Here is a 57,671-nt window from a genome sequence, read left to right as displayed (position 1 = left end):
TCGACTCACCCATTCCTCCTCTGAAAAGCTTCTCAGGATCACTCCGCTCACCCCGTCCTCGATCAAGGTAACCGAGCCGCCATTTACCGAAGAGATAATCGGGACGCGAAACAGCATACTTTCCAGCAGAACCATACCGAAAATATCGTAATGAGTCGGAAACAGCATCGCATCCGCTGCTCCGTAAATCTGCCACAGATGGCGCTGCTCCACTCTTGAAAAATGCAAAATACTGTCCGTCAGCCCAAGCTCATGTGCATAGGCCCAATAGCGATCCGTATCCGCCTTACGTCCATCCCCGACCATTAACAAAAGGCAACTGGGATGCTTTTGAAGTACCTTTTTGAACACGCCTAGCATAAAACGTATATTTCTCCGCTCCTCCAGCACGCCGACATACAGTAGCACCGGACGATCCCCGAGCCGCCTCAGCTCATCCGCGACCTCAGGATTTTTCTCCCGGTCTTCGCTTTTGTCGTTGCCGCTGTTGTCATTGTTCTCATTGTTGAACTTTCCCTCCACCTTGCTGCGGTCCAGTCCGACTCCAAGGGTGACGACGTTGTGAAAGCCTTTATCCTCCAGATAGCGCTTGGCAAGATCGGATTTGACAAAGGTACAGCGTAGAGACTTTGCCACCTTCGGCAGTAGCAGGGTATCGTACAATCTTCGGATCAGCGCATGTGTGTTATCGCGGTACGGGCCATGATACAGCACCAGCTTTTCGGGACATTTGCGGGAAAGCAGATAAGTCATGATCTGGTTGTATTCTGTGGAAATGACCCAATCATAAGCAGCCAAAAACGAATGATTGAGGACATCCCTGTAGATGCTGTTGCTCAGGAACTTAAACCCGTGGAGCCAGATGATGCGCAATGTGCAGCCTTCGTGACGGTATACCTGCTCCAGATGGGTTTCCTTGTGGTCGTTGTAGTAGACAATGTCGCAATCGAAGCCTTTCCGAACGAGTGCTTTGCCCAAGCCGACTTCCTGCAAATTGTATGAGGCCCCGTTCACCTTGCTGGCAAAATTGCGAAGATACAATATTTTTTGAATCATCATTAGACTCCTGCCATTTCATATTGGGTGAGTTATGGGGCGCGGAGGGTTTAGAGACCGCTGCGCACTCCATTTGATCTTCCGATCGCTGTTGCAGTGGGATTCTTGGATGATATAAAACATTTCAAGGTAAGAATCCCACTGCAAAGGCGAACGCTATCGCTTCTTCAGATTCAAATGGACCGCTCCGCTGCTAACCGCCGTGTCCATAAAGTCACCCTAATTTAAAAAAAGGGAACTTAGGGCATGAAGTGCCCCCGCTGCGCGGGTTACGCGGGCGGATGCACGCAGCCGTAGACTACGCTGGGATGCGTGTCCGAGAGAAGTTCACGGCGATAGGCGAAGCTATCGCCGGGCGGCTCTTACCTTCCCCCACCCTATGGGCTGGGGGAAATTCTTTTTGGCGGCGGCGGGAAGTAGCGGAGGGTAGGATTTGAATCTGTAGAAGCGAAGCGTTCGCCTTTGACGTGGGATTCCGCCCCCTATAGGGGCTTATTCAATCAGGGAATCCCGCGTCAACAGCGATCGGAAGATCAAATCCTGCTCGAAGCGGCCTCCCCCCTCCAAACCGAACTTTCCCCCTGCCTTTCCTCCATCATCTGCATATTAAAATGGTCCGCTCCTTTAAGCTGGGCAGCCGCCATATCTGACACCAATGTCACGCTCGACTCCATCGGGACAAAGCGGTATTTGTAGGCCGTAAGCCGATGGTCCGTTTCGTGAAATAAAATATCCTGCGCGTAGTTGCCCCAACGATCCTTGGGCATCAAGTCAATCGTCATACCGGCATGTGCGGAGGGCAGCAGCATATTGGAGCCGTGAATGCCGATCACCAATCGGCTGGCTGCGTACACCTCGCATACCCTTAGCTCGCTTTCCCGGTCGAAGCGTGCGACACGTTCGTCCGTAATCCATGCCGGGAAGCTCCCGGTGCGACCCAATCCGGCGACTGTAAAACGATAATCCGGAAAGGATTCCCGCAGCCTGCGGAACAACTGGATAATTTTACTGCGCTGATGATAAATCAGCGGTTTGAGCCAACGCTTGAGCTGCGGAAATTTCTGCACCGCCCGTGCGATATGATGGCTGCCGCTCCACAAGCGGTCTTCCCTCCATACGAAGGTAATGCGCGGCTCCGACTCGCGCCCCTCCTCATAACGGGGGATGCCCGTAAACTGCTCTATATCGAACTGACTAGGGTGTGAATACGCCGGACTGACATAGACCTCATCAAAGCGTACCAGTTCCTCTATCATCCGATGATGCAGCACCGGATAAAAGTTGCGGGCCTTGCTGAATGGCACATCTACTGTCCAGATTTCAGCCACACATGCGGGAACCATCCACTCCAGCGATTTTTGCACAATAACGACGATACCCAGCTCCGGCGATTGTTCGTATTCCCGCTGCACATTCAGCAGCTTGAGCAAAGCGTGACCATACAAATAATCAATCGTATTGACGATGATGATTCGCTTAAAGGGTTTCATTTTATGCACAGTCATGCCAACCGCCAAATCATAGGAAGGACTGAGCAACGCTTGCCGCAAGGGCTCTCCGAGCCATTTTCTCGATTTCGCATCTCCGGTTAGTGTATAGTTAGGCATTTCTACCCGATAGGGTGAATACGTCGCATGCCCGACCCGCATATCCTCGATATATTCACGTCCACAGCCCTCACACCAAGTGCTGACACATACATGAATTCCCTGCCACAGCACCTCTCCGCCCCGTACCTTACCTCCACAATGCGGACATTGTCCCTCATGCTGAACAAACGGTTTAATGGGTATCATGATTGTTCTCTCCAACTTTCGGTACTGTAATATGAACACGCCAGAAGGTCAGGATCGACTTCATCATCCAGCCCAAATTGGCTTTTACTTCTTTAAATAGCAAATCTAATAGAAATACAGATATCGTAAAAGACAAGATGGTCGCCACCAACGAACCTCGAACACCAAGTAACGGGATAAGCGCATAATTTAAAGCCACATTCGTCACCGCACCCACGATCGAGGTCAGCAGCGTATATTTGAACAAATTTTCATTCGTGATAAACAAGCTTTTGGCAACACTGAAATTGGTGAAAAACAAACGAATCGCAAACAGCGACAGCAACGAGCCTGCCTCGGTAAATTCCTGCCCATACAGCACGACCACCACCCATTGGGACAGAAAAAATAATGGTATTGAGGTCACAAGAAAGCAGATAAACATCAGCCGATACACGTTGGACAACGTCTGTCTGTATTCGTCGCTCCCTTTCATCTTGGAACGGGTCACCACCGGGGCATATGCTGTGGTAAGAACGACCGGAATGAAGCCCAGCACTTCAATAAGACGGAGCGCAACAGAATATTGCCCCACCGCCGCATCCCCCAACATCTCGCCGATAATGACCTGATCGATCCGTGCCTGTACATATACAGCGGAGGATGACAAAATAAGCGGCCAACTGTGATTCATGATTCGTCGTGCTGTGGTTAGGCTGAACGTCCACTTGTGCATACGCCGTTCTTCCTTACGGAAGAAATACAGCAGAATCAGACTTCCCAGCAGAAACTCGCCATGAGCGCACAGCGCCACCACCCATATGGGGACACCAGACAGCAATAAAATGATTTTAACGGTGGAGCTGAGGACAAAGGCTGTGTTCTTGGCAATGACGGTGTATTTGGACAACATTTGCGCCCGGAACCAGTAGTCGATGATATCAAACAACTGAAACACCGAGGCTGTTGCCAAGATCAGATTGATCAACCGTACGGAACTATCCTCCGGTCTGAGCAGCGAAATGAAGGAGCATGACAAGACAATGGCTACCAAAGTACCCGCCAGCTTCAGCAGAATCGCCGTACCCAATAACTCCTGCTCATCCTTGGGGTCCTTGACGAGATCGCGCACCAATATGGAATCAAAGCCAAGAGTCGTGAAAATCAGAAACATCCCGAAAAAAGATTCCGCATAATTCCACTTCCCCAGCTCCTCCGGTCCGAGCACTCTCGCCATGATAATGCTGACCGCCAGCCCAAACACCATGCGGATCATCTTGTCACCGAACAGCCAAGACGTATTCGCCAGCAGACTTCTGCGCGATTTGGCGCGATTTTTGACTAATGTCATAAGCTCTACTCCATCTTGAAAAATGACCTTTCGCACGGCTCCATAGCATGCTGTTCTGCCGATGCGACTACAATAATGTACAGCGAAGAGACCTCCCGGCCAGGCGGGCGGTCCCTCCATGTCTTACACGACGACGGAAGCTTCGACCGCAGCCTGCCTTTTTACCCGCTCCAAGTCTGTATCCACCATCATATGAATGAGCTGTTCGAAGTCTACTTCCACTCGCCAGCCCAGCTTTTCCTTTGCTTTGGCGCAATTGCCGAGCAGTAGATCCACCTCTGCCGGACGGACGAACTGAGGATCAATGACGACATAATCCTCATAGTTCAGACCTGCATGGGAAAAGGCGATTTGCAGCAGTTCGCGGACGGAATGCATTTCTCCCGTTGAAATGACGTAATCATCCGGTTGATCCTGCTGGAGCATCATCCACATTGCCTTAACGTAATCCCCCGCAAAACCCCAGTCCCGCAGCGAATCCAGATTCCCCATGCGCAGCTCCTGCTGCAAACCCAGCTTGATACGGGCTACAGCGTCCGTCACTTTGCGTGTTACAAACTCCAGCCCACGGCGGGGCGATTCATGATTGAACAAAATGCCTGAGCATGCAAACATATCAAAGCTTTCGCGGTAGTTCACCGTGATCCAATGACCGTACACTTTGGCGACACCGTAAGGGCTGCGCGGGTAAAATGGGGTCGTTTCTGTCTGCGGCGTCTCCAACACCTTGCCGAACATCTCACTGCTCGACGCCTGATAAAAGCGCGTGTCCGGCTTGGCAATCCGTACCGCCTCCAGCATATTGGTGACGGATAGCGCTGTAATCTGCCCGGTAGCCAAGGGCTGCGGCCATGAGGCCGCGACGAAGGATTGGGCAGCCAGGTTATAGACCTCATCCGGGTCAGACTGACGCACGGCTTCGATGAGCGAAGCCAGATCGGTCATATCGCCGGAAAGCCAATGAATGTCATTCTGGATATGTGCCACATTTTCAAAGTTCGGCGTACTGGTGCGTCTGCGTACCCCGTACACCTCATAATCTTTGGACAGCAGCAACTCGGCCAGATAAGATCCGTCCTGTCCGGTAATCCCTGTGATCAGCGCTTTTTTCATTCCTATTCCTCCACCGTTTTTTATTGTTCAACCAGATCCAGACCTTGAAATGCCTGATACACAGACCTTAATCCCTCTTCCAGTGAAATACGCGCCGACCAGCCCAGCCCGGAAATTCGGGACACATCCACCAGCTTGCGCGGTGTGCCATCGGGAGCGGACGTGTTAAAGGTAATTTCCCCCTCATAACCGACGACTTCCTTCACCCGTTCAGCCAGCTCCCGGATGGAAATATCCTCCCCAACGCCGATGTTCACAATCTCATTTCCCTCATAGCTATTCATCAGGAACAGACAGGCTTCCGCCAAATCATCCGAATGAAGAAATTCACGGCGTGGTGTGCCGGAGCCCCATACTTCGACTGTCGGGGACTGATTCAGCTTGGCTTCGTGAAACTTGCGGATGAGCGCAGGCAGCACATGAGAGGTCTGGAGATCAAAATTGTCGCCTGGACCGTACAAATTCGTAGGCATCACCGAAATAAAACGGGTTCCATATTGACGGTTGTAGGACTGGCACATTTTAATCCCGGCGATTTTAGCGATAGCATAGGCTTCATTCGTAGGCTCCAGCTCACCTGTGAGCAGATATTCCTCCCGCAACGGCTGCGGGGCAAATTTGGGATAAATACAGGTCGACCCAAGAAATAGCAGCTTGCTTATATTCGTCCGGTATGCCGCGTCTATCACATTCGTCTGGATGAGCAGATTGTCACGGATAAAATCGGCCGGGTAATCGTTGTTCGCCAGAATCCCACCAACCTTGGCTGCTGCCAAAAACACATAGTCCACCGACTCAGTTTCGAAAAAGCGGTCTACAGCCTCCTTGTTACGCAGATCCAGCTCGCTGCTTGTGCGAGTGATCAGGTTACGGTAGCCTGCTTTGCTCAATGCCCGAACAATGGCGGAACCCACCAGTCCGTTGTGCCCTGCTACATATATGTTGGAATGAAGATCCATGCTTTCCCCTACCCTTCCTGTTGGAGTGAATTTAATATGCATCGTTGGAGCCCAATAGCACCCGGAACGTTTTCAGCATGATGATAATATCCGTGCGTAAACTGCGTCTGGATATGTATTCCAGATCCAGCTCTACCATCTGGTTAAAGCTCAGATGATTACGACCGCTGACCTGCCATAGGCCGGTACAGCCTGGCGTAACCGTCAGACGCAGCTTATCCCTTACCGTATAATCATCGACTTCTCTGGGCAGCGGGGGTCTGGGCCCTACCAGACTCATCTGCCCACGTAGTACATTCAGCAGTTGCGGCAGCTCATCAATGCTCGTTCTGCGGAGGAAGCGCCCAATACGGGTGATGCGTGGATCATCCCGCATTTTGAACATTGCACCTTCGATTTCATTTTCCAGCAGCAGCGTGGACAATCTGTCCTCGGCATCGGACACCATGGAACGAAATTTGATCATGCGAAACGGCCGCTCATTTTTACCAATACGAACTTGATAAAATAACGCGCTTCCTCTCGGGTCCTCCAGCTTAATCAGCAAAATCACGAGCAGAAATACCGGGCACAGCACGATTAATCCAATGAACGACAGCATGATGTCCATACTTCGCTTCACGAACGGATATACGCTCAATCCTTGCCGACGTTCAAGCCCATGAGCGGCCGAATACACTTCCACTGATGTACTCAAAGCTTCGGCCTCGTTCGAGTGGGAAGAAGACACTGCTCATCACCTCAGTTTCCGATTGATAAGTATTATTTATTCATTGTTAAAAGAATTTTATTAACTCTCATTTCCCTCCTTTCTGTTCATGTCAGGTTGCGTTCCTCCATGCCGCGCTCCGCACGAGTATCCGACCGTTTCACGTTGTTGAGCACCACGCCCAAAATACGTGCCTTTACTCTTTCCAAATTGGCTTTCGCTTTCTTGACGAGATCCTTTTTGACCTTCCCTGCCTGCACCACCAAAATTACTCCGTCACACATGGCGCTTATAATGAGGCCATCTGGAAAGGACAACAATGGCGGCGTATCCATTAAAATCACATCATAATGCTCCTTCAGCTCAGACATTAGAGCGTTCATTCTGCGGGAACTGAGCATTTCGGACGGATTCGGCGGAGTCGGTCCGGCTGTAATGGTATACAGATGATCGATCCCTGTTTCCTGAACCACTTCCTGCCATGGCTGCTGGTTGGCAAGGACACGCGTCAGACCGGTATGGTTACGCAAGCCGAACATGTGGTGCAAGGAAGAGCGGCGCAAATCCATGTCCATGACCAGCACCTTTTTCCCCTCTTGCGCATACGTTACAGCCAAATTGCTAATCGTGACCGTCCTGCCTTCACCCGCCTGAGCTGATGCGACCATCATAACCTCAATCGGCTCATCTACAGAAGAAAACTGGATGTTCGTGCGAAGCATACGGTACTCCTCCGAAACGGAAGATTGGGCATGCAGGGATGTGACGAGCTGGTTATTGATTAATCGCGGCATATTGTCCTTCACCTACCTGTTTGGGAGTTGTAGCTGAACCGTCGGAGCGTTTGTCTTCTTTTTTCATTTTCGTAATCAGGGACAGGGTAGGCAGGCCGAGTTCTTTTTCAACGTCCTCTTCATTTTTAAAGGTATCGTCCAGCACTTCCAGCAAAAACGCCAAGCCTATACCCAGCAACAAGGAGGCGGAAAAAGCAATAAGCATCTGTATAGCGGGATTACTGTTCACAGGAACAGCCGGTTCAGTCAGACTGGCTTCGCTTAGAATCGTGACGTTGTCCATTTTCATGATAGAGGGAATTTGTCGTTTGAATACTTTGGCTATCGCATTTACGGTTTTGACAGCCTTCGTATACGATAAATCACGGATTGTTAAATCCATGACCTGTGAATCACCTGCGGTGTTTACTCTTAGTTTTTGCGCCAGAACTGACGGAGTGACCTTGAGATCGGGGAAGCTGGCGACCACCTGGTCCATAATTGCCGAGGACATCATAATTTGCTTATAGGAGTTCGTTAAGGCTATATTCGTTTGAACGACACTGTAATCGACGACACCCGCACGATCCGGCCTTGGCGTCTGGTTGATAATAAGCTTCGCTGTCGCTTCATAAATCTGAGGGGTAAAATATACATTTTTCACACCCACCACAGCACATACCAACAATACGATACCGCTAATCAACCATATTCTTTTTTGGATCATACGAATGTACTCTTTCAGCTGCACAAGACCAGTCCTCTCTGATTGACTTGTTTTCGATGCAATGACGCTTGTACTGATCCTCTGCATAGCATGACCATATAATCTATAGTAAAATGTTGTATAATAGCGCATAGAGGGTCTAGCCAGCGAATAAGCACAAGTGCTAAACCATCGGTGGCCTCCCAGGGTATATGAACGATAACATATGGTTAAAACTATAAAATATAGATACGTTATGTATCTTACATAACTAATTTATGATACAAAACGTATCTTGTCAAGCGTAAACTTGCTTTTTTTCTTTCTCAACCTTGCATTCAGGAGGAATATCAGATGAATTATGGCACCCGCATCGCTGAATTACGGGAATATAAGGGATTAAAACAAGAGGAACTAGCACAATCCCTCGGAATTACGCGGGCGGCTCTTTCTCACTATGAAAAAAACCGGCGCAAGCCAGATTTTGAGATACTGACCAAGCTTGCAGACATTTTCGGGGTATCCATTGATTACTTGGTAGGACGCACTAGCCATCCGGCAGCAATTTTGGATTCAGCTGTGAGGGAATTTGTGGACCAGTTGGAGCTGTCCGATGAAGATATCCTGCAACGTTTTAATTTGACCATTGATGGACGAACTTTGTCTGAGGAAGAAGCCAAGCGTTTTATCGCGTTTGTCCGCATGGAACGAATGATGGAATAAAGAAGGGTGGGAGCCGGTTCACTCCTATTTTAAGCAGTACCGGCAACCGGTATTTTACAAGCTCTTATCCTTTCGGTCCTTGGTTCCGTCAGCTTCGCTCTGTAGACAATGCGGCATTGTGATGCCGCATTGAAGCAAAATATCCCGGATGTCCAAGTGGACGACAGGTTTGTCTGCTTTCCGTTCGTTGTTTCGTAGAAGAGGGTTGTCCATTCCTGATTCAGTCTCCTTGTTCATTCGGCACTTACCTCACTTTATCATTCTTGGTCACTGGAAAGAGAATCCCCACAAACCATGTATGTATAGTTATGAGCAAAACTATTATATATGAATACATACCTGTAATGTTGTCGTCTTATGGCGAGAAAATTAAAGGATTTTCGGATTTTCTTCTGAAATATACGCAATGAACTTCCAAATCAGAACCATTTACAGATAAAAAAGAACCTGTCAGGTCCTACTTTCTCCTGATAGGTTCTTTGGCATTCTATTTTCGGTTGCATGTAAGGTATTCTTCGACGCTGGTCCTACTCTGTATCTGTCCTGATTAAGCGACCTCGGCCGCCGGGGACACTTGGGTGCCCCCAGTCGCTCGGACTTTGTAAGCGTAGTGACTTCCGGCTTTCACCGTGTGGTCCGTATACGCGCTTCCCACTACTTCCGATGCAATCACCTGATACGCCCCGTTTGTCCCGTCCGCACGCAGTACATCATAGGCGGATACGCCTTCTGCCTGAAGCCAATTGATCTTTACCGCGCCTTCCTGAACAGAGGCGGCCTTCACCTCTGTAGGAGCCGAAGCTGCGGTCTGATCTGTACTTTTCAGTTCCAGAATGTATTGCACCGACTCTCCGGGACCCAGCTTTTCTTCAAAATCAAGGGCAGGCGAAGCCTTGAGTCCGGATATGGAACGCTGTGCCTGGCTGTACGTAGAGCCAGCTCCGAAGCGTTCACCCGTGTACAAACCGGCTTTCGGCATCGTCACCCGTACACGGATCGTCTGTGCTGTGGATTCAAAATTCACCAGGTTCACTAGCAATTTGTCCGAGGTGGCCCCACTGCCAGCCAGCGGTTTAAGCTTAGACGTATCCACTGTACGGACATAGACCATCTTATCCTTCGTTTCCTCCGGATTCAGGACCGTATAAGTCAATGGTTTCCCGTGTGTGGCATAAGCCAGACTCAAGCGTCTCATGATGTTTACACGGCTGTCCTGCCCTTGTCCGAACGGATAAATTTCCGTATTCGCCGGATTGTGATTTTGCAGGTCAAAGCCGGTTTTAAACAGCGTGTAGTCCTTATAAAAAGCAGCATGCTGGATAAACATATTGGCAAAACCGATCTGCGAACGCATAATCCGGTCGAATGCTGCTGCTTGTGGCTGACTGGCCCCGTAATCAGGGTTGTCCCGATGCGTATCGTTCGTACCAAACTCCGTATTCAGCATCTTCTTCTCCAGCCCATTGCTTGAACCGCCGAAGGTTTTCAGATTTTGAACGAAGCTGCCCCCGCCCTCTTCATTATACGATTCGCCGTAGGCGTGCCCGTTAGTCAGGTCGGTGACATCCTCCAGCTGTTTACGTTGTGCCGGGTCCCGCTCCCATCCATCCGGATCGCCGCATTTCAGCGTACCTCCGGTTTGGTTTTTACAAGCCTTGGTCGAATACGTCGGCCAGTAGGCCCAGCCCGGCGCTACCGTTTTGAGATGTGGCGCCAATTGCTTACCTTCCGTATTCAGCCACTTGGCCACGGCCAGATTGACTGCTTTCGAGCGGTTAAACAATCCCGGTTCATTATCCACTTCATAATATTGCAGGTATGAACCATATTTTTTTACATAATCGCGCAATTTCTGCTTGGCCGTCTCCGGCAGGGAGCCGTCTTTTTGCAGCTTGATATCGCCCGTATATAAATACAAAGCCGACGATTGCATATTATACTGCTTCAACGTTTGATAGTACTCTTCCACGTCTGTGCATGCCTTGTTCACATTACTAGCGCATGTGACTCTCATGACATTGCCGCTATATGCAATTCCCAGCCATTTGAGAACGTATGGTAAATGTTTTACTGCACCCTGATCATAATAAAATTCTTTATTGTTCACATTCGTTCCGGTCAGTATATATTTACCGTGTATCGGCTCAGTCGCAGGTGAAGCTAACGTCTCCAAGCTCAAGTCATCCCAAGTCCACCACACATTTTTATCTTCAGCAGAGGAGCAGTATAGGCAGCGCGCTGTCTTTAGCTTGAGTACGTTAACACCGCTTTGCAATTGCTCTTTGGGGATATACAGCTCGTAGTTGTTTTTGAAATTATATGCACTGCCTGTGCCGGAAACCCCGGCAATCTGAATGATACCGGACAGCTGATGATTTGAAAATACAGCCATTTGGGGAACGGCTTTGCCCGCATCCAAAATCCGTACACGGAATATCATCCCGTTGGGAGGAACCTGATCCAGCTTGTACTGGAGTGATAGTTCAGGATTCATGGACGCATTTAAACCGGGAGGAATATCTCCACTGCTGAGCAATACCGGAGCCGTTGTACTCTCTGCTATGGACATCGCTGACGATGCTCCTTTAGCAGACGACTCGGTGGAGGCCGCCGAAATATTGACATTGTCCTTACCGACCATACCTTTAAATTCTGCTGAAGAGTCATCCCGCTGACCGAGTTTCCATACCGGACTGGCCGCCGCTACTTTAATCGTCTGAAGTTCTTCACTCTTGGGAGGCGTATGAATAAACCAGGCGATCATCGCTATAGCTGCGACCCCCAGCAGCCCGGCCAATAATACTATATACCTTTGGGTCAACCATTTTTTCATCATTGTGCTCCACCCTCTCTCCTCAAAATTTTTGGCGGGGAAAGAGTATATATCAAGGAAGAAACAAAGCGTTGCCGGGAATTACCGCTTTCGCTTCATGCTGACTTTCCCACATCAGACGTGCCATTGCGTCGCCTTTTTCATCATAATATTCAACTTTCAAATCTGCCATTTTGCCTGCTTGCAAGGTAATGCTGCCCTTGCGTTCTGTCCAGCTTTGTTTGAACCAGCTATCAATAACCAGCTTGCCGTCTACCCATACACGAATGCCATCATCGGATATCGTGGTAAGCGTATAGGTCTCACTATATTGCGGCTTGATTTTGCCCGTCCAGCGGACCGAGAACTGATCAGCCTTCACCTCGGGATCAGGCGAGGCCGCACGCCAGTTATAATCCAGCTTACTGTCTGTACGAACCAAAACAGCGGTGCCGTCCAGATCCATGCTGTTAAAATATTCACCCCGCAGCCCGTTCACGTAGACCATATCCGGAACGGAAGGCGGGGCTGGTTTACTTACCACTGGCGGAGCCGGAGTTGGATCGTTTGGCCCCGTGTCCGGTACGGTCGGTAGCTCCGTCTCAGGTTCTTTCATCGCAGCTAACCCTTTTTTCACATCATCCCGCGTCAAGCTTGTCGAATCATTCATATAATCCTGAATCTGATCCGTCGTGTTATTTTCGGTCAGCATCTTGCCCCAGGTCATGGAATACACCCATTTTGGCTGAGCCTGCATCACCTCGGGACTGGGCACCTCACCGTGTTCCCCAATGGCAATCGGCTTATTCCGTGCCAGTCCGAGCAGTCCTTCGTAATGGCTTTGCTTAAAATCATGGTTGTAAATGTCTACAGCCAAAATATCCACTTTGTCATCCCCCGGATATTTCGGGGTATATGGAACAGTGTACGAATTAGGCGCGTTCGGACTCCATACCCACAGCAGATTGTTCAGTTGATGCGTGTTTACAAAACGGTCATACATGATATTCCAGAGCTGATTGAAATTGTTTTTGTTTCCCCACCAGAACCAGTCGCCGTTCATTTCGTGGTAAGGTCTCCATAATACTGGAACGCCTGCATCACGAAGCTGCTTTAACGATACAGCGACCTTATCCAGATCGGCAATGAGAAGATTATACTGCGTAGTACCCGGCGTCACGTATTTATTGAACTCCGCCTGGCTTACTTTCGCCTGCACATTGGCCCAAGTCAGTGGTTTACCCGGCAGCGGTTCATGATAAGTCATCGTAACCATTCCGCCAGCTCTACTCCAACGTATGGCGCTATCGATGACATTTTTACGTTGCGCTGCCTCCGTAGCGGCGGACTGGCCGGAGATGGCTCCCATCTCGTAGCCATGTACACCAGCATACGCCTTACTGATTTTCTGGACCTTGTTGCTTAATTCATCCGGACTTTCCAAATAATCATGTTGACCTGTGACCATCTTTTTTCCCGAGATGCTGATCAAATAGTTGTATAGTTCACGGGCCTCAGCAGAAGCGTCCGAATTAACAGGCTGTAATGTGGCAGCATTCGCCACGGACAGAGATTCACCAAAACCGGCGGGCAACAAGGAAAAAAGCATAACAACGGGGAGTACACTGCGTATCAATCGATACACAGGGGTAAAATAGGGGCTCACTCTCGCTCTTCCTTTCGGTAGCCAGGCTGCCATCCTCACGGAAGGCCCTTTAGCTTTGCGTACCTGCCTTTCAACAGGGCTGCGTTTATCGTGGAAGGAGTTTGGATTCCTTCTTACCCTAAGTATCGACTTTTTTTTACCAAAATTTAATAGGTCATGTTCATGAATTTACAGATTTTCGCGTATTTTCGACAGTTCGGGCTAAAAAACTTCATAAATGAGTCCTTTTTTATCTTCCAGGATGGTTGCAAGATGCTCATTTATGAAATAAACTGGTGACGGGAAATTTCATCCCAGTCCATGCAAAAACGGACAATATCCTCTTCGATCAACTCAGAACCTGTCTGTACCTCGATCAATTCCACATCGGTCACGGCTAAAATGCTATGCTTCGTCCCTTCTGGAATGCGAACCACATCACCAGCCTTCACCTTATGCAGCTTTTCATTCAAAATAATTTCCGCTTCACCGCTAATAATGGTCCAAATTTCACTCCGTTTGAAATGAAGTTGGTAGCTGATATTTTTGCCTTGCAGCACACGGATTCGCTTGGTCAATACCTCGTTGCCCTCGTCATACTTCACATAATCCACTACCCGATAATGACCCCAACGGCGCTCTTCGTACATTGGACGCTGATTATGAGCCTTGAGCACTTCCTTGATGCGCGGACTTTCCGCCTTATTGGTCACAAGGATGCCATCCGGGCTGGCAGCTACGATCAGATCATTCGTTCCGATGATCGCCACGGGGATATCCAGTTCGTTGATAAGGCTCGTATTGACGCAATCCTCCGTTACTACGCCTCTGCCCACTTGCTGATGGGACATTTCTTCCGTTAAGGTGTTCCAGGTACCTAAATCCTTCCAGAATCCATCATATGGAAGAACAACGATATCCTTCTCCTTCTCGACTACCTCATAGTCAAAGCTGATTTTTTCCAGAGAAGAATATTGCTTTTGCATTTCTTCATAGTTCAACGGCAATCCTTTGGATGCCAAGATATCGAGCAAGTAACCCAATTTGAATGCAAAAACCCCGCAGTTCCATAGAGCATTGCGTTCCATCAGACGCTCCGCCTGCTCCCGGTCGGGTTTCTCTTGAAAATGGCTCACTTTGCGGTAGCCTGTGCTACCTTGTGTGGCATCATTTTTAGGTATAATGTAACCATATTTCTCAGAAGGATAGGAAGGGACAACCCCGATTAACGCAAGCTTGCCTTCACTCTCCTGAAGAGTATGTTCCAACTGGGCAACTGTAGCAAAGAAAGCATCCTCTACATAGGGATCTACCGGCAATATAGCAACGATTTCATCGGGCGAAACACCCACGATGGAATATAGATAAGTGGCTGTTAACGCAATCGCGGGAAAAGTATCTCTTCGTTCCGGCTCAACAATGATGCGCGTATCCTGCCCAACCTGACTCTGAATCATTTCAACCTGCGCTCTCCCTGTTGCAATAAACGAGGATTCGGACAAGCCGTTATCCCCCAGTTGTCTCCACACCCGCTGCACCATAGATTCCGAATTACCCTCCGGACTCTCCAGCACCTTCAAAAATTGTTTGGAACGGGAATCGTTGGACAAAGGCCATAATCTCTTACCGGAACCACCAGACAAAAGTACGAGCTTCATAACTCTCCACTTCCTCTCTAATTTGGGTAGGTGATCGGATGGGCAAGGTCGAGTAGCCCGCTACGGGATGGATTTGATCTTACGATCGCTGTTGCCGTGGGATTCTTTGGATTGTGTAAGACATTTAGATGTAAGAATCCCACTAAGCTAATGCTTCCGATGCGAGCTTTCCTTTGGAAAGCTTTCAGGCGAACGCTCCGCTTCTCCAGCTTCAAATCCATCCCTGCGCTACTCAAATATGCATCATGCCAATCATACCGTTTATTGCAAAAAGCACGACCGGACGATTCATGTCCGGTCAGCCTGTAAAGACGCTCGCGCGCCCGGCGCAGCCGCATGGCGCCTTAATCCGAAGGAGCGGTACCACCCGCGCCGCTCCTTCGGATACGCCCTTCCTACCTCCCCCCATAAGGTGGAGGTTAAAAATTGTGACTCCACGGCGGAAAGCAGCGAAGCGGGCAGAATTGTTCTGAAGAAGCGGCAGCGTTTGCCTTTATCCCCGGATTTTAACCTTTGAATGTTTTACACAATAAAGAAAATCCGGGGGTAACAGCAATCGGAAGAACAATCTGCACGCGTAGCGTCTCCAAAACCACCACAGTCACTTTTTTAAGCTTCCACCTTATCCCGATTCCACCCACTCATCCGCGGACGACCCACGGAATAGTATTCCAACCCCGAGCCTTGAATCTGCTCCTCCGTAAATACGTTACGACCGTCAATCAGGACTGGCTTGTGCAGAATGGAAGACAATTGTAAGAGATTGACGTTTTTGAACTCTTCCCAATCGGTCAGCAGGCAGACCGCGTCGCTTCCCTCGGCAGCTTGCTGCGGGGAGGAGCACCATACAATATTCGGATGATCCACGCGCTCCTTGAATTTTTCCATTGCAATCGGATCATACAGCTTCACAATAGCACCTGCCTGAACCAGCGTTTCAACGATTTCCAGTGCCGGAGCCTCGCGGATATCGTCTGTATTCGGCTTGAAGGCCAAGCCCCAAATGCCAATCGGCACGCCGTGCAGCTGACCCAGCGATTCACGCAGCTTGGATACGATCATGAAACGCTGGTCAGTGTTAACCTCGACCACCGATTTTAACAGCTTAAATTCATAATCCACATTACCCGCAATTTGGATGAGCGCATTCGTGTCTTTCGGGAAGCAAGAACCACCGTACCCGATCCCAGCTTGCAGGAAAGAGGACCCGATTCGTTTGTCCATCCCCATACCGTCAGCCACACAGGTAACATCCGCGCCTACCTTTTCGCAAATATTGGCGATTTCGTTGATAAACGAGATTTTGGTCGCCAGAAATGCGTTGGACGCGTATTTGATCATCTCTGCACTGCGGATATCCGTTACATAAATTTTATCCGTGAACACCTGATGCAGCGAAACCATCGTTTCACGCAGCCCCGTGTTGTCCAAACCGATAATGATGCGATCTGGATGGAGTGTATCATTGATAGCAGAGCCTTCTCTCAGAAATTCCGGAGCGGATACAATATCGAAGGACAAACTCGTATGACGGGCCAGCACGTCCTTGATCTTTTCGTTCGTTCCGACAGGCACCGTGCTCTTGGTCATTATAATTTTATACCCGTTCATGGCCTTCCCGACATCAGCAGCAGCCTGCTCAATGTAGGACAGATTAGCTTCACCGTTAGCCAGAGACGGCGTACCTACCGCCAAAATAACGATATCCGAGCGGCGAACCGCGTCGGCCAAATCCGAAGTAAACTCCAAACGACCCGCTTCCAGATTTAACGCGATCAATTCCTCAATGCCAGGTTCATAAATAGGAGATTCCGCCCGGTTCAGCATGTCGATTTTGTGCTGCTCCAGATCGACACAAATCACCTCATTACCTTTATGTGCAAAACACACGCCCGAGACGAGTCCAACGTATCCAGTACCGATTACAGCCAGCTTCATTCCGTTCATCCTCCTTTTAGAAAGTTCACATAGGCTTGCTCTACATACTTTTTGAAATGATCCTTGAACGTATCTTCATCAAATTTGCGTGCATGGCTAATGATACCGTCCACATCCCATGCATGCTGCTCGACATTGGCGACCGCCTCCAGCACATCCTCTACCTGATGTCTGCGGAAAAATACACCATTCACATTAGGGACAATGGTATCCAACGCTCCCCCGCCCTGATAAGCGATAACAGGCCGTCCGGCTGCATTCGCCTCCAGAGGCGTGATACCGAAGTCCTCTTCCCCCGGAAAAACGAGCGCACGGCATTCTGCCATCAGCTTGTTGACCTCTTCGTCTTCAAGTCTGCCAAGAAACTCAATGTTCGGGGAGGCCATGCCTTCCAGTCTTTTGCGATCCGGTCCTTCACCGACAATGCGCAACTTGAGACCATTGCGCTTGAATGCCTCAATCGCCAGGTCAACGCGCTTGTAGGACACTAACCGGGATACGATCAGGTAATAGTCACCGATGCTTGTAGCACGTTGGAAACGGGATGTATTAACAGGAGGGAAAATGACATCCGACTCCCGTTGGTAATAGTGCAGGATTCTCCGTTTGACGACCGAAGAGTTGGCGACAAATTGGTTTACGTTGCGAGAAGTTTTGGCATCCCATGTTTTCAACCGATTCATGTAAAGCTTTAGCATGCTTTTGAGCAGGTTGGATTTGGACTGCCGGGCCATATATGTATCGTAATCCCAGGCAAACCGCATCGGTGTGTGACAGTAACAAATGTGAAACGTATGTTTAGGTACCTGGATGCTTTTCATAAATGCGCTGCTGGAGCTTAACACAATGTCGAAATCCCTAAAATCAAAATCACGGATAGCGATGGGGTACAGCGGCAGCACTCCTTTGAAATTGGCCTTCACTCCCGGGATGTTCTGTAGCCAGGTGGCTCTAATATCTGCATCCTTCAAGTTGTTCGACAGGCGGTCGTCGCTGAACACCGTTGTGAAGATTGGAGCCTCCGGATACATATCGTGGAATACCTCTACCACCCTTTCCGCTCCGCCCATTTGGATTAAGTAATCGTGTGCTATCGCTATTTTCATCTGAATCATCCTTTAACGCGAATGTCGGTCAGACTCCTGCCAACAAACCCTTATAGTAATGAACTATATCCTTAACCGTGTTCTCGATAACAAAATGCTTCTTGACCCGTTCCATCCCTTTATCGCCCATTTGCTGACGTTCCTGTGGATGCTCCAGCATCCAGCGGATGGCTTCTTCCAGCTTGGCCGGATCACCCGGTTCAATAAGTAGCCCGGTTTCGTTCGGTACGACGGTTTCCCTGGGTCCACCCTCATTCGAAGCAATCACCGGCAGCCCTGCGGCCATGCCTTCAATAATGACCTGCCCGAACGGCTCCGGTGTGATGGAGGTGTGAATCAGCAGATCACAACGCTGCATCAAGCCCTGAATGTCATCGACGTGTCCAAGTAAATTGACGTTGTCTAATCCGTATTCGCGCATCGTGGATTCCAGACGGCGTTTGTATTCCTCTTCGCCGAAGAGCGCATCTCCAGCCAGCCAAAATTTCACACGCTTATCCGGTAAAAAACAGCGCGCCGCTTCCAGTAAAATGTGCTGTCCCTTCCACTCTGCCAGTCTACCGACCAACACGACGTTAAACGAGTCATCGTCACGTGAATTTGCAGTCGCATCACGGGCTGTAATCGCTTTGGCAAATGCCGAGTAGACGACGAGCGTCTTTTTGTCCGGGGGCAGCTCCAGCGCACTCAGCGTGGACTTGGAATTGGCAATGACGCCGTTGGGCAAAAAGCGGGACATCAGCCGTATGCCTTTGGCCACAATCGGCTTCAGGTACGGCGGACCGATATGGTCACGGATATGCCAGATCAACGGCACCTTCGCTGACTTCGCGGCTACGGCGCCGTAGAACGCTGACTTGAGCGAGTTCGTGTGAACACACACGACCTTTTCCTCGCGCAGCAAAGGCGCAAGCTTTTTCCCATAAGCCAACAGTCGGTAGGCTGCCGCAGGCGCACCCAGATTGATGGCATTCCGCCCCCGATTGCGAATGGAATCATCCAGTGGAACGATACGTACATCAATGTTGCGCTGCCGAAGACGATCGGCCAAATCGCCTTCCTCCGCCAAAATCACGAGCGGGTCGATATGTTCCCCGATGTTCGTCAGTATGTTATACAACGCAACTTCGCCACCGCTCCATCTTGCCGTGTGGTCGATATAAGCTATTCTCAGCATTTTGCAGCCGCCTTTCTGTCAAGGACCTGCCGGAACACATCTTCCACCTGCTCCGCCACATGTCCCCACGTATATTTGCTCAGGACATGGTCCCTGCATTCCCGTGCGTTGGGAAGGGCTTCGCGGTTATCCAGCACACGCAGCAGTCCTTCCGCAATGGCTTCGCTGTCCGTTCCCCGGAACAACAGCTCCGGACGGAATCCACTTAAAATTTCCCTGTTGCCGCCTACAGGAGTCGCCATCACTGGCAACCCCGAGGCCATCGCCTCCACCGTAATCAGGCCGAAGCCCTCCAGTGCCTGTGTCGGCACAACGAACATATTCGATGCCTGATGATACAGGGGGAGTTCCTCATCCGATACATATCCAAGCAATCTCACATGATTATGAAGATTGTATTCTGCCACCTTGGAAGCCAGTTCCTCCATCAGAGGTCCCTTCCCCCCAATCAGCAGCAGATGATCAGGATGACGCTCGGTTACCCGCCGCCATGCTTCCAGCAGCTGTAGCAGTCCCATTCGGTTAACAAGACGACGGACGGTCAGCACAATCGTCGCATTCTGTGGCAAATTCAGCCGTTCCCGCACCATCCCCCGATCCTCTGCCGGATGGAACCTCTCTACATTCGCCGCACCGGGAATGATATGGATTTTGCTGAGTGGAACCTTATAATGCTCATGCAGAATATCCCGAAAGGTTTCGCTCAGCACTACAAATTTGTCCGCCAGACCATAAGCCTTCATTTCAATGGATTTGGCCAACGTTGTTTTCAGCAGATGCTTGAGGCCTTGCCCTTCAATCTTCATTTCCTCCGTCCATGGGCCGTGGAAGGTGGTGACTACCGGAATTCCCCGTTTTTTCGCCTCCAGCGCCGGGCCGACACCATAGGGGGCAAAATGGGAGTAGAGCACATCTATCGGCTGCTTGTCGAACAGCGTTGCTGCATATTTTTGCATCAGCTCTCGACGCTTCCAGATGGATTGCTGCTTGCTGCCAATTGAATGAATTCGGATATTTTCAGGTACTTGCGGCTTCTCATCGCTACAGATTAAAGCATCCAGCGTATTTTGCTCCGCCAGTTGCTCACAGATGGATTTGAAGTACGTGTTTAATCCGCCGGGCTGCAGGGACGGCCAGCTAAGCCCTGTTGCTGCAATGCGAAATCCGTTATTGTACGACATAGCTGGTTTCTCCTTTCTGCTCGGTCTGTCCGTCTTCCACAATCTCTATTTTTTTTCGCCGCTTCGTCAGCTCATAATGCTTGAAGCAGACCAGAAACTCGTACATTACCCAAAAGACCGCTACTGCAAAACCTGCCAATCCCTTGCGGTATAAGCCTTGGACAAAATACTTCTGCACAAAGCGGGCCGGAGGTCGCAACAACAGCCTGGAAATCCGAAAGGATCTGCCTTTGTTAAAGGCCGTCTCAGCTTCGAGGTCCGTATACTTGTTAAAACGGGTCATATGATCACTGATACTGCGGAAGCCGTAGTGCCATAACACACCCTCCAGTTTAATGATCTGGGAAGAGGCTACATCCGGCATTTCATGAACAAGACTATTCGTAATGCCGTAAATACGCCGATTGTACAGACGAACCAAATGCTCGCCTTTGTTCATCCATTTGCCCAGAAAATCACCAATTCGAAACACAGAATATGCTTTGGCCGGATCATGGAGTGTTTCCTTGACCTTCAACAAATCTCCAAGAAGCTCCGCATCTACAACCTCGTCCGTATCAATCAGGAAAATCCAATCAAATTCGGCTTTTTCAACACCAAACATGCGCTGCTTCGCATAACCGGGCCATGGGTTGGAAAACACCCGACAGCCCAATGATTCAGCTACCTGAATCGTATTGTCCTTGCTCCCTCCGTCAATGACGACGATATCGTCCGCAAAGGGCTTGCAGGATTTAATGGCGGCTGTGATTCGAGTGCCATCATCCTGAGCGATAATAACTACGGATATCCGGTTGTCCGCGGGAACGCTAGACATGTGGTTCATTAGGGGGTGCCTCCTTCTTTATCTAACCGTTAACTGGCTTTTTCCGGATGTAGTGTGACATCGTTGATCGGAGCCATTGAATATCTTGTTTGGAAATAAGCAGTCTCGGAATTTTCATTTTCAGAACGAATTTAACATTACATAAAATGAAACCGAACCGTAGAATCCCCGAAGACAGCATTGCTATCCCTGCACCCGTCAAGCCGTATCTCGGAACGAGTATAGACAGCAATGGTATGACGAGCGCCAATCCGACACCCTGTAGGATGGTAACCAGCTTGGGCTTACCCAGCGCCATGAATTGCTGTGCCAGCACCATGGTTCCTCCGCTGATAGCAACCTCAAGCACCAGTAACCGGAATACCGTAAGCGCTTGTTTAAACTCCTGACCATATAGCAATGTAAATACGAACGGAGCAATCAGCATCAGCATCGTGGCAGCCAGAATCGTTGCTGTTGAAGTCACCCGAAATGCCCGGAATGTTATTGCAACCGCGTCCTCCTTGTTTAACCCGGAGGCCTTGGGAAAGAGCACGACGATAATCGAGGTTGAAAATACATTCACCATCCGGGCCAGGCTGACCGCTACCGCATATAAGCCGAGATCAGCCGGTCTGAGCAGACCCGCAATCAGGATCTGATCAATGTAAGTAGAAACCTGCCCCATGAGATCATTGCCGTATGAGCCCATGCCGTAGGTAAAGAGATTTTTGAATTGCGTCCAGCTGTTCTTCACCTTCGGTTTGTACAGCCGAACCATTCGAATCGTGACACCGATATAAATCGGCAAACCTGGCAGCAAATAGGCCAGGGCTGAGGTGTACGGATTCATTTGACCCGTCAGGATCAGGATCGCCAGACCCAGCAGCGTACTCAGCGGCACAAGATACCGAAACAAATTGTACTGCTTGTATTCCGACCGGACCTGAAGCAATGCATTATTGATCTGTGAGATCGCGATAAGCGGACACATCATCATGGAGCATTGGGCGAACAGGATGACCGATGAAGAAAAGGAGCGCAGCCAATAAGGAATCAGGAACACGCCGATAAGTGTCGCCAAGCCCCCGAACATCGTCGCCAGTAGCAAGGCGAGGCCGTACAGCTTGCCTGTTTCCTCCGGGTTCCTTTTCGCATTGTAAATCAACGCGGACGGGACACCGAAGCTCATGCAGAAGGCAAGAAATTGGGACCAGTTCACCATCGCGGTCTGTTCCCCGCGTCCGGTAGGGCCCAAGAATCGGGCCGTCAGCACGCCAGTCAGCATGTTTACGACGAGAATCAGCATGCTGAATATCATCGTTTTGACTGCTGCCGAGCTGCTATCCTTGCTCTTGGCAAAGCGAACCACCGTGGACCATAGTGTCCGGACAGGTGCGGATAATGTTTGTAAGTTTTGCACAGCCTTTACCTTCTTTCCACGATGACATCTTTCGCCCACAGTCCTATGCCGATCATCATCCAGATCAGATAGCCGCGCATACCGGGAAAACCGTTATCCGATATGAGACTGGCTACAGCTCCGGCCCACGTAGCCAACGCCAGTCTGATATAAGGCTGGCTGGAATCTCGCTCGGCAATGCGCACAAGGAGGCGCTTGACGATAACGAACAGACCACCGAAGAAAAAGAACGCTCCGAAAATACCGAAGGTGAGAAAAATGGCAATATAGCCATTATCCATAATCCCAAGTTCACCGAGATCGCCGCCGTTATCTAGCTTGGTTCCAATTCCTACACTCCCGATCCCCTGCCCCACCGGATTACCGACAATGGCCGGAAGCATCGTATGCAACAGATCCAGGCGTTCATTGTACGAATGATCCTGTTGAATATCCGTCAACGTTTGCATGCGGGCCACGAGACCTTCTGCTCCCGGCAGCTTCGGAACAATGATGTAGAGAAGGAGGCCAACGACAGCAAGTTGAAACAAGGTTTTCCACTTTCCCTTGGAGGATGAAGTGAGGATATATGCCAGCAGCATAACGAATGCAATCAGCCAAGCCGAACGTACCAGCGTGATCAAAAGACAAACGACCGTCAGCAGGACCCCGATCCATCCCAATGTGCCGCGCCACCGTTTTTCCATCATCATGGGTACGAGCGCCATTGCCAGGAAAATAGCGCAGGGACCAGGCGAGTTCATCAATGAGAAAACTCTGATTTGAAGCGGCTCTGGTATACCAATGGAATTCATCTCTACGTTATTCATCCAAAACGCATCCCATGGAGGCACCGTCAAATACTGAATAATGCCGTAAATCGCCACGAGAACGGCAATGTTGGCATATGAATGCAGCAGACGGTCCAGCTCCTTCGCTTTCATGGGCTTAATCGCAAAATAAGGCAGCAGTAGCAAAGGAATCACATAGTTGGCCAAATCATAAGCAAAAACGATACCATTTTTGAACAAGCCGACCGCACTTCCGTAGGCCAGTTCAATACCAAAAAACACAGCAATTCGGGTTAATGGCTTTTCCGCCTGATGAATGCCACGCAGCACAGGAATAATCAACATGCTGCTGACCAGCAACGGTGCCAAGCTCAATAAGGACACCGAGTGATACGTTCCCTCCAGCCAGTCTGCAATGCGCCGGATTTCCGGTCCTACTGCCCACACCATCAGTGTGTACGGAATCAGCATCCGCGATTGGATGATCGCCAGCAAAAAGGCCGGAAAAACGAGTGCCAGCAATATGGCTCCCTGCTGGCTCATGGTGGGATTCATCTTAGCGCTGACAAATCCGATGGCGAGTGGCAGCATACAAGCCAGCACTCCCATGCCGATCATGCCGATTCCACGCCGATTTCCTAACCAAACGGAAACCTGCTGATCTGCCAGCCGAGTCATATTTCTCACCCCTGACCTCCCTTCACCCGGTTCCGCTTGAACATTTCCTTAAACAGCAGAACGAGAAACTGGGAATCCTCAATCAAGTATCTTTTCCACAAACGTTTAGGCTCCTGAGACAACCGCCAAAACCATTCAAATCCCGTCTTCTGCATCAGCTCCGGTGCACGTTTCACATTTCCCGACAGAAAATCAAACGTAGCTCCTACCCCTATCGAAATCGGAGCGCGATATGTCTCGTAATATCTGTAAATCCATTTTTCCTGTTTAGGTGCGCCTACGCCGACAAAAACGATGTCCGGGCGGGCCTCTTGCAGCAATTGGACAATGTGTCTGTTCTCTTCCTCATTTTTCTCAAAGCCATAGGAAGGAGAGTAACAACCCACTACATTCATGTTTGGGTACGACTCCTGAAGATTGACCATCGCCTTCTCAGGAATACCGTCCGCCGCACCCAGAAAAAACAACCGATAGCCTCGATCCTCAAAAGCCTCCCCCAGCCGGGTGAACAGATCGGAGCCTGACACCTTTTGCTTGAGGGGCTTTTTCAGCAACCTGGACGCCCATATAATTGGCATTCCATCGGCCACCACAGCTCCTGCATCGGAATATACCTTGCGGAATTCATCATCCTTGCGAAGCTTGATCACATGATCGACATTACAGGTCAAAATGTAGGAATGACGCTGATGCTCAATAGAAGTATCTATAAATTCGAGTAGATCGTTAAAATCATAATTATCAAAGTTGACATCGAACATGTTCACTCTGCTCATCGTATCACTTCTCTTTGCGAAAATCGGTTTGAGTAGATGTCTGGTATAAAGCGTTCAAATACCAGCAAAATGGAATAATCATCTGAACCGTCGACAACGTGTTATCTGAAAACGAATAAATCAGAAAGCCCGCAATCAAGCTTGCAAAATAAGGTTTGATTGGCTTGGCAAGCGACCGGTAAATGAGAACGAACACGACCAGCAATGAAAGCATCAATAACCCGCAACCGATATATCCCGTGTCAAAATAAAAGCGTATATACTCGTTATGCGGCACGACAAAGCCTTTGAATAACGTCCCGTCGTTCGCAACCGTCACCGCGCCAAGACCCCTGCCTGACCACGGATAATCCTGTACTCTGTTCAAGAAATATTCCCATGCCTCCGAGCGTCCCGACAGATCAATTCCCGTATCGGTCTCCCGCTCGAAGGAGCGTTTTTTTAAATTGTTCCATTGCAGGGCCACCGCCCCCAGAGCAATCAAAAACGATCCGGCCAGCGGTAGCAAATAATTGGCTTTCCCCTTGAGATACTGCCTGGCGATATCGAACAGATACACTGCAAACATTAGCAACAGTGCCAGAATCGGGCCGCGTGTACCGGTGGCAATCAGAATCAAAAAGTTCAGCGCCAGCACCGTATAATAAAAGGCAGCTTGCTGCGGCTTGCGTTTGACCTCAATCAGCGAGACGGCAATCCCGAGAAAGGAGAGCATCGCCAGATGCGGCGGAATGTTCGCCCCCTGTACTCTCACCGCTCCCGTAAATTCCACATCGGTAAACGAATGCAGCCCTACGACCTGTAAACCGAGTCCAACGACCACACTAATGATCGGCAGCAGGCTGATCAACCGGATATGCTTTTCCGCCACCTCCTTCTTCCACTGGATCAGTAAAAAAAAGAAGGGCAGCGATAGTCCGACGAACGCCTTCACTGCAATTGAGGTCGTCAGCGTAGGCAGCCATGCTGAAAATCCAAATGTAATCCCCAGCATGATCACCAATGCCCAGATCGGATAGCTAAATTTGAGGCGTATGCCGTAAACGAGCATGCACGGTACCAGCAAGGCCAAAATGCCCAATTTGTATAATGACAAAATCTCGATACCGAATACGCCACCCTGATACAAGGAATCCACCGATACCGCCGTGCTCAGCAGAACTGCATAGCTGATGCGCTCCGGATGATGGATAGAAACGGCCAGCAGAAGCAGTAAGCATACCGCCGCAATGCTGGCCACCGGCTGATAAGTAGCCGCAACCCCTACAGCAAGAGCGCCCAGAAGAAAAATGAAAACATGCTGTATTGTGTTTATTCTCGAAGTCCAAGGATAGTTGCTCATGATCAATCTTCACCCCGCAGCTGACTCGCTTTTCCGGTTGCGCAGCGTATCCAGGGTTCCCCGTATACTTTCAAATCTGCACCGGTTCAACAGCTTTCTGCCCTCAGTACGTGCCAGCAGGGAGTCCACCGTGTTGTATAGCCATTTGGCTGCCGTCTTCGCCATCAGCATCACGTTGCCGCGCAGGCCTGCGGCCTGAACAGCGTGAGACATGCCCTGACAGTAGTAACGATTCATGATCCATTCCTTCGTCAACCGTGCAGCCGGAACAAAATGCTTCACAGCCATGTGAGGATGATACATGATCGTTCCGCCATTTTTACGAATCTGCTCGAATACCCACGATTCTTCACCAGATAAGAGGATATCTCCCTTTCTTCCCAAATGGAGCGGGAACATCACGGCAGCAAAAGCCGTTTTGCGCATGGCCATATTCGCTCCGAACGGATTCAGTCCCGCCGGATATTCGCGGATGGCTTTTCCCAAGTCAATAATCGTGTAAGGCAGCTCAAGCGGCCCTGTCAGCCAACCCGGTCGTTCCGTTTCAAACAAAGGATCTATCTTCCCGCCCATGGCCGTCAGCTCGGGGTTGTTCCCGAAGGTCGACATAATCGTTTGCAGCCATGAAACACACGGGATCGCATCATCATCCAGAAAAGCAATGACTTCTGCCCTCGATAACGTAATGCCCGCATTACGAGCAGCTGATAATCCTTGCTCGCGCTCATAATGATACCGGAGATGAATATCCTGACCGTGTGCGGCACTAAATCTTTTGATCGTCGCCGCCGTATGATCGGTGGAGCGATTATCGACCACAATGATCTCAGCCAGCGCAAGGTCGTTCAGCTCCAGCAGGGACATTAGCGTTTTTTCCAGCAGGTCCGCCCGGTTATAGGTGCAAATAACGACGGACACTGCGGGACACCGCTTGAATGCATCCATCAGTAAGCATCCTTGGAGAACAGCATTTTAATGCCTGTTTTCATGATGATTTTCAGATCGAGCCACGTATTGCGAACATGAATATACTTCAAATCCATTTGCACCATTTCTTCGAAGCCTACACTGTTACGTGCGCTCACCTGCCAGTAGCCGGTACATCCCGGTGTGACAATCAGGCGTTGCTTGTCATAATCGGAGTATTGCTCAACCTCGCTCGGCAATGGCGGACGCGGACCCACTAACGTCATGTCCCCGACCAGCACATTCCACAGCTGCGGAATCTCATCAATACTCGTCTTGCGCAAAAAACTGCCAATCTTCGTAATCCGCGGATCGTTTTTAATTTTGAACATGGCGCCGCTCACTTCATTCAGCTCCATCAAATCTTTTTTCAGCTCCTCGGCATTGGACACCATCGAACGGAATTTATACATGTTGAATAGCTTCTCGTTCTTGCCCACCCGAATTTGCTTGAAAAACACGCTTCCCTTCGGATCTTCGAGCTTGATCAAAACACCCACCACGATAAAAAGCGGCAGTAATACGATCAAACCCACGAAAGACAGCAACATGTCGAGCAATCGCTTGGTTACCAGGTAAGACGTTTTATCCTGAATTTGTGTATTTCCGTATGGCATGTAAAACGCTTTACCTGACATGACAGCCTCGCCGTCCTCCGGTAAATTTTCCATGCTCATGCTGACGTACCCCCTCTCAACCTGCCGTGGTTGCTTTCTCGGTCTTTTTCAGCCACTCGTGCATGGCCTCTATAACCGGATACTTCAAATCATCGCTAGCGAGTGCAAATTCAAGTGTGGTCAAAATATAACCAAGACGCTCGCCCACGTCATAACGTGTTCCTTCAAAGTCATAGGCGTACACGCGCTCGCTTTGATTCAGCTTTTGGATGGCATCGGTCAACTGAATTTCGCCGCCCGCCCCTTTTTCCTGAAGATCGAGATACTTGAAAATTTTTGGTGAGAATACATAACGGCCCATAATAGCCAGATCGGAAGGCGCTGTGCCTGGAGCCGGTTTCTCTATAAAATTATTTACCCGATACAGACGTCCGTCCTGTTGATCCGGTTCAATGATGCCGTAGCGATTCGTGAATTCCTGCGGTACCCGCTGTACACCGATGACGGAATTTTGAGTTTCCTCATACTGATCCATCAGCTGACGCAGGCAAGGCTTCTGACCTGTTACGATATCATCACCCAGCAGTACGCCAAACGGCTCGTCCCCGATAAAGCGTCTTGCGCACCATACCGCATGTCCCAAACCTTTGGGTTCTTTCTGGCGAATGTAGTGAATTTCTACTCCCGAAGAACGCTGTACCTCTTCCAGAAGCTTCAGCTTGCCGTCCTCCAGCAGTTTCGATTCCAGCTCAAATGCGTTGTCAAAGTGATCCTCAATAGCACGCTTGCCTTTGCCCGTTACGATAATAATGTCCTCAATACCGGAAGCAATTGCTTCTTCCACGATATATTGAATTGTGGGCTTATTGATAATCGGAAGCATTTCCTTAGGCATTGCTTTGGTCGCAGGTAGGAAGCGCGTACCCAACCCTGCTGCTGGAATAATGGCCTTTTTCACTCTTTTCGTCATCGCACTCATTCTCCTTGCTTCATCGAATTTTGGTGTTGCTTACTTCACCTGATTCATCACAATTCCAACCAGTGTCGCACCGGCCTGATCCATGAGTTGCTTTGTTTTGCGTAAATCTTCCCGTTTGGTCCGGGCGTGTCTGGCGACGAGAATCACACCATCCGTCAAGCTTGCGACCAGCCGGGCATCCGTGTAGTTCAGCGCCGGAGCCGAGTCGAGCAGTATGATGTCATATTCGCGTTTTAGCTCTTCCAGCAGCTCCACCATGCGTTCACTGCCGAGCAAGTCAGCTGCGTTGTACAAGATGTCTCCGCCGGGAATAATAGACAGCTCTGGCACGCCATGCCTGACGATGGACTTGGAAGAAGCTCCACCGTGCAAATAAGCCGATAAACCTCCGGTATTCTCCAAACCGAATATCTCGTGCAACGCTGGTGTATGGAGATTGCAATCCACCAGAGCCACCTTCTTGCCTTCTTGTGCAAAGGAAACGCCGATGTTGGCGAGCAGCGTTGTTTTGCCTGCTCCGCTCTCTGGCGAGGTCAGCAGCAGAACCGTCCCGCGGTCCGTCTGCCCGATGACCTGCTGCCGGATGTATGTACGGAGGGATCGGAATGATTCCGAGACATACGATGAAGGATTGCTTTCTGTAATCAACATGTCATTCAATCGCAGCATATTTACGCTCCCCTACCCGTTCTTTGGAATTTCCGGCTGCGCCGTCGATGTCCTTCTTGCGAATGACCGGGATGGATGCAATCACCGGAATACCGATGTCCGCATCTGCCTCTTTTTCCGTGCGCAGCGTACCGTTGATGCTTTCCAGAAACACAATCGTGCCCAGCGCAATCATCAGCGATACGAGAAAGCTAATCGCAATATTCATGAGCGGATTTCCATTGGTCGGGTCAGGATTGGCCCGCGGGTCCGCCTCATTCAAGATTTTCACATTATTCAATTCCATCAGTCCCGGAACCGTCTGCACGAATTTCTGGGTTACCGCGTTGACAACAGCGGCGGCCTGTGGATAACTCCCTGCCTCAAACGTCAAGCCGATGACCTGACTTTTATCCGAGGTTTTGACCTGTAGCTTTTCTGCCAGCTTTTGCTGCGTCAAGCCGAATTCGGGATGGGTCGTTACGACAGCCTCCATAATTTTGGGTGAAGTGAGAATTTGCTTGTAGCTTTCCACCAAATTAAGACTTGTGTTGACGTCGTTCAGATTGTTGCTCCCCTGCTTACCGGAAATATGGTTAACCAGCAGCTGACTTGATGCGGAATAGACCGGCTTCACGACATTGTCGCTCACAAAGTAAGTCGTTACGCATGAGAGAATGACAAAAATCGCAATCAGCCACAATCTTTTTTTGATTAGGACCAGATAATCCAAAATGGTTTTCTCCACAAAAATCCTCCCTCCCATACAATTTCTCTTCTTATTTTAAGTATGATCTAATTGTAACAAGCTGCTGTGGGAACGACATGGAACCGGACGGCACTTTCTCCATCACTACAGGGGGATGAGATTGTATACTTTTGGCTACGACATGGTATACTTTTGTACCAGTCTTTGTTGATTATGGAAAAATAAATCGAAAAAAAGCCCCAAAACCACCGAGGCTGGTGATTTTGAGGCTTCTTCTGTTACTCGCTATATAAACTGAACTGGAAAGCTACTTGGGCGCACTGTCCAGTCGGACATGCTTTCCATCGCCATTGCCTTCAGCGTATCACACGCTAGATGTTCTTGGCTCGTACTTCGCCAGACCAATCGCATTGGCATACAACGCTGCCTGCGTACGATCCGCCAGCCGCAGCTTGGCCAAAATCTGACTGACATGCTTTTTGACCGTAAATTCGCTGATGAATAACCGGGATGCAATTTCGCGGTTGCAGGCTCCCTGTCCCAGCTCGACCAATACTTCCTTTTCCTTCGGTGTCAGGTCGTCTGTCAGATTGCCCGCATCCTCCCGCAGCTTGTTCTCCAGAATAGCAGGATCATAATATTTGCGTCCTTTGTTGACAAGATGAATCGCGTAAATTAGTTCCTCAGGCAAAGCCTCCTTGAGTACGTAGCCGTCCACAGAAGCTTCCTCCGCTTTCAGGAAGTCTTCTCGTGTGGCCGAGGATGTCAGCAAAATAAATTTGCTTTTGAACCCGCGTCCGCGTGCTATTTTGATAATATCCAGGCCTGATTCGTCGGCAAGTTTCAAGTCCAGCAGCACCAGGTCTGGATCCGTTTCCTCGATAACCACAAGTGCTTCCTGTTGATTCTGGGCCTCTCCCGCAAACTGAACATTGGGCTGCATGGATATAACCGCAGCGAGTCCTTTCCGTACTAAAGGATGATCATCGACAATGACAATTTTCATGATTCGGCCTCCTGTCTACAGTTCAGGATTTGCATAATCCCTATGTATCCGATTGTTACCGCAGATTTTGTATTGCAGGATGTTCACACATCTTTATTCATAAGCGTTTACTGGAATGGACAATCGGATCTGTGTTCCCTCTCCGATTCGACTTGAAATATCAAATTCACCTCCCATCGATTGAGCTAAATATTCCATATTCATCATGCCCAGGCCGCTGCCTGCACTGACCACCTCACCTCCTGCAACCATTCTCGCCGTCTCGAACCCTACTCCGTCGTCATGAATAGACAATTTAATCACTTGGGGCGTCAATTTTAACTTCACATCAATCCGCTTCGCCAACCCATGCCGGATTGCGTTACCTGCGGCTTCGGATATGATACGAAACAAAGCCTTTTGATACAAGTACGGCAGTGAAAAATGATCCCCATGAATATCAAAATCAATCTGTACATGATTCAGCTTGGACAGCGTATGCAGATGGCTTTTCACTGTTCCTAACCAAGTCGGACCCCCGCTCTTTTTCGAGCTTAAGCTATGAATGGCCCCTTTTAGCTCTCTCACTGCCTGATTAGCGGATTGCTGAATCAGCTCAATTTGTTCCTCCACCTGCTCCTTCGACTGATCATGCCATGTCTGCCGAAGTGAATGCGTCGCGTACACAATGCCAAAAAGACTTTGTGATACATTATCATGCATTTCATTCGCAATCCGGTTCTGCTCATTTGTCACAATCAACTGATTTTCGATACGCTCCAGCTCATAGCGCTCCAAAAACACGGCGCTCAGTTCAGCGAGGAATATCAGTTGCTGCACGAGCCAGCGTCTTCCCGTCAGACTTTGATCCGGGCCCAGCTTGAGTCCGATGGTCGCTACAAAACGAGTCGTCATCGGTACCGTGATCATGAGAAAATCGCCCCATTCCGGCAGATGCCTGAAAAACGGCTCCCGCTCTTCCCTGAATTCCTCACGATAATTCCCCAGTTCCTCGAATAGCTGTTCCTCTTCCTCCACCGTCCAACCTGTCTGACTGCTTTCCGGCGCATCCTCCTCCTGACTGTCCAACCAGAAAAACGCGCGGCTCTGCTTTGTCAGCTTAACCGTGTAGTCCGAGATGACCTGCCCCAGATTCAATGCCTCGTTGTGGCTAGTCGTCTCCATGATGTGGTAAATCGACTTGATATGTTCCATCGTCTCATTAGCTTGCTCCTTCGCCATCTTCAACTCATTCTTCATGACACCGATCACCTGCATGGCCATCGTGGTCACAATCAGCACCAGAAATAAATTCGCATTTTGTAACACCATATCCCACAAAAAATATTGACCTGGTGTAAAAAAGATATAACAAAATGTGAGTACCAAGCCGATATAAGAAAGAAGGAGCGTCCAACTGTACCTCATAGAAAGGTGAGCACAAGCCACCAACATAGGGGTAATCACATACCATTTGAACGGACTGTCCATCCCTCCTGTCGGGAGCAGCAACAAAATGATCCCTGCGGTTTCCAGAGCAATGCAACATTTCAAAACCATATCATGAAGTCTGTACTTGCGGTAAATCCACGTAAATAATGTAACAGATAAAAATAGAAACACAATAAGTAATAACTTCTGCCACGCGATTAATCTGGATGATTCAAACAGAAAAACAAGCGACGTTAAAGATAGTGATACATACCGGTACAAAAAAATCATTTGGTCTTCTGCTGACTTCTTCAACTTCATCCTGTCACCCTATTCTGTGTTTTGAAGTGACGATGGGCATATTAGATTTGCTTGTGTACTCTAAAAAAATCATAACCAATCCAAAAATAAATAACAAGACATAAACTCTAACGTAAACGGTTACATTCCAAAAAAAATGACACTTTTTATAACATATTTACCGTTTCAGGAAAACATTTTGAGGGTAATGTCAGAAACTATAACGTTTGTCAAGGACATAAATCACATTTTCTAAAGAACTAAAAAAGGGACTTGCTGGTATCACCGTGATCTTAACAACGGTATTCAGCAAGTCCTTTTTTAGTGAATTTTGTGAGGGGCTATATTAACCTCCGGCACGCGCCAGTTCACGCATATTGGCTTCAAATGCAGCCAGCAGAGCCTCATCCCCGCTCAAACCGGTTGCCTCTTCTTTTTGTATCTGTTCAACCATACGCTTGTAATCCTTTGGAATCACCCGTACAAACTGCTGAATCGCAGTCTGCCAGTCATCCAAAATACGTTGTCCCGCTTCGCTGCCTGTGTACGTGACATGGCGCTGAATCAGACCACGCAGATCCGCTGCTTCCGCGGGGGCTTCCACGCCTTCCAGCAGCACCATTTCCAGGTTACAACGGCTCAGAAACGTCCCCTGAGGGTCATAGACGTATGCAATACCTCCAGACATCCCGGCTCCAAAATTCCGTCCAGTCTCGCCCAGTACAGCTACACGTCCGCCTGTCATATACTCACAGCCATGATCGCCGACACCCTCGACGACGATACGTGCGCCGGAGTTCCGAACGGCAAAGCGCTCCCCTGCAATTCCGCTAATATAAGCTTCCCCGCTGGTCGCTCCATACAAAGCCGTATTTCCGATAATAATGTTCTCTTCTGCCTTAAAGGTCGCTTTGTGAGATTTCTTCACAATAACCTTACCACCGGATAGCCCTTTACCTACATAGTCATTGCTGTCGCCTTCAACGCTCAGCGTGATGCCTTTAGGAATAAAAGCCCCGAAGCTCTGACCTGCTGATCCGATGAAGTTAAAGCGAATCGTATCCTCAGGCAAGCCCTCCGCTCCGTACTTGCGGGTGACCTCGCTGCCCAGAATCGTACCTACGGCCCGATTCACGTTCGTTATAGGCATGGTAGCCTCTACAGCTGTTCCGTTCTCCAACGCCCCAGCAGCCATCGGTACGAGCCTCTGCATATCGAGCGTTTCTTCCAGCCCGTGGTTTTGGCGTTGTACGCGGTAACGTACACTACCGTCTTCCAACTCAGGAACATGCAGCAGCAAGCTCAGATCGACGCCTTTCTTCTTCCAGTGCGAATCGGCGTTTACGGTATCCAGACAGTCCGTACGTCCGATCATTTCCTGAATCGTGCGGAAGCCCAGCTCCGCCATAATTTCGCGGACATCTTCTGCGATGAAACGCATAAAATTCACCACATGGGCAGGATCACCCATATAATTTTTGCGCAGCTCCGGATTCTGTGTAGCCACACCAACCGGACAGGTGTCCATTTGGCAAACCCGCATCATAATACAGCCCAACGCCACAAGCGGCGCTGTAGAGAAGCCGTATTCTTCCGCGCCCAGCAGAGCAGCTACCACCAAATCGCGGCCAGACAGCATCTTGCCGTCTGTCTCCAGCACCACGCGGTCGCGCAGATTGTTCAGCATCAGCGTCTGATGCGTTTCGGCCAGACCCAGCTCCCAAGGCATACCCGCATGGCGGATGGAGCCTTGCGGAGAAGCGCCTGTACCCCCGTCATAGCCGCTGACCAGAATAATGTCAGCGCGGCCTTTAGCCACTCCTGTTGCAATCGTACCTACGCCTACCTCCGACACCAGCTTCACGTTAATGTCAGCACGCGGATTGGCGTTTTTGAGATCGTAGATCAGCTCTGCCAAATCCTCGATAGAATAAATATCGTGATGTGGCGGCGGCGAAATCAGTCCCACGCCCGGCGTAGAACCACGCACCTCAGCCACCCAAGGATACACCTTGCGTCCTGGCAGCTGTCCGCCTTCGCCCGGCTTCGCGCCTTGCGCCATTTTAATCTGAATTTCGTCGGCGTTCACCAAATAATTCGACGTTACACCAAATCGGCCTGATGCCACCTGCTTGATCGAGCTGCGGCGAGAATCGCCATTGGCATCCGGAATGAAACGTGCAGGGTTTTCCCCACCTTCACCAGTGTTGCTCTTGCCGCCGATACGGTTCATCGCAATCGCCATATCCTCATGCGCTTCCTGACTGATTGAGCCGAAGGACATAGCTCCCGTCTTAAAACGACGCATAATCGATGCAGCGGATTCCACTTCTTCCAGTGGCACAGGTTCACCCGCAGGCTTCAACTGAAGCATGGAGCGGATCGTCAAATGCTGTTCAGTTTCACCCTGAACCAGCTTGGCGTATTTCTTGTACAGCTTGTAGTCTCCCGAGCGAACCGACTGCTGGAGCAAATGTATCGTTTGCGGATTAAACAAATGCTCTTCCCCATCGTTACGCCATTGATATTCGCCGCCTGAATCCAGCACTTTGTCGTTGCCGTCCTTGTCAGTAAAAGCACGATTGTGGTGAGCCAGTGCCTCCACCGTGACTTCCTCCAGACCGATACCGCCAATGCGGGAAGGTGTCCAGGTGAAGTAACGATCAACGAAATCCTGTTTGAGACCTACAGCCTCAAAAATTTGTGCTCCACGGTACGACTGAATCGTGGAAATACCCATTTTGGACAATATTTTAACGACACCCTTAGTGGCCGCTTTAATATAATTTTTAATTGCTTTTTCATGCGAGACACCGCGCAGCAAGCCCTGCTGAATCATGACATCCAGCGTTTCGAAAGCCAGATACGGATTAACCGCACTCACGCCGTAACCAAGCAGCACCGCGTAATGATGAATATCTCTCGGCTCTCCGGACTCCAGCAAAATACTTACACGTGTACGTGTACCCTGCTTGATCAAGTGGTGATGCAGGCTGGAGACAGCCAGCAACGCCGGAATGGCCGCATTCTCTGCATCCACTCCACGGTCGGACAGAATCAGGATGTTATGACCCTTGTCAATGACACGGTCAGCCGCCTCAAACAGTCCTTCGAGTGCCTTACGCAAGCCTTCTGCGCCTTCCTTCGCTTCAAAGAAGATCGGAATCGTCATCGACTTGAAGCCTGGACGGTGTACATGACGAATTTTGGCAAATTCCTCATTCGACAGCACCGGTGAATCCAGACGAATCTGACGACAGCTTTCCGGTTCAGGATGCAGCAAATTGCGCTCAGGTCCAATCGTAGTTGCCGTGGACGTTACAATCTCTTCCCGAATGGCATCAATCGGCGGATTCGTGACTTGCGCAAACATTTGTTTAAAATAGTTGTACAAACGTTGCGGACGGTCAGACAGCACCGCCAATGGAGCATCATATCCCATCGAGCCAATCGGTTCCGCACCTGTGAGCGCCATCGGCTCCAGAATCTTGCGCAGTTCTTCAAACGTATAGCCAAAAGCCAGCTGAAGCTGGTTTACATTCTCATGCTTCGGCTCCGGCTGCTCCAGAGCTTCCGGCAGCTCATCCAGATTGACCAGATGCTCATCCAGCCATTCCTGATAAGGTTCCTCGGAAGCGATACGCTCCTTCAACTCTTCGTCAGAAATGATGCGGCCCTCCTGGGTATCGACCAGTAGCATCCGTCCCGGACGAAGACGATCCTTGTAAAGTACATTTTCAGGAGCGATATCCAGTACACCTGCTTCTGAAGACAATGCGATCAGGTCATCCTTGGTCACATAGTAACGCGCAGGACGCAGGCCGTTGCGATCCAGAATCGCCCCGATCTGAACACCGTCCGTAAACGCCATCGCAGCCGGTCCATCCCAAGGCTCCATCATCGTGCTGTGATACTCATAAAATGCCCGTTTCTTCGGGTCCATCGTCTCGTGTTTGTTCCAAGGCTCCGGCACCATCATCATGGCTACATGAGGAAGGGAACGTCCACTCAAATACAGAAATTCCAGTGTATTATCAAACATGGCTGTATCTGAACCATCCGGGTTAATGACCGGTTTTACCTTGCCGATATCTTCGCCAAACGCTTCACTTTCAAACTGGGCCTGACGTGCATGCATCCAGTTCACGTTACCGCGCATCGTGTTAATTTCACCGTTGTGAATCATAAAACGATAAGGATGCGCGCGATCCCAGCTCGGGAATGTATTCGTACTGAAACGGGAATGGATCAGCGCGATTGCCGAAGTCACCCGCTCTTCCTGCAAATCCAGATAAAATTTGCCTACCTGCTCGGTTGTAAGCATACCCTTGTATACAACTTTTCGGCATGACAAACTCGGGATATAAAACGACTCACGGTTCTGGTCCTCTTCGTTATAGCGAATGGCAAGCTCCGCCCGTTTGCGAATAACATACAGTTTCCGTTCAAAGTCCAGCTCTTCCTTCAAATCGCTGCTTCGACCGATAAACACCTGACGTACGCCCGGTTTGGCCGCTTTCGCCGATTTGCCCAGCATTTCGTCATAAGTCGGAACATCACGGAAGCCCAGACAATTCTGGCCCTCATCTACGATAATATCTCTCAGCTTCTGCTCATGAACTTCACGAACCTTCGGATCATTGGATACAAAAAGCATACCCACGCCGTAATGTCCGGCCTTTGGCAGCTTGAAGCCCAGTCGCTCCGCTTCCTCTTGAAAAAACAGATGCGGTACCTGAATCATGATTCCCGCTCCGTCACCGGAGTTCGGTTCACTTCCCTGACCGCCCCGGTGCTCCATATTTACGAGCATGGTCAAAGCCTGACTTACGATATCGTGCGATGGTTTTCCCTTGATGTGGGCAACAAAGCCCATGCCGCAGGCGTCTTTTTCGAATTGGGGATCGTATAATCCCTGTTTGGGTGGTAAACCTGTCTGTCTCATGGAACGCAACCTTTCTGTTATAAAGTCATGCTGGCCTGAAATACAGGCGGCCGAATAGAAGACAGTGGCAACAAGAGGTAACTCAAAGAACAACTACGAGGATTGGGGGACAAAACATGTGACGTATTCAAGGCGGTACGGTCCGCCGAATGCGAATGCTTTTCAATAATTATGCAATAGCTTGACTTGAAAAACACGTCGGATCTACTGATGAATCTAATTAGTTCTATCATTTTATCATTGACCTACCATGTTAGCAATTCAAAGTTTTTATGATTGTGATAATAAATCTTTTACATTACAGCTTCAATGTTACATGCAAAAATATACTGTTTTTATGTATAAATATTCACTTTAAAAAATCCAGCCTTTCCCATTCCCGAAGGAACAAAAAAGGCTGATAAAGGATATCTGTTGAACATTCTGACTCTCAGACGTATCCCTGCAATTCGGCAGTGCAGGTTAAAATTCGAGGCTTTCACCGGGATTCAGGGCTTTCCCCTCAATCCCTTCCTTGTGCAGACGGTCACAGAAGGCGTTCCCGTCCTGCTCAATGCCCGGGAATGTATTGTAATGCACTGGTATCACGCGGCTTGCCCGGAGCCATTTAGCTGCCAGCAGCGCATCCTCCGGTCCCATGGTATAGCCGTCACCAATCGGTAATACCGCAGCATCTATCGAGTTAGTTTCCCCAATGAGACGCATATCGCCAAACAGGGCGGTATCGCCAGCATGGAAAAATGTTTTGCCGCCTATGGTCAATAAAATGCCCGCAGGCTCACCCATATATATCGTTTGTCCATTCACATTTAAAGAGGAGCTGTGGAACGCAAGCGTGAATTTTACATGGAATCCGTCAAATTGGTGACCACCGCCAAGGTTCATGCCGTGAGCCTTGGCTCCCTGAGATGAACAATAGTCAGCCAATTCCGCCACCGCGATTACAGGGCAATCGTTGCGCTTGGCAATTTCAACAGCATCTCCAAAATGATCCGCATGACCATGCGTCAACAGCACTGCATCCACCTGAATATCCTCAGCTTTTACTACCGCTTTAGGATTCCCGGTCAAAAAAGGATCAATAATAATCCGTTTGCCCTCTTCCTCCACCAGCACAGCTGAATGCCCGTAATATGTGATTTTCATATCATCTGCCACCTCCATTGTCACTTTCAGAACTTAGGTACCTTTCATTTACCCATTATACCGCTTTTTGCATACAAGCTTCATCTGTACACGAAAAAAATACGTTCACAAAGCTGAACCCTGTTGTTTAGAAAGGGCTGTTATTTGTAAAAGGTATGATGACCGATTGTTTTCACTTTGGTACGCGAATGATGAACCGTAAGATCCTGAGCCAACGTCAGCGACAGGAAAAAGCAGGTATTATCAGGCACGGCTTTATGGCCATTCAAAGCAGCCGTAACCGCACGAATGCTGTCCTGGTTGGGGTGGACACGACGAAGACGCCCGTTCGCAACCGGACTAAATTGCGCTTTTTGATAAATCACTGCCTGAATCGTATCGGGAAATGGGGCTGACCGCAGCCGGTTTAAGACAACGTTGGCAACTGCCACTTTGCCTTCGTACGGTTCGCCTTCTGCTTCTGCCATGACTATTTTTTGTAGCAGGAGCAGTTCTTTAGCGGAGACAGGATAGCTCCAGGTAGACAACGCCTTGTCATCCTGAGAGAGCATTTGTGTCTTCGTAAAGTAGATGGTTGTAGGAGGGGGAAGAATTGCGGACTTGCTATGCTGGACTTCAGGTTTTTTCACGCCGGTTGCAACATTGCTCCGGGCTTGTCCCGCCTGCTTCATCTGGGAAGCGGGTAACGGAGTCGGCATGATTTGTTTCCAGCTCGGCTGCCCATGAGCCTTGGCAAAGATGGGACTTGTCCTGTTTGACCCGTTATGGGTCTCCATCCTGTCCCCGTGTGAAGGAGCCGAAGAATTCCCTGACCAGCTCAGAGATTGCATAGGTGCATTTTTATGATTTTTTTGTGTTTGTTGAACCTCAGCGTAGAGGCCTACCCCCAATATACAAACAAGCAGCACACTCAAAAGAGGTGCAAACCAACGATGTTCTTTAACGATTTCCATAATGTTCCTCCTGTTAACTTTAGGCACATTCCTCAGATATGTAACCCAAAATGCGCCTTTTGAATAACGCTGAAATACTATATCACTAAAATCGCTGATAGATCAAGGGTTCCACCTTGATAATGGGATTGTTTGAATTATTTGGTACATTGGTTTTTGGCCCATTCGGGTCGCGTACAAAACAAATTCTCCCACTTCCCACGGCTCGCCTATCCGGTCATTGGACTGAAACATAGACGCCGGAATAGGCTCCTGCCCTGTATACGAACGTGCTACTGTGATATGGGGCCTGTAAGGCCGTTCCTCGGGCTTAAAACCAAGCGGTTCGGTAGCCTCAACTATGGATTGGTGGAGCTGGTTCAAAGAATCCTTCTGCCCCGTAACTCCCCTCCATAGCACACGCGGAAATCCATCTCGTCCAAAAGTCCCCGGTTCGCCAAGCCCGAGAGTGAACGGGGAATGTGCAGCGGCCGCCTGAAATAAAGCCTGTTCCAGTTCCGGTATATCCTTGGTCGCCACATCCCCCAGGAACTGAAGTGTCACGTGGTAATCCCTGAAATCGGTCCATTTGCGAAAAGAAAGCTCGTTAACATCCTGTTCCACCCAGCGGCGTAACTCCTTCTTATGCTCGCTCGGGAGAGCAATCGCGGTAAAAAGTCTTTGTGTTTGTGCTGTTTGCGGTACTACCAGCGGTAATCCGTTCATCGTCATGGTCTTCCTTTCATCCCTAATCGGAGCTACAGTCATTCGTTGTTATCTATAGTGACACAGCAAGCTCGCTTTTACCCCTATTTATGCAATCTTTTCACCAATCTGTTATCCTTGAAAGGATGATTCAGCAGAATATATTGGAAGCTCCAAAGAATCAAAAACCGAGGAGGTAATGAATCATGGGAACCATCGTAAGTTTACACCAGCTTACCGCAGAGCAAGAAAAGCAAATTCGTGCAGCAGCTCCGGGCTATGAGCTGTTCATTGGTAAAGCCCAAGAGCTGGAGCCTGAACAAATCCGACAGGCAGAGGTCATTTTAGGCTGGTCCAAGCATATTTCCGAAGCGGCTTTGCATCCTGACAGCAAACTGAAATGGATACAGACCTGGTCGGCGGGCATTGATAAGCTGCCACTTGCAGAGCTGGAAAAGCGTCATATTTTACTCACCAATACAAGCGGCGTTCATGCCGTTCCGATTACGGAGCAAATCTTCGGGATGCTGCTGTCGCATACACGGTATTTACAGCAAGCAGTTCTCTTGCAACGTCAGAAAACATGGCAGCCACCGGAAGGCGACCTAACGGAATTACGCGGTAAAACGCTGCTGATTACGGGCGTGGGCGAAATCGGTCGTGAAACGGCCCGGATCGCAGAAGCCTTCGGCATGCGGGTGATCGGAGTTCGTCGTTCCGGCAAGGATGCCCCTCATGTGAAGCGCATGTACACAAATGAGCAATTACATGAAGCGATGGGAGAGGCGGATATCGTGGTAAATATTCTGCCATTCACCGAGGAAACCCGTCACTTCTTTGACGAAAAGGCATTTGCAGCCATGCGTAAGGGAGCTTTCTTCATTAATGTAGGTCGTGGCAACACTGTCCATACGGATGCACTTGTGCGCTCTCTGGAGCAAAAGCATATTGCCTTTGCCGGACTGGATGTATTCGAGGAAGAACCGCTACCCGCGTCACATCCACTGTGGAGTCTGGAGAATGTCCTGATTACGCCGCATATTGCAGGCGACACGGACCGTTACGCTGAACGGGCGGTAGATATTTTCCTCACCAATTTGAAAGCCTACGCAGCCGATCAGGAGCTGCCGCTGAATTTGGTTAACTACAAAACTCAGTATTAACAAACTATTCACAGATCCATATTTCCCGGCTCATACCTGTCTTGTGTATGCGGCATTGCTCCGTGAGGGTCCAGCCTGACTCGGACAGCAATGCTGCCATCGGCTCCGTGCTTACGACTACCGCTCGTGCGGCCAAGCGCCTCAGGCTGCGCAGCATCTGCTTTTGTTCATCGGCAGGGAGCACGGAGCACAGGTTATAGGGCATATCCAATATCGCTGCATCATAGGTTCCCTCCAGCAGATTCATATCTCCCAGCTTCACCCGATCCTCTTCATATCCAAAATGACGCAAATTCACGCGTGCCCCGCGTACCGCCAGCGGATTAATATCACAACCGCGAATATCTTTTCCCATGCTCAATGCTTCAATCATCACATTACCCATGCCACAGCACGGGTCCAGCAACTTCAATCGGCCCACATCTATATCCTGTGCTGCTATGTCATGCACTGCTAAATTCACAAGCGCTTTGGCTACCAGCACTGGTAGTCCGGTGGAGTAGTTTTGCGGCTTATGACGGCGCTCCAGCCACGATCTGTCGCTGTATATGCACTTGCCAAGCAGCCATCGCTCTCCTACCCGTATGACACCCAGGGTGACATCCGGTTCTTTCATTTGCGCCTGTCCTCGAATACGTGCGCCAATGCGTCTTTCTATACCGCGACGCTCGTCATAGTCAGCCACGTTGTCGCCTTCCTTAAGGCACAGGACCTTGAAGGTCTTCCCTTCTTCAAGGTGAATTGCGGAAGCTGCTTCGCATAGCTCATCCAACGTACCCGCATCTGCGGTCACATCCAGCCGAAGATGGATGAACGGGCTGGTGCCCGGCTCCAACCGCCGATAGGACAACAGCATGGAATCATGCGCAGGCGGCTGGCCGAAAAAGCTTTTCAACTCCAAAAGACACAGCTCTCGCTCGGTTTCATGACACGCGTAGGTATATATGTATCTTTGCATATTCATAGCAGAACTATTTATTTCATGTCGGTTCATGTCAGATCTCTTTTCATTTAGAATCATAGCTAGAATTTATGGCCTCTGCTATAAGACGGTAGGATTGAAGCCGCTGCTCATAATCGGGAATGGGTGTGACCAACAAAAATTCATCATTATCGTACTCAACCTGCAAGCTGCGCAACCGTTCGGCAACATCCGATGGTGTTCCCACCAGCCAATTGGCCCGCATCGCCGGGTCACCCATCGTAATCTGTGCAGCCCACCGCTGCGCCTGTTCATTCGTTGAGGCACTTATGGCCCCTACAGCAACCATCGTACGGGGCTTGTCCATTCGTTTGGACGGCTGAAAGCCGGAACGGTACATGCTCAGCATATCTCTCGTATCCTGCCCACTCATAAATTGACCGAACACATAGCCAGTTGAATACCGGGCGGCGTATTCGGCACTTTTACGGTTTGTACCCAGCATCCACAGCGCAGGTGGCTGTTCAGGCATCGGGCGGGCAAACACAGGCACCTGCTCATACTCGTAGGTACCTTCCAGCAAAGCCAGCAGCGCTTCCATCGTCTGTGGCAGTTCAGCCACATGCTGGAGAAAGTTGCCGCTCAGCGCCATCGAAGCATGTGGTCCTCCACCGGGTGCTCTCCCGAGACCCAGCTCGACTCTGCCCGGATATAGAGCCGCCAGCAGATGAAACCATTCTGCGACCTTGACCGGACTATAATGCGGAAGCAAAATAGCGCCTGCCCCCAGCTTGATTTGCCGGGTCACCGCCCCGATGTGAGCCAGCAACACTTCCGGGCTGGAGGAAGCTAGCCCCTTCATATCATGATGCTCCGAGGTCCAGTAGCGCGTATAGCCCCACGCTTCTGCACGTCTGGCCAGCTCTCCTGCCCATTGAACGGCCTGCTCCGGTCGGTTTCCGGGCAATAACGGCACCATATCCAGTACCCCCAAATTCAGTGATTTGGCAGGTATAGACTGAGAACCCATTGATATCCCCCCTTCTTTTCCATACTTAAAAACCAGTTTCTTCTACTATATAGGGCCAACATGAAATGTTAGTCCAAATCGTAAATGGAACCCACCTTCAAACCATACAGCTCATTATAGATTTTCTCGGCAAACGCATCGGTCATCCCTGCAATATAATCAATGACCATATGCTCCCATGTCCAAATCGGTTTTGCCTTGCCCTGATCACGTTCAAAGCGTTGGAGCCAATCACTCGGAATAATGGACTTGGATGTCTCTGGATCGAGAAAAGCCAGCCACAGGCGTCTGAGCATCCATTCACTCCGTTTTTGCAGCCGCTGCACGCGCAGATCACGGATCATCGTGACCCAAGCAAAGCTTTTCAGCACACTCACGGTACGAAGCATATCGAGATCCTCGCTTCCATCCCGCACAAAAGTAACCTTTTTCCAATCACCCACATCAATTACACCCAAGCTGCTGACGAACAGACTGACCCAGTACGCTTTCACCTCACGACGGGTACGGGAATAATCGTGTTCACACATAGGCATCTTGCCATTCCATACCTTCAAAAATTCACTGAGCACAGCCGCCACCTTCTGTTCGATCTGAGCCAGCTGCCAGCCTTGCCAGAAGCTATCCTCCAACGTGGTGATTTTTTCTGTAATCAGACGGATCAAGTACGGATCATACAAAAAATGCTCGTGCACCTCAATTTTCCCTGCCTTAATTCCGTCCTCCAGATCATGCGCGGAATACGCAATATCGTCGCACAGGTCCATAAGCTGGGCCTCCAGCGTCTTTTGACCATCAGGAATTCCCCAATCCTCGCGGATGGAACGAATGTATTCCCACTCATGCAGATACATCCCTTTTTTGTTCAAAATCCCCGGATACGGATACTTGTTGATCCCCAGTAAAACAGCGTCCGACAAATTCAAACCATCTACGTTCTCACGCTTCTCCAAAAACATAATTAGTCGGAAATTGTGTGCGTTCCCCTCAAAATGCTCGTAGATTTGCCGCTCGCGTGCATATGCCTCCAGCCCCTGCCTGGAATCAGGCGTGAAGCTTCCAGCGGCCGCTATCTTTTCCACCTTCGTCTCGATCAACTGATCCAAAATGCCGTCCAGTACCTCTTCGCCCTTGTGTCCGAACGGTGGATGGCCAAAATCATGCGCAATGGACGCACATTCCACCACCTCGGGGTCAATAATCAGCCCGGCGTTATCAGCCTGCCCCAGTTCCACCTCGGGATGCCGCCGCAGCAAGCTGCGTGCCGCTTCGCGTGCAATCTGCGCTACCTCCAGCGAATGCGTCAGCCGTGTGCGATAATAATCACCCGTGCCTGCGCCAAAAACCTGAGATTTGCCTTGCAGCCGACGAAAGGTCGGTGAATGGATCAATCGGGAGTAATCCCGTTCATATGCTGCCCGTGAAGCGTCGCTTCGTGTCTGTTCCGGAAACTGCCGATGCTCTCTCTTGTTTTGCCATGTCATAAAGCCCACTCCCAACGTACTCAATTGGAGTGATTATACATTTTTTTCACGTCTCAGGAAAGCTGACATGACTTGCATTGAGAAGATTGTATGTCACAGTTGAATGAATCGAAGTTCATTACACGAAAAATGTCATATGAAAAAGGTGTTCCTCCAGCCATTAGGATTCAGGCCGGGGAACACCTTTTTTTAATAATATTAGAAGTATATAAGCTAAACTACTTTTGTTCTAGCGCTTCGCCCTCGGGTCCAGCACATCCCGCAAGCCGTCACCCATCAGGTTAAAGCCCAATACAGTCAGCATAATGGATATACCCGGAAAAATAACAGTCCATGGTGCGTTCTGGATGTATTGGCGTGAATCCGACAGCATTTTCCCCCACTCCGGTTGAGGAGGTTGTGCGCCCAAGCCGAGAAATCCAAGCGCTGCCGCTTCAATGATCGCCGTTCCAATTCCCAGCGTGCCCTGTACGATGATCGGTGTCAGGCTGTTCGGCAAAATATATCGGAGTATGATTCGAACATTATTCGCCCCAAGCGCTCTGGCAGAAGTGATGTATTCCTCGGTTTTGACACTGAGCACTTTGGAGCGCACCAACCGTCCGTACGTTGGTACATTGACGATCGCAATGGCATACAGTGCATTTTCCAGGGAAGGCCCTAAAATAGCAACGATAGCAATCGCCAGCAGAATCCCCGGAAATGCCAGTAAAATGTCGAACAGCCGCGAGATGAGCATGTCTGCCCATTTTCCGTAAAATCCCGCAATTAAACCCAAGGCCGTTCCTACGATCATCGAACCAATGACGGACAAAAAACCGACCCACAACGAGATTCTGGCTCCATATAGTGTACGAGTCAGCAGATCCCGGCCGAGATCGTCCGTCCCAAACCAGTGCTCTGCGGAAGGGGGTTGCAAGCGACCCACCAAATTCTGCGCTTTATAATCAAAAGGAGCAATCCACGGAGCGATCAAAGCGATAATGACAAAGAAGATAATAATGCTGAGGCCGACGAGCGCCATTTTATTGTGTTGGAAAGCCCTCCACGCGTCTCTCCAAGGGCCGGAAACGACAGGCACATGAGCCAGCGTATGGCGTGTCGTCGGTATATTGTTGGGTTCCATCGAAAATTGTGACATCGGACAAGCTCCCCCTTGACCCATTGACGACTTGATTACTGATAACGGATACGCCGGTCCAGAACCGCGTACAGTAAATCGACAATCAGATTAATGATGACGAACAGGAACGCAATGATCAGAATCCCGCTTTGAATGACAGGATAGTCACGCGAGCTGATCGCTTCAAAAATGTAGCGTCCGATGCCGGGCCATGCAAAAATGGTCTCTGTCAGCACCGCGCCGCCCAGTAGCGAGCCCGTCTGAAGACCGATGACGGTAAGCACGGGGATGGCGGCATTTTTAAGTGCATGCTTGTACACGACTTGAAAAGATGCCAGTCCCTTCGCTCGGGCTGTACGGATATAATCCGAATCCATAACCTCCAGCATGCTGGAACGGGTAATGCGGGCAATGACCGCCATCGGGATGGTTCCCAGTGCGATGCTGGGCAAAATCAAATGCTTGATGACCGTCCATACCTGCTCCATACGTCCACCAATCATCGCATCAATAACCGCCAAATGCGTTACAGCCTCCACCGGATCACGGGAATTCATACGTCCGATAGAAGGAAGCCAATGCAGCTTATTGGCAAAAATCCACTGCTCCATCAGACCCAGCCAGAAAATGGGCATCGACACCCCGACAAGGGCAATGACCATGCTGACATAGTCGAACCAGGAATTCCGCTTCCAGGCGCTCACGATACCCGCATTCATTCCAACAACAACGGCAAAAAACATACTCGCCACCGTCAACTCCAGCGTAGCCGCCAAGTAAGGCAGCATTTCCCGGGCAATCGGCTGTCTGGTGCGGATCGAATCACCCAAATCGCCATGGGCCAGCTCACCCAGGTAAGTTCCATATTGCTGTAACCACGGCTTGTCCAGCCCCAACTGCTCACGTAGTGCCTGTTTGGACTGCTCTGTGGCCTTGTCTCCCAGTATCGTTTCCGCCGGATCCCCCGGAATGGCATGAATAATCGAAAAAACGATGAGCGTCATGCCCAGTAATACCGGAATCAAAACGGCCAGTCTTTTTACAATATATGAGTTCATACCAAAATCACCGCCTGCTTGCGTATGTGCTATTTGGACTATTCAAAATAAACGTTGCCATACGATTCAATACCTGCCGGAGAAGGCACGAAGCCCTTGAGGTTCACTTTACCTGCCATCAGTGGTGTGCTGTGAACCAGTGGAATCCACGGCGCATCCTGTTTAATAATCACTTGTGCTTGTTTGTACATTTCCGCCCGCTTGTTCTGATCGACCTCAACCTGAGCTTTCACCAATATTTTATGCAGCTTCTCATTGACATAAAAACTACGGTTATTGCCCGGAATCGTATCCTTGTCCAGCAGGGTGTACAGGAAGTTGTCCGGATCGCCATTATCTCCGTTCCATCCCAGCATATACAAATCATCTTTCTGGCCCGCCTTGAGATCATCCAGATAAGTGGCCCATTCCGGCGATTGAATGTTCACTTTCACACCTATTTTTTCAAAATCAGCTTGAATGGCTTCCGCTACCTTTTTGCCGTCAGGCATATACGGACGAGATACAGGCATCGCGTAAAAGGTTAACGGCTCGGTAAGCCCATTAGGATAGCCCGCTTCCGCCAGCAAGGATTTAGCCTTATCCAGATCGTAGGCATAATCCTGAATGCTATCGTTATATCCCCATAACGTAGGTGGCATCGGATTGACCGCAGGCTTGGCTTGTCCCGCAAACAATGCATCAATAATGGCCTGCTTGTTCACCGCATGATTAAGCGCCTGCCGTACCTTAGGATTATTGAATACCTTTTTCTTTAAATTAAATCCAATATACGCCACATTAAAGGATGGGCGTTCAATTTTTTGCAGTTCGTTATTGCCTTCCAGCTGCTTCGCATCGTCCGGGTTCAGATCCTCCATCAGATCAATTTCTCCGTTTTGCAGAGCATTAAATCGCGCGGTATTGTCGGGAATAGAACGAACAATGATCTTGGCCAGCTTCGGCTGTCCCTCTTTCCAATAGTTTGGATTTTTCTCCAGCGTGATGGTATCATTTCGTTTCCATTCCTTAAATACAAAGGGTCCCGTACCGACCGGATTGCTCTTGAAATCAGCCTTTTTCTCCTGAATAGCCTTAGGGCTTGCAATACTAAAGGATGGCATAGCGATATTTTGTAAAAAAGGCGCCTGCGGCTTGGTCAGTTTAAACTGGACAGTGTTCGCAGCTACCGCTTTGACCTCCTTGATCACCCGACTCCCTTCTGGGCCGAACATGGAGTCATAATAATCATACGAGTCCCCTTCAAATTTGTATGGACTTTTCGGATCAGACCAGCGGTTAAAGTTAAATACAACGGCTTCTGCATTAAAGTCGCTTCCATCATGGAATTTTACACTTTGACGCAGCTTGAACGTATAAATCAGTCCGTCCGGTGATACTTCCCAGCTCTCTGCAAGCCCCGGCTGAATCTCCGTGGTGCTCTCCTTGTATTCCAGCAAGGTATCGAACACCTGCATTCCAATTTTTAGCGATTCACTTTCGGTCACAATCGCAGGGTCCAGCGCCACGGAATCGCCACCGCGTCCATAAATTAATGTATCCTGCTTGCCCTCTCCTGCGCCGCCTGGCGTTTTTCCTGCCTCCGGTTTTGCGCCTTCATTGGAACCTCCACAGCCGGAAAGTGCCAGAACAGCCCCCAATGCAAGCACCAGTAGGACGGTCCAAGCTTTGTTCTTTACGTACTTTTTCCTCATGCAGCAGACCCCTTTCACACCTCATATATTGTTAGTTCGTTGATACCAGATGGATGCCCGGATAATCTCTATGATCTAATGGACACAGGGTCCAAATTAAACCCGATGACACACAGTTACGTAAGCTTACACAGCAAATATCTATCACCAATCGTAAGGTATTATCAAATGATGGAGGACAAATTGCTAAAATGAATCTCCCTTTATATTCAACAGAAAAATAGACTTCTTCTGGGTTGCATGTTCATTATTTCGCGTGAGTATGAGGGAATCAAGCTGATTTTTAGCCTATTACCGAGTGATATCATTTTCTCTGATGGAAGCTATTTCATAAGTCAGCACTTTGCATCATTCGATTCCCAACGCTCGAAAGTACAATAGATAGACGAACTAAACCGTTTCGATCTATATATTGCTGATTTGAAATCGCTCTTGGGATTGTTGCAAAATGCTCAAGTAGGAGGTGTGTAAGGTAATTTTATATGTAGAAGTAGATATCAACACCCTGTGGTTCAATTCAATCGGCCTCCGTGATGTATGCCTAAAGTCTCGTACCCGATGCGATGGTCTGTGAGGTTATGAGGAAGATTGCTATCTCCAAGCATTCAGCTTTTGTTGAATCATAGTGAAAAATGTCATATATACTCACAGTATATACAAGTGATTACATGAATGGAGAGTGATTACTGGATACTTTACTATAAAATGAGATGGTAGACAAGAGCGTTTTCATAGATCTTTTTAAATTTCCGAACGTTTTCGGAGAGTAATGTTAGTTAATATCACAGGGAAATATCTACAAATATACAAAAAAGAACGCCGCTGTAACAGCTGCTCGCGTCCTTTTTGTAAGATCCAATTCTCCTACTTAGTTCCTGTTTGTTCAGTAGTTTACGACGATTTCTTAAACACACCCAAACGGTTCAAGACTACGAGCAGGCGATAAAAATCATAGCTGCTCGGCTGCTTGGCATCCACAATCGGACTCGACGGATTAAAAGCAACGGCTGCGGCTACGGCTTCCTTTGCCCAAGCTGGCACTGGCATAGCCTGACGCGCCTCCAGGTCAGCTACTTGCTGATCCACTTTTTTAATATAAGCGGTCTGTTCGTTCAATGTCTGTTTGAGCACATCCTTGCTGTTTTCAAGTGCGGCAACCTGCTGCTGCAAGGCTTTAAATGCCGCTTTTTCCTCTGCTGTCATCGGCTCATCCCCCTCTTCTCCTGCAAAAGCTTGGCGCAGCTCTGCCTCAGTTCCGGCGTATACATTCAGGTCAACTGGCCCTTGAATCCCATCAACTCGTCCACTGTCGCTGTATTGCCAGAAGTCCCACAGCTTCCATGCTGTGGTATCATTGGGCACTCGTGTGCTATAGCGCGCAATCCACAGCTTATAAGCTACCAGCGACGCTTTGAAATGGGCTGCAAAAGCGTTTCCCGTATATACCATCGGCTTGCGACCACTTACCCTTTCAAATTCCGTCAAAAACGCCATGGCTACGTCATGGATCGCGGCAGAGCTAAGTCCACCCGGATTATTCTCATAATCCATGACCGCTGGAAAGTCCAGCGCTTCTGCACCTCCAACCCGATCCAGTACCTCGGCAAAATGTCTGGCCTCCGCTTTGGCCGCGTCAACGCTGGTTGCATCTACAAAATGGTAAGCTCCCAGCAATACCCCTGCTGCCTTGGCCCCTTTGGCGTTGGTGATAAATGTCGGATCGACGTAACGCTGTCCCTGACTCGCTTTTATAAAGGCAAACGATTTGCCATCGGCTCGTACACGTTTCCAATCAATATTTCCCTGGTATCGGGACACGTCAATGCCCTCGGCAGCGTTAGGACTGCGATCTTGCATAAGTCGATCCCTCCTTGTCATTCATAATGTTGTAACCGATGATGTTACTGTTATAACTATGCTTGGACCATTGACGTGGTCCGGGCTTTTCCAACTTGGTGCTGAAAATGGGGCAAAGGTGCATTCTGCTCACCTTATGAAGCTTTATTTCTTTTGTCGGAGGGGTCTGTTGGCTTTTTCTTTTCCCCGACCGACTTGGATTCAAAAATGGCTACCGCATTTCGCAAAATATCCGGCATTGGCACTCCCATTCGGCCCACATTTTCAATAATCGACAATAGCTCGTTCGCCAAATAAAAGAAAACAACGGCATCCCGGAAATAATGTGCATCCCCCAGAATACCGTCGATCAGATGAGCTACCGTAATCATCAAAAACACTGTAACCTTGCGAAAAATACCGTAATAGCCCTCTCGGCTTTTCAATGCTCCATTAATCCAGGCCGCCGCCCAGCCTGTGAAAAAATCAATAATGACCATCCATAACAACAACGTCAACATCGTCGTCCACCCCCCGAAAAAATAACCGATCAAGGTCCCCGTGGAAAACCCCAGCCAAATCTGATCGACCTTTTCATGCATGCTTGTTCCCCCTTTTGAACCAACTTATCTAATGGATGCCCTTGGTTGGTCCAAGGGCATCATAGTATCACCTGCTGTGCGCTATGCTTTTCACTTTCTCTATAAAACCGAAATTTTTACAACGATGTCCTATAACGTCACCAGCACATCTATACAGTGGAATTTGTAGATTCGTGTATATATTTATTTTCCTAATCGTTATACTGTTTTCTTGCGAAAAATAGAGCTGTACCAAGGAACCGTTTCTTCCTGTTCATTCAAAATATCCTCAGATGACGAATCTTCTACGTTACCCGGCACTAGATCGGAACGTTTGGATAAAATAATCTCCATGACCTCGTCACGCTGTTGTTCATCCAAAACATAGCTTCCAATGATCGTAGCTACATCGCCCTCTCCCCGATCATAGCGGGTGATGCAGGCATGAGCACAAATACGCAATTGAGCCTCTGTTAAAGCTGCCATGGTTATGATTTCACCTCTTTTATATAGATTTTTGCTACTGTATATAATAGTCAGTACACGTTATTTTCCTGTGTTACCAAGCATGAGTTGGATCAGCGTTACTTCCAGATCTGCAATACGCTGCTTCAATTGGTCTGCCTCGCTTGGCTGTTGCTCCGTTTTTTGTGTCAGCTCCTTGATCGCTTCGTCACTTAATCCTTCACCCCAGAATGTCGTTGGGTCTTTTCGTTCTGGAGTTGTAAAATTTGGTACAGAATATACGGGTTCTTCCCCACGTTCGTTTTCTGGCTTGCTTTGCCATTCATCATGCAGCTTCTGAAATGAAGCATGAGATTCCTTGTTCAACTGCTCGTGCGCGTTTTGAGGCTCTAGCAGCTTTTCGTCATATTCTGCTTCATAGGTCAGCCAGCCTTGGATGTCAAAACGGGGATGGTATAAGCCCGGTGGCACTGGAATACCAACGGTATAGCCAGTAGGGATAGTTTTTGAGTTCGCTTCGTCTGTGGCACTCGAACTATCTGCAATAAGCTGATAGGTGCCTAACTGCTGGTCCGTATCAGATATTGGGAGCGAAGATGGAGCATAAAAAGGGACGACGCCAGAAAAGGCATCGTCCACCAACTCGTCCTCTAGATAGAAGCCGTCTGTATTTACTTTGGGTACTGCTTTCATTTGTTGTCCTCCTTTATTTTTCAGCTAGGTATGAAAAATCAATGACCAGAAACGAGTTCCCGACACTCGAATTACATTGAAGGCTGCTGCTCCCTACGTACAGAGTAGATGGGGAGGCACCCGCACCGCTGCTGGATACAGCAATAACCTCGATAGGAGATTCAGGCTCATAACCTTTAGGAAAGCGGTATATGACTGAATTCGCCGTAGAAGTACCACTTTTTACGTAACCTTGAACGTGAACCCATCCCATCGAATCCTTGTAGTAGCCCATCGGCCTACGAGTAGTGTCATAGTTCACCCATCCATTTAACAACGTTGGCGTAATCCATGCAGGACTATCTTTGTCAGCTTTCCTATTCTCCAGTACCGACACCCTCGCCGTGTTCTGTTGTACACTATCTACCAAGTCCAGCAACAGCGCCTTCTCGTTGGCTGCGTAGGAGCCTGTGAACGGTACAACTGGCGACGACATGAAAGCCAGGTAAGACACTGTGTATGCTGTGGTAGCGTCATAGTTATAGTCCATTAACTGTGCCATAGCCCCAGCCGTAGTTGTAGTGTTAGGGTATAGTATCCAGTTGTCACGCTGCGAGTTTCGGTAAATGCCTATAAACCTGTCAACCCTGTAGTTCAAAAGCGATGCCTGAAACTGTCCTGGGCTGCCGTTGTTAATGTTCCAGCGTTTTCCATCTAGCTCTTGATACATTTTTGCCTTTTCTCGTAACACGATCCCCGTACCTACTTCAACCTGATTATCTCCCTCGGTAAAGGTGAGCTGGCCCTCGCTGACAATGGTCTCCACAGTAGGCGTAGCGAGTTGGTATACGAGTTGGTACGGCGTGTACCCTGCATACGATGTCTGTGGTGTGGATTGTGTAAAGGCAGGTGAACCAACACGTTGCACCCAATACTTAGTACCCGTACCTGTCCATGTCGCCGTTGTTGCCGCTTGCGCTTGTGCAGGCGTTATGGTGTTAGCGTCATACGCCTTATACCCATAAAAGTAGGCTTTGATGTCGTCCAACGTCGGTGCGTAACTGTCGCCCCACCCACTGTCCGCGACAGAGACAGAAACGGCAAAATTGGATGCGGTCGCGTCTATAGCCCATCTGTCGGCTGTAGTGTCTTGCCCGCCCCACAACAATATTTTTCCATCAAATTTGACTGCCGTGCCATTGCCAACAAATGCATAATTTACATCGGGCACTACAGGATAGAGGACTTTGAAACCCGTTCCCGACACTACGTTATTCACTTTGGTGATTCTCCCGCCATCTAGTAGGATGCTTTCGAACCTTTTCACCTTAAAGTATTGCCCGTCGCGCTCAAATACCATATCTGCATTTGCACCTGTAACTGGATCGGCGTACAGGTCTGTTTGCAGCGCAAGCATGGAGTCTTCACGAGGCTTGAATGGTTTGGCTGTGCTACCGATATTGAGCATAGGGTTAGAAATAGTCACCGCTGTCGTTGACGTACCAAGTAATCTGACATTCACCGCCCGGCCCGCCGTAAACGTGACGCTCAATAGCCCAGAACCAGCCGCTTCGGCTATTACTGATGTCTCCGGTTCATCCGTGACCGTAATTCTACCAGTCGCTCCGCCGGATTGAACTGAGACAGTGTACTTTTGCCCAGGCACTAACGGTGATACGGTGTGTACTATTTTGTTATCCACCGTGACGGAAACGCTCTTTTCATCCGCTATGGTAGGTGTTCCCTGTTTGGCTGACCACTCATAAAACGATGGCAATAAATTTTCCCCATACCGAATCGCATACGGATTACGTACAGGCATTACACTGTCCACATATGGATACTTAGCGTCAATTTTCTCCCTCGTCATTGAGGCCAAAGCGGTATAATCAGCGGCAGAAATTTCATAGATGCGGATAGCTTCAAAATAAGAATACTGTCCTTGAGTCCCCTGTATTCTCAAATCAATATTTGAAGTCACATCGCTGGTAGGAGCCGCCCTGAACCATGACGTAGTGAATTTAGTCTTATCCGTTACTGTCGTCCCTTCCTGAACGTTCGGGGCCGATATTCCCGCATTTGCGGAGTTTCCGACCTTCACCTTTGCGATTGCAACATAATACTTTCCGGCCAAAAATTTAAAATCGCTATAAAACCCAACTCCGACTGTATATCCCGATTTGATTGTTACTTTTAACGAATTAGACATCGTTCCCTTATTCGTAGTATCCAGCGCTATCTCGGATTGATAAGGTGTAATACCCGTTAAACTACTTAAATTCCCCCATCTACCCAACAAATTCACCAACGTACGCCCGCTCAGCCCCGTGAGCGAGAACAGTGCGGCCTTTTCCGCATGAACAATCTGCACCCCAGGTTCCAGAGTAACCTCCTTGCGCTCCGTCGTGTCCAACCGCTTCTTGATCGCATCCACACCATCATTCACATCACCTGCAAAATTATCTACAGCACGCCAGTTTTGATCCAAATACTTCTCCAGATCAAAATACGTTGTTTTGGGCGATGTACGGTCAATTTGATTTAAGCCCAGATTTGGTGTTTTTTCGCTTGCCATGTTATGCGCCACCTCCTAAATATCTATCCTGTGTTGTATGTTCATTTTCATAGATGGTCATAGATTCGACTTCAGCAATGGTCAGGTAGCGTAGTTTATATTCAACCGCCAAATGAGCCGGCTTGATCTCCTCGATGGCTGCTTTAAGATCCTCCACATTGGGCGGAATCCCGATGGTATCTATAAATTTGACCGTGAATCCCCATTCAGCGGGATGAAAGGTAACATCTACTGTACCGCCGTCATATGCTTCAGCTACATTTTTGACAAGTCGGCCGGAAAAAGTCCCTGCTCCCCGTAGCTTCGACTCTACTACTGCACGACGCTGGTCCAGCGGCTTGCCAAGGTCGGTTTCGATACCCAGCTCCATTTCCCAGCGTTCCAATCCCCATGTAGCGGTACGGACGAAAAACTGAGCCACCGTCGCATCCATCGCTAGGTACAAGGAATCCAGTTCACTGCCCTTCGCATCCATATCGGAGCGCATCACACGGGAAATTTCATAGTAGGCGGGTAAATAGGAAAACAGCTCGCGTCCCCGCAAGCTGCTCATGTGCCCCTCTTCCCCCATAGCTAGACGATTCGTTTGATCGTTCATGTTCATTCCATCATTATTCACTGACGCTCACCGTCCCCAGCACCGCCACCTGACCTGATCCAATCTCAATATTTTGATTGCTCTGTCCGTTGATTTTTAGCTCAGAGAAATCAATAATGATCGGAATGTCCAGCAAAACAGCAGAAATCCGGGTATACCGAACCAACGGGTCTTCCTTGTAAAAAGCAAGCTGCTTCAAATACGTCCGCACACCGCTTTCGATCAGCTTTTTTATTTCATCCAGGGTGGACGGCTTCTCCTTGGTACGCTGTACCTTGACCGAGATGTTAATTTCCACCTCTTTCGCAGGCATGATCGTCACTACAGGACCCGCTGGTGCCAACCCTTCGCCTTGCCCATCCTGGGTCGGATCAATGTACTTCTGTACCGCAGCGACGATATCCGGACTGGCAGCGCGTTTATCTGTGTCCAGCACATATAAAGCCACCGTACCCGGCCCTTTCCAGAGCGGAACAACCTCCACGCCGCCTACTCCGGCGATTTCATTTGCCCACTGCGTATACTGCGCCTTGTTGCCGCTCGTGCCCTGGTTCCGTACCTTGGCATAAAAACGCTCCAGCAACAGCTGGTCGCTCTCAATGTCCGTACCACTTTTAGTTTCCTCCGTATTGATAACGGAGGAAACACCATTGACCGGGCTCGCCATCACCTGAATGACGCCCGCGGGTACGTTACCGCTGCGACCGGGATTGACTGCCCGAATCGCTGCTTCTCCTTTACCCTGCTCATCCAGCGTGACCAATGCCGTGGTCGCATACTCAATGGAGGCTTCCCCGGACACATCATCTGCCGGGGTCGCCACCAACGTTCCCGCCGAGACGGTCGTTCCCGCTGTGCCCGTGAATGTGACTGTACCTGAGGCAGCAACCGCTTCCCGCCGTGTCACTCCATGCTCTGCTGTTCGCAGATCCAGCTCCGGTGAGCGAAAATCCGGGTTATCGCTGGCTGCCGTGCTGGCAAAGCCCCGGCGCAGCAGCTCCTGCGCCCAGATCGCCGCTTCGGAGAGCATAAACGCTACCGGCGCCTGCGCATCCCAAATAAAAGAACCCTCGGACTTATCAATGTCCGAAGGCACTTTTTCCAGCATACGACTCAAAATTTCCTCTTCCGTCTGGTCTACCAAATACTCCGGCAAGTCTGCCATTAGATCACCACACTTTCTACAATTTCCGTTTCATCCCGCACATTCGTAATCTGGCAGCTAAAATGGCACGCCTCGCCTTCCCAGCTAAACGTAAACTGATCCACACTAGCCGTGCGAGCATCTGCCAGCAACGCTTCGGTGACCATGCGCTTGATTTCACTTTCCTGCACACCATGCCCATAGCTGCTGCCGATCAGCTCCTCCAACTCGCTACCATAGTCGGGAGAATAGATCACATGACGGTAGCGGGGGGTACGAATTGCTTTTTCACACCACTGCACCCAGGCTTCTTTTTCACCTGTAGTCACGATTTTACGGCTGGGGCTCATAACAAATTCTCCGGCTTCAAAATCAAATCGCCAGCTTCGTCCAAATACCGCCCGGTTATCCTCCAGCACATCCGGGTCCGTAATATCCGTCCAGAGCATATCATCCGTTTCGGGAAATAAATTAGCCACGTCCACTC

General features: G+C 49.4%; 50 protein-coding genes and 1 riboswitch (2 of these 51 running past the window's edge). Of the genes, 2 read left to right on the top strand and 48 right to left on the bottom strand.

From position 1 onward, the window contains the following. From ABIA61_RS11565 to ABIA61_RS11530, 8 genes are all read right to left on the bottom strand, one after another. Positions 1 to 1,056, bottom strand: the 5' portion of a protein-coding gene (locus ABIA61_RS11565; RefSeq protein WP_283656216.1) for a glycosyltransferase family 4 protein. It extends 183 nt beyond the left edge of the window; 1,056 of the gene's 1,239 nt are visible here — the first part of the coding sequence; its start codon is at positions 1,054 to 1,056; its stop codon lies beyond the left edge, outside the window. A 533-nt stretch (positions 1,057 to 1,589) separates the two neighbouring features. Beyond that, entirely contained in the window at positions 1,590 to 2,852 is a 1,263-nt protein-coding gene (locus ABIA61_RS11560) for a hypothetical protein (protein ID WP_404580755.1), read from the bottom strand. Continuing rightward, positions 2,839 to 4,182: a flippase gene (locus ABIA61_RS11555; RefSeq protein WP_283654972.1), complete on the bottom strand. Its 1,344-nt coding sequence runs from the start codon at positions 4,180 to 4,182 to the stop codon at positions 2,839 to 2,841. Before ABIA61_RS11555 ends, ABIA61_RS11560 begins: the two co-directional genes overlap by 14 nt. Positions 4,183 to 4,305: 123 nt before the next feature. Further along, the gene (gene gmd / locus ABIA61_RS11550; RefSeq protein WP_404580754.1) at positions 4,306 to 5,295 is read right to left on the bottom strand and encodes a GDP-mannose 4,6-dehydratase; all 990 of its coding nucleotides are present in this window, start codon (positions 5,293 to 5,295) and stop codon (positions 4,306 to 4,308) included. Positions 5,296 to 5,315: 20 nt separating this feature from the next. Further along, on the bottom strand, positions 5,316 to 6,254 hold the full coding sequence (fcl, locus tag ABIA61_RS11545; protein ID WP_283654970.1) for a GDP-L-fucose synthase: 939 nt from the start codon (positions 6,252 to 6,254) through the stop codon (positions 5,316 to 5,318). Positions 6,255 to 6,285: 31 nt separating this feature from the next. Continuing rightward, positions 6,286 to 6,984 carry a sugar transferase gene (locus ABIA61_RS11540; protein WP_283654969.1) on the bottom strand — a complete coding sequence of 233 codons (699 nt, stop codon included), beginning with the start codon at positions 6,982 to 6,984 and terminating at the stop codon, positions 6,286 to 6,288. An 86-nt stretch (positions 6,985 to 7,070) separates the two neighbouring features. After that, positions 7,071 to 7,757: a CpsD/CapB family tyrosine-protein kinase gene (locus ABIA61_RS11535; protein ID WP_404580753.1), complete on the bottom strand. Its 687-nt coding sequence runs from the start codon at positions 7,755 to 7,757 to the stop codon at positions 7,071 to 7,073. Next, complete coding sequence (locus ABIA61_RS11530; RefSeq protein WP_404580752.1) at positions 7,738 to 8,487, bottom strand: YveK family protein; 750 nt, start codon at positions 8,485 to 8,487, stop codon at positions 7,738 to 7,740. Before ABIA61_RS11530 ends, ABIA61_RS11535 begins: the two co-directional genes overlap by 20 nt. Positions 8,488 to 8,796: 309 nt before the next feature. On the opposite strand from ABIA61_RS11530, the gene ABIA61_RS11525 reads away from it, so the two are divergent. After that, positions 8,797 to 9,165: a helix-turn-helix domain-containing protein gene (locus ABIA61_RS11525; RefSeq protein ID WP_044645213.1), complete on the top strand. Its 369-nt coding sequence runs from the start codon at positions 8,797 to 8,799 to the stop codon at positions 9,163 to 9,165. Positions 9,166 to 9,219: 54 nt separating this feature from the next. Here ABIA61_RS11525 and ABIA61_RS11520 read toward each other — a convergent pair whose 3' ends face one another. The 25 genes from ABIA61_RS11520 to thpR form a co-directional block, all read right to left on the bottom strand. Beyond that, entirely contained in the window at positions 9,220 to 9,402 is a 183-nt protein-coding gene (locus ABIA61_RS11520; RefSeq protein ID WP_283654966.1) for a hypothetical protein, read from the bottom strand. Positions 9,403 to 9,712: 310 nt separating this feature from the next. Beyond that, positions 9,713 to 12,001: a PD-(D/E)XK nuclease family protein gene (locus ABIA61_RS11515; RefSeq protein WP_404580021.1), complete on the bottom strand. Its 2,289-nt coding sequence runs from the start codon at positions 11,999 to 12,001 to the stop codon at positions 9,713 to 9,715. Positions 12,002 to 12,050: 49 nt separating this feature from the next. Then, a complete protein-coding gene (locus ABIA61_RS11510; RefSeq protein ID WP_404520322.1) occupies positions 12,051 to 13,676 on the bottom strand; it encodes a glycosyl hydrolase in 1,626 nt (541 codons plus the stop codon). After that, positions 13,657 to 13,737: riboswitch (cyclic di-GMP riboswitch) on the bottom strand. Its footprint overlaps the gene before it by 20 nt. A gap of 166 nt (positions 13,738 to 13,903) precedes the next feature. Next, positions 13,904 to 15,280, bottom strand: a complete 1,377-nt coding sequence (locus tag ABIA61_RS11505) for a sugar phosphate nucleotidyltransferase (protein ID WP_283654964.1) — start codon at positions 15,278 to 15,280, stop codon at positions 13,904 to 13,906. Positions 15,281 to 15,568: 288 nt separating this feature from the next. Then, a complete protein-coding gene (locus tag ABIA61_RS11500; protein ID WP_404580751.1) occupies positions 15,569 to 15,718 on the bottom strand; it encodes a hypothetical protein in 150 nt (49 codons plus the stop codon). Between the two features lie 171 nt (positions 15,719 to 15,889). Further along, a complete protein-coding gene (locus ABIA61_RS11495; protein WP_283654962.1) occupies positions 15,890 to 17,218 on the bottom strand; it encodes a UDP-glucose dehydrogenase family protein in 1,329 nt (442 codons plus the stop codon). A gap of 5 nt (positions 17,219 to 17,223) precedes the next feature. Then, positions 17,224 to 18,324: a glycosyltransferase gene (locus ABIA61_RS11490; RefSeq protein ID WP_404520324.1), complete on the bottom strand. Its 1,101-nt coding sequence runs from the start codon at positions 18,322 to 18,324 to the stop codon at positions 17,224 to 17,226. A gap of 28 nt (positions 18,325 to 18,352) precedes the next feature. Then, positions 18,353 to 19,501 (bottom strand): glycosyltransferase family 4 protein, encoded by a 1,149-nt coding sequence (locus ABIA61_RS11485; protein ID WP_404580750.1) that lies wholly within the window; start codon positions 19,499 to 19,501, stop codon positions 18,353 to 18,355. Next, positions 19,495 to 20,682, bottom strand: coding sequence for a glycosyltransferase family 4 protein (locus ABIA61_RS11480; protein WP_283654961.1), 1,188 nt, complete (start codon positions 20,680 to 20,682; stop codon positions 19,495 to 19,497). Before ABIA61_RS11480 ends, ABIA61_RS11485 begins: the two co-directional genes overlap by 7 nt. Beyond that, positions 20,669 to 21,508: a glycosyltransferase family 2 protein gene (locus tag ABIA61_RS11475; protein WP_283654960.1), complete on the bottom strand. Its 840-nt coding sequence runs from the start codon at positions 21,506 to 21,508 to the stop codon at positions 20,669 to 20,671. The genes ABIA61_RS11480 and ABIA61_RS11475 overlap by 14 nt, the downstream gene beginning before the upstream one ends. A 22-nt stretch (positions 21,509 to 21,530) precedes the next feature. Then, on the bottom strand, positions 21,531 to 22,910 hold the full coding sequence (locus tag ABIA61_RS11470; RefSeq protein WP_283654959.1) for a lipopolysaccharide biosynthesis protein: 1,380 nt from the start codon (positions 22,908 to 22,910) through the stop codon (positions 21,531 to 21,533). A 5-nt stretch (positions 22,911 to 22,915) separates the two neighbouring features. Beyond that, positions 22,916 to 24,358 (bottom strand): O-antigen ligase family protein, encoded by a 1,443-nt coding sequence (locus tag ABIA61_RS11465; protein WP_404580849.1) that lies wholly within the window; start codon positions 24,356 to 24,358, stop codon positions 22,916 to 22,918. A gap of 5 nt (positions 24,359 to 24,363) precedes the next feature. Continuing rightward, positions 24,364 to 25,134, bottom strand: a complete 771-nt coding sequence (locus ABIA61_RS11460) for a WecB/TagA/CpsF family glycosyltransferase (protein ID WP_283654958.1) — start codon at positions 25,132 to 25,134, stop codon at positions 24,364 to 24,366. Positions 25,135 to 25,138: 4 nt separating this feature from the next. Continuing rightward, on the bottom strand, positions 25,139 to 26,476 hold the full coding sequence (locus tag ABIA61_RS11455) for an O-antigen ligase family protein (RefSeq protein WP_404580749.1): 1,338 nt from the start codon (positions 26,474 to 26,476) through the stop codon (positions 25,139 to 25,141). A 9-nt stretch (positions 26,477 to 26,485) separates the two neighbouring features. Next, positions 26,486 to 27,421: a glycosyltransferase gene (locus tag ABIA61_RS11450; protein WP_404520328.1), complete on the bottom strand. Its 936-nt coding sequence runs from the start codon at positions 27,419 to 27,421 to the stop codon at positions 26,486 to 26,488. Continuing rightward, the gene (locus ABIA61_RS11445) at positions 27,421 to 28,119 is read right to left on the bottom strand and encodes a sugar transferase (protein WP_025685121.1); all 699 of its coding nucleotides are present in this window, start codon (positions 28,117 to 28,119) and stop codon (positions 27,421 to 27,423) included. Before ABIA61_RS11445 ends, ABIA61_RS11450 begins: the two co-directional genes overlap by 1 nt. Before the next feature lie 16 nt (positions 28,120 to 28,135). Next, positions 28,136 to 29,029: a UTP--glucose-1-phosphate uridylyltransferase GalU gene (galU, locus tag ABIA61_RS11440; RefSeq protein ID WP_014280252.1), complete on the bottom strand. Its 894-nt coding sequence runs from the start codon at positions 29,027 to 29,029 to the stop codon at positions 28,136 to 28,138. A 39-nt stretch (positions 29,030 to 29,068) separates the two neighbouring features. Continuing rightward, positions 29,069 to 29,707 carry a CpsD/CapB family tyrosine-protein kinase gene (locus ABIA61_RS11435; RefSeq protein WP_283654954.1) on the bottom strand — a complete coding sequence of 213 codons (639 nt, stop codon included), beginning with the start codon at positions 29,705 to 29,707 and terminating at the stop codon, positions 29,069 to 29,071. Further along, entirely contained in the window at positions 29,691 to 30,434 is a 744-nt protein-coding gene (locus ABIA61_RS11430) for a YveK family protein (RefSeq protein ID WP_200893390.1), read from the bottom strand. Before ABIA61_RS11430 ends, ABIA61_RS11435 begins: the two co-directional genes overlap by 17 nt. A 325-nt stretch (positions 30,435 to 30,759) precedes the next feature. Further along, entirely contained in the window at positions 30,760 to 31,401 is a 642-nt protein-coding gene (locus tag ABIA61_RS11425) for a response regulator (RefSeq protein ID WP_404520331.1), read from the bottom strand. 93 nt (positions 31,402 to 31,494) lie between these two features. Then, positions 31,495 to 33,132, bottom strand: coding sequence for a sensor histidine kinase (locus tag ABIA61_RS11420; RefSeq protein WP_404580748.1), 1,638 nt, complete (start codon positions 33,130 to 33,132; stop codon positions 31,495 to 31,497). Between the two features lie 325 nt (positions 33,133 to 33,457). After that, complete coding sequence (gene gltB, locus ABIA61_RS11415; protein WP_404580747.1) at positions 33,458 to 38,056, bottom strand: glutamate synthase large subunit; 4,599 nt, start codon at positions 38,054 to 38,056, stop codon at positions 33,458 to 33,460. Positions 38,057 to 38,518: 462 nt separating this feature from the next. Beyond that, the gene (locus ABIA61_RS11410) at positions 38,519 to 39,202 is read right to left on the bottom strand and encodes a metal-dependent hydrolase (protein ID WP_283654951.1); all 684 of its coding nucleotides are present in this window, start codon (positions 39,200 to 39,202) and stop codon (positions 38,519 to 38,521) included. A 140-nt stretch (positions 39,203 to 39,342) separates the two neighbouring features. Next, positions 39,343 to 40,155, bottom strand: coding sequence for a cell wall hydrolase (locus ABIA61_RS11405; RefSeq protein ID WP_283654950.1), 813 nt, complete (start codon positions 40,153 to 40,155; stop codon positions 39,343 to 39,345). A 102-nt stretch (positions 40,156 to 40,257) separates the two neighbouring features. Further along, the gene (gene thpR / locus ABIA61_RS11400) at positions 40,258 to 40,860 is read right to left on the bottom strand and encodes an RNA 2',3'-cyclic phosphodiesterase (protein ID WP_283654949.1); all 603 of its coding nucleotides are present in this window, start codon (positions 40,858 to 40,860) and stop codon (positions 40,258 to 40,260) included. 185 nt (positions 40,861 to 41,045) lie between these two features. On the opposite strand from thpR, the gene ABIA61_RS11395 reads away from it, so the two are divergent. Next, positions 41,046 to 42,002, top strand: a complete 957-nt coding sequence (locus ABIA61_RS11395) for a D-2-hydroxyacid dehydrogenase (protein ID WP_283654948.1) — start codon at positions 41,046 to 41,048, stop codon at positions 42,000 to 42,002. Positions 42,003 to 42,006: 4 nt separating this feature from the next. Here ABIA61_RS11395 and ABIA61_RS11390 read toward each other — a convergent pair whose 3' ends face one another. The 15 genes from ABIA61_RS11390 to ABIA61_RS11320 all read right to left on the bottom strand — a co-directional run. After that, complete coding sequence (locus ABIA61_RS11390) at positions 42,007 to 42,996, bottom strand: THUMP domain-containing class I SAM-dependent methyltransferase (RefSeq protein WP_283654947.1); 990 nt, start codon at positions 42,994 to 42,996, stop codon at positions 42,007 to 42,009. A 13-nt stretch (positions 42,997 to 43,009) separates the two neighbouring features. Continuing rightward, on the bottom strand, positions 43,010 to 43,954 hold the full coding sequence (locus tag ABIA61_RS11385) for an MsnO8 family LLM class oxidoreductase (RefSeq protein ID WP_283654946.1): 945 nt from the start codon (positions 43,952 to 43,954) through the stop codon (positions 43,010 to 43,012). 68 nt (positions 43,955 to 44,022) lie between these two features. After that, positions 44,023 to 45,438: a deoxyguanosinetriphosphate triphosphohydrolase family protein gene (locus ABIA61_RS11380; RefSeq protein WP_283654945.1), complete on the bottom strand. Its 1,416-nt coding sequence runs from the start codon at positions 45,436 to 45,438 to the stop codon at positions 44,023 to 44,025. Between the two features lie 229 nt (positions 45,439 to 45,667). Then, complete coding sequence (nikC, locus tag ABIA61_RS11375; RefSeq protein ID WP_404580746.1) at positions 45,668 to 46,579, bottom strand: nickel transporter permease; 912 nt, start codon at positions 46,577 to 46,579, stop codon at positions 45,668 to 45,670. A gap of 35 nt (positions 46,580 to 46,614) precedes the next feature. Beyond that, the gene (locus ABIA61_RS11370; protein ID WP_283654943.1) at positions 46,615 to 47,619 is read right to left on the bottom strand and encodes an ABC transporter permease; all 1,005 of its coding nucleotides are present in this window, start codon (positions 47,617 to 47,619) and stop codon (positions 46,615 to 46,617) included. Positions 47,620 to 47,657: 38 nt separating this feature from the next. Beyond that, positions 47,658 to 49,313: an ABC transporter substrate-binding protein gene (locus ABIA61_RS11365; protein WP_404580745.1), complete on the bottom strand. Its 1,656-nt coding sequence runs from the start codon at positions 49,311 to 49,313 to the stop codon at positions 47,658 to 47,660. Positions 49,314 to 50,204: 891 nt separating this feature from the next. Next, positions 50,205 to 51,170 carry a glycoside hydrolase family 25 protein gene (locus tag ABIA61_RS11360; protein WP_283654941.1) on the bottom strand — a complete coding sequence of 322 codons (966 nt, stop codon included), beginning with the start codon at positions 51,168 to 51,170 and terminating at the stop codon, positions 50,205 to 50,207. Positions 51,171 to 51,304: 134 nt separating this feature from the next. Next, complete coding sequence (locus ABIA61_RS11355) at positions 51,305 to 51,751, bottom strand: phage holin family protein (RefSeq protein ID WP_283654940.1); 447 nt, start codon at positions 51,749 to 51,751, stop codon at positions 51,305 to 51,307. Between the two features lie 198 nt (positions 51,752 to 51,949). After that, positions 51,950 to 52,216 carry a hypothetical protein gene (locus ABIA61_RS11350; protein WP_283654939.1) on the bottom strand — a complete coding sequence of 89 codons (267 nt, stop codon included), beginning with the start codon at positions 52,214 to 52,216 and terminating at the stop codon, positions 51,950 to 51,952. Between the two features lie 60 nt (positions 52,217 to 52,276). Further along, positions 52,277 to 52,888 (bottom strand): hypothetical protein, encoded by a 612-nt coding sequence (locus ABIA61_RS11345; RefSeq protein WP_404580744.1) that lies wholly within the window; start codon positions 52,886 to 52,888, stop codon positions 52,277 to 52,279. Between the two features lie 13 nt (positions 52,889 to 52,901). After that, positions 52,902 to 55,442: a hypothetical protein gene (locus ABIA61_RS11340; RefSeq protein WP_404580743.1), complete on the bottom strand. Its 2,541-nt coding sequence runs from the start codon at positions 55,440 to 55,442 to the stop codon at positions 52,902 to 52,904. Between the two features lies 1 nt (position 55,443). After that, positions 55,444 to 56,046, bottom strand: coding sequence for a YmfQ family protein (locus tag ABIA61_RS11335; RefSeq protein WP_404520448.1), 603 nt, complete (start codon positions 56,044 to 56,046; stop codon positions 55,444 to 55,446). Positions 56,047 to 56,053: 7 nt separating this feature from the next. After that, the gene (locus tag ABIA61_RS11330; RefSeq protein WP_404520356.1) at positions 56,054 to 57,205 is read right to left on the bottom strand and encodes a baseplate J/gp47 family protein; all 1,152 of its coding nucleotides are present in this window, start codon (positions 57,203 to 57,205) and stop codon (positions 56,054 to 56,056) included. Next, positions 57,205 to 57,663: a DUF2634 domain-containing protein gene (locus tag ABIA61_RS11325; protein WP_044645249.1), complete on the bottom strand. Its 459-nt coding sequence runs from the start codon at positions 57,661 to 57,663 to the stop codon at positions 57,205 to 57,207. Before ABIA61_RS11325 ends, ABIA61_RS11330 begins: the two co-directional genes overlap by 1 nt. After that, on the bottom strand, positions 57,656 to 57,671 hold the end of the coding sequence (locus tag ABIA61_RS11320; protein WP_165176500.1) for a hypothetical protein. It continues 392 nt past the right edge of the window; 16 of the gene's 408 nt are visible here — the last part of the coding sequence; its start codon lies beyond the right edge, outside the window; its stop codon occupies positions 57,656 to 57,658. Before ABIA61_RS11320 ends, ABIA61_RS11325 begins: the two co-directional genes overlap by 8 nt.

Source organism: Paenibacillus sp. RC21 (assembly GCF_044907935.1).
GTDB classification, from domain to species: Bacteria; Bacillota; Bacilli; order Paenibacillales; family Paenibacillaceae; genus Paenibacillus; species Paenibacillus terrae_A.
Note: the sequence above shows the minus strand (reverse complement) of the source record. Positions and strands in the feature narration are given on the sequence as shown.

Excerpts from the sequence above, each read along its gene's own strand:
- ABIA61_RS11480 (WP_283654961.1), bottom strand. The coding sequence starts at position 20,682 with ATGTCGTACAATAACGGATTTCGCATTGCAGCAACAGGGCTTAGCTGG.
- ABIA61_RS11505 (WP_283654964.1), bottom strand. The coding sequence starts at position 15,280 with ATGAAGCTCGTACTTTTGTCTGGTGGTTCCGGTAAGAGATTATGGCCT.
- ABIA61_RS11350 (WP_283654939.1), bottom strand. The coding sequence starts at position 52,216 with ATGGCAGCTTTAACAGAGGCTCAATTGCGTATTTGTGCTCATGCCTGC.
- thpR (WP_283654949.1), bottom strand. The coding sequence starts at position 40,860 with ATGAACGGATTACCGCTGGTAGTACCGCAAACAGCACAAACACAAAGA.
- ABIA61_RS11445 (WP_025685121.1), bottom strand. The coding sequence starts at position 28,119 with ATGAGCATGGAAAATTTACCGGAGGACGGCGAGGCTGTCATGTCAGGT.
- nikC (WP_404580746.1), bottom strand. The coding sequence starts at position 46,579 with ATGTCACAATTTTCGATGGAACCCAACAATATACCGACGACACGCCAT.
- ABIA61_RS11525 (WP_044645213.1), top strand. The coding sequence starts at position 8,797 with ATGAATTATGGCACCCGCATCGCTGAATTACGGGAATATAAGGGATTA.
- ABIA61_RS11425 (WP_404520331.1), bottom strand. The coding sequence starts at position 31,401 with ATGAAAATTGTCATTGTCGATGATCATCCTTTAGTACGGAAAGGACTC.
- ABIA61_RS11345 (WP_404580744.1), bottom strand. The coding sequence starts at position 52,888 with ATGAAAGCAGTACCCAAAGTAAATACAGACGGCTTCTATCTAGAGGAC.
- ABIA61_RS11385 (WP_283654946.1), bottom strand. The coding sequence starts at position 43,954 with ATGGGTTCTCAGTCTATACCTGCCAAATCACTGAATTTGGGGGTACTG.
- ABIA61_RS11395 (WP_283654948.1), top strand. The coding sequence starts at position 41,046 with ATGGGAACCATCGTAAGTTTACACCAGCTTACCGCAGAGCAAGAAAAG.
- ABIA61_RS11330 (WP_404520356.1), bottom strand. The coding sequence starts at position 57,205 with ATGGCAGACTTGCCGGAGTATTTGGTAGACCAGACGGAAGAGGAAATT.
- ABIA61_RS11475 (WP_283654960.1), bottom strand. The coding sequence starts at position 21,508 with ATGAACCACATGTCTAGCGTTCCCGCGGACAACCGGATATCCGTAGTT.
- ABIA61_RS11355 (WP_283654940.1), bottom strand. The coding sequence starts at position 51,751 with ATGCATGAAAAGGTCGATCAGATTTGGCTGGGGTTTTCCACGGGGACC.
- ABIA61_RS11490 (WP_404520324.1), bottom strand. The coding sequence starts at position 18,324 with ATGAAAATAGCGATAGCACACGATTACTTAATCCAAATGGGCGGAGCG.
- ABIA61_RS11370 (WP_283654943.1), bottom strand. The coding sequence starts at position 47,619 with ATGAACTCATATATTGTAAAAAGACTGGCCGTTTTGATTCCGGTATTA.
- ABIA61_RS11455 (WP_404580749.1), bottom strand. The coding sequence starts at position 26,476 with ATGAGCAACTATCCTTGGACTTCGAGAATAAACACAATACAGCATGTT.
- ABIA61_RS11410 (WP_283654951.1), bottom strand. The coding sequence starts at position 39,202 with ATGAAAATCACATATTACGGGCATTCAGCTGTGCTGGTGGAGGAAGAG.
- gmd (WP_404580754.1), bottom strand. The coding sequence starts at position 5,295 with ATGAAAAAAGCGCTGATCACAGGGATTACCGGACAGGACGGATCTTAT.
- galU (WP_014280252.1), bottom strand. The coding sequence starts at position 29,029 with ATGACGAAAAGAGTGAAAAAGGCCATTATTCCAGCAGCAGGGTTGGGT.
- ABIA61_RS11485 (WP_404580750.1), bottom strand. The coding sequence starts at position 19,501 with ATGCTGAGAATAGCTTATATCGACCACACGGCAAGATGGAGCGGTGGC.
- ABIA61_RS11515 (WP_404580021.1), bottom strand. The coding sequence starts at position 12,001 with ATGATGAAAAAATGGTTGACCCAAAGGTATATAGTATTATTGGCCGGG.
- ABIA61_RS11420 (WP_404580748.1), bottom strand. The coding sequence starts at position 33,132 with ATGAAGTTGAAGAAGTCAGCAGAAGACCAAATGATTTTTTTGTACCGG.
- ABIA61_RS11560 (WP_404580755.1), bottom strand. The coding sequence starts at position 2,852 with ATGATACCCATTAAACCGTTTGTTCAGCATGAGGGACAATGTCCGCAT.
- ABIA61_RS11495 (WP_283654962.1), bottom strand. The coding sequence starts at position 17,218 with ATGAAGCTGGCTGTAATCGGTACTGGATACGTTGGACTCGTCTCGGGC.
- ABIA61_RS11510 (WP_404520322.1), bottom strand. The coding sequence starts at position 13,676 with ATGGCAGCCTGGCTACCGAAAGGAAGAGCGAGAGTGAGCCCCTATTTT.
- ABIA61_RS11365 (WP_404580745.1), bottom strand. The coding sequence starts at position 49,313 with ATGAGGAAAAAGTACGTAAAGAACAAAGCTTGGACCGTCCTACTGGTG.
- gltB (WP_404580747.1), bottom strand. The coding sequence starts at position 38,056 with ATGAGACAGACAGGTTTACCACCCAAACAGGGATTATACGATCCCCAA.
- ABIA61_RS11435 (WP_283654954.1), bottom strand. The coding sequence starts at position 29,707 with ATGCTGCGATTGAATGACATGTTGATTACAGAAAGCAATCCTTCATCG.
- ABIA61_RS11405 (WP_283654950.1), bottom strand. The coding sequence starts at position 40,155 with ATGGAAATCGTTAAAGAACATCGTTGGTTTGCACCTCTTTTGAGTGTG.
- ABIA61_RS11535 (WP_404580753.1), bottom strand. The coding sequence starts at position 7,757 with ATGCCGCGATTAATCAATAACCAGCTCGTCACATCCCTGCATGCCCAA.
- ABIA61_RS11390 (WP_283654947.1), bottom strand. The coding sequence starts at position 42,996 with ATGAACCGACATGAAATAAATAGTTCTGCTATGAATATGCAAAGATAC.
- ABIA61_RS11555 (WP_283654972.1), bottom strand. The coding sequence starts at position 4,182 with ATGACATTAGTCAAAAATCGCGCCAAATCGCGCAGAAGTCTGCTGGCG.
- ABIA61_RS11520 (WP_283654966.1), bottom strand. The coding sequence starts at position 9,402 with ATGAACAAGGAGACTGAATCAGGAATGGACAACCCTCTTCTACGAAAC.
- ABIA61_RS11465 (WP_404580849.1), bottom strand. The coding sequence starts at position 24,358 with ATGACTCGGCTGGCAGATCAGCAGGTTTCCGTTTGGTTAGGAAATCGG.
- ABIA61_RS11360 (WP_283654941.1), bottom strand. The coding sequence starts at position 51,170 with ATGCAAGATCGCAGTCCTAACGCTGCCGAGGGCATTGACGTGTCCCGA.
- ABIA61_RS11380 (WP_283654945.1), bottom strand. The coding sequence starts at position 45,438 with ATGACATGGCAAAACAAGAGAGAGCATCGGCAGTTTCCGGAACAGACA.
- ABIA61_RS11450 (WP_404520328.1), bottom strand. The coding sequence starts at position 27,421 with ATGGATGCATTCAAGCGGTGTCCCGCAGTGTCCGTCGTTATTTGCACC.
- ABIA61_RS11460 (WP_283654958.1), bottom strand. The coding sequence starts at position 25,134 with ATGAGCAGAGTGAACATGTTCGATGTCAACTTTGATAATTATGATTTT.
- fcl (WP_283654970.1), bottom strand. The coding sequence starts at position 6,254 with ATGGATCTTCATTCCAACATATATGTAGCAGGGCACAACGGACTGGTG.
- ABIA61_RS11340 (WP_404580743.1), bottom strand. The coding sequence starts at position 55,442 with ATGGCAAGCGAAAAAACACCAAATCTGGGCTTAAATCAAATTGACCGT.
- ABIA61_RS11335 (WP_404520448.1), bottom strand. The coding sequence starts at position 56,046 with ATGAACATGAACGATCAAACGAATCGTCTAGCTATGGGGGAAGAGGGG.